Origin of the sequence: Streptomyces laculatispora (assembly GCF_017353455.1) — a bacterium.
GTDB classification, from domain to species: Bacteria; Actinomycetota; Actinomycetes; order Streptomycetales; family Streptomycetaceae; genus Streptomyces; species Streptomyces laculatispora.
The window spans coordinates 1-43,123 of record NZ_JAFMPZ010000081.1 but is presented as its reverse complement, the minus strand read 5'-3'; the positions used below and the strand labels follow the sequence as shown (position 1 = coordinate 43,123).

Here is a 43,123-nt window from a genome sequence, read left to right as displayed (position 1 = left end):
CAACGGGGTCACGGGGGAGGGTTCTCCGGCAGCACGGATGACGCCGGTCGGGCGGGGCTCGGGGGGATCGAGCCCCGTCGGACCGGCGTCGTCGTGCGTCCGGGCCGCTGCGCGGGGCGCGGGTCAGCGCCCGCTGACCCGCCCGTGCAGCAGCAGGGACAGCGCCGAGTGCACGTCGTCGATCGACCGCTCCGGCTGGAACGCCTGCCAGTCCAGCGCCGCCACCAGCACCATGCCGACCAGCGCGGCCGCCGTCAGCGGGATGTCGATCTCCTCGCTGAGCTCGCCGCCCGCGACACCCTCCTTGAGCACTCCCTCGACCACGGCGACGGCCTCCTGGCGCACCACCAGCAGGGTCGCCTGCCAGGCCCGGTTCGTCCGCCACAGCTCGGCCACGTACAGCTGGGTGAAGGCGGGATAGCGGTCGATGAACGCCAGACCGGCCCGGATCATGGCGTCCAGCGCCTCGACCCGGCTGCCACCGCGCTCGTCGGTCTCCTCGGCCGCGGAGCGCAGCGAGGAGGTGAGCAGCCCGACGCCGTGGCGCAGCAGCTCCTCGAAGAGTTCCGTCTTGCTCTTGAAGTTGTAGTAGACCGTGCCCTTGGCGACCCCGGCGCGCTCGGCGATCTCGTCCACGGTGGTGGCCGAGAAGCCCTTCTCGGCGATGAGGGTCACGGCCGCCTCGTAGAGCTTCTGCCGGGTGGCCTGGCGGCGCGTGGTGCTACTGCTTTCCATGCTCCTGATTCTCACAGGTCCCGGAGCGCTCACAGGCTCAGCTCCGGGTGCAGCCGGTCCAGCGTCCACATCTGCTTGCGGCGTGCCGAGACGGCGGTCAGCGCGAGCGCGCCCGCGGTGAAGGCCAGCAGCACCGCGCAGGCCTGCCAGACCGGGCCGAGCCCGCCGCCCGTGATCAGCCGGCGCAGCCCCTCGACGACGTAGGTCATCGGCAGATAGGGGTGGATCGCGTTGAAGAAGCCCGGACTGGTCTGCACGGGGTACGTACCCCCGGCCGAGGTCAGCTGGAGCATCAGCACCGCGAGTACGAGGATGCGTCCCGCCGCCCCGAAGCGGGCGTTCAGCCACTGCACGATCGCGGCGAAGCAACAGGTCACCAGCGCAAGGAAGCCGATCGTCCCGGCGGCCCGGACCATCTGGAGACCGAGCCCCCAGTGCAGTACGGACATCAGCGCGGCCACCTGGAGCAGACCGATCGCGGCCACCGGCAGCCAGCCCGCGAGGGCGATCCGCCAGGCCGGGGCCCCGGCCGCCAGTGCGCGCCGGTTGAGCGGCTGGATCAGCATGTACGCCACCATCGCGCCGACCCAGAGGGAGAGCGGGATGAAGTAGGGGGCGAAGCCGGTGCCGTAGTTGGGGGCGGCGTGCAGCGACCCGGAGGCCAGCTGCACCGGGTCGGACATGACTCCCGTACGGGCGTCGCGGTCCTTCTTGTCGTAGTCGGGGATCTCGCCGACCCCGTCGTTGAGGCCCTGCGCGAGCGTGGCCGAACCGTCGCCGAGTCGGATCAGTCCGCTGTCCAGGCTCGTCGCGCCCTTCTTGAGGTCACCGACGCCGGTGTTCAGTTCGGCCGAGCCCGACTTGGCCGTGGACAGGCCGGTGTGCAGCTGATCGGCGCCCTCGGCGACCTTGTGGGCACCGGTGTTGAGCGCGTTGATCTTCTTGACCGCGCTGTCCAGGTCCTCGTCCAGATGCGGTGAGCGCTCGGCGAGGGCGTCGGCCTGCTTCTGCAGGGTGGCCAGCTGACCGCGCAGCTGCGTGAGGTCCCCGTGCTGGTTCTTGACCAGGACGTTCACATCGTCGGCCACGGCCGCGACATCGGCCGCCGCCGTCACGGCCCGCTTCAGCGGCTCACAGACGGTGGAATCGGGGAGCGGCTGCTCCTCGCACCGGGTGCGGTGGACATCGGTGAGATCGTCGGAGGCCGTGTGCGCGGCGGTGGCGGCGGCGGGCGCGGCCTTCACCAGCGCGTCGAGGTTGTCCCGTACGGTCTGCGAGGAATCGGAGACCAGCCGGGCCGTGTCGCCGATCGACTTCCCGTTGTCCTTCAGGAACGGGCGGACGTCGGCCGCCACCCCGTTGACCTTGTCGGCGAGCAGCTGGGTGCCGTCCGCGACCTGGCGCGAGCCGGTCTCCAGATCGCCCGCGCCCGCGTCCAGTCTGACGATGCCGCCGGCCAGCCTGCCGCTGCCCGCCTTCGCGTCCTTCAGCCCGTCCGCGAGGTCCTTCGAGCCCTTCTTCGCCTTGCCGATCCCGCCCTTGAGGTCGTCGGCGCCCTTGGCGGCCTTCGCCGTCGCGTCATGGAGATCGGAGAAGTTGATGAAGATCCGGTCGAGGAAGCCGCGTGAGGCGTTGGCCGAGGCGGCGGTGCGCACCTCGGAGAAGACCGTCCGGGAGATCTGGCCGACGATGTAGTTGTTCGCGTCGTTGGTGCGCACCTGGAGGGCGCCGGTCTCGGGGGAGTCGCCCGCGCTGGACGCGATGCGCTTGCTGAAGTCCGACGGCATGGTCAGCGAGAGGTAGTACGTGCCGTCCTCGACGCCCTTGTCGGCCTCGGCGGAGCTCACCTCGTGCCAGTCGAAGACCTTGGAGTCGAGCAGCTTGCCGGTGATCTCGTCCCCGGCCGCGACGCGCTTTCCCTCGGCGGACGCGCCCTTGTCGTCGTTGACCAGTGCGACCGGTATGCGGTCCAGGCGGCCGTACGGGTCCCAGAACGACCACAGGTACAGGGCGCCGTAGAGCAGGGGCAGCAGCAGAAGTGCGGCCAGTGCCGCGCGCGGCAGCCGCCCCCTGCCGAAGCGCCTCAGCTCAAGAGTGGCCAGTCTCGGCGAACGCATCGGCCGTCCCTTCGTCGTCCGTGGGGTCCGCCGGCTCCGCGGCGTCGGGGGTCTCGGTGTTGTCGGTGCTGCTGGAGGGCTGCGCAGCCCCGGTGGTGTCCGTGCGTACGGTGAGCGCGTCCTGGGGGGCCTCGCTGCACACGGCCAGCACGGTCGTGCCGCCGGCGGCGAGGGAGCGCAGCAGCTCCCAGGCCTCGGCGCGCTCGGCGCCGGAGAGTTTGAGATCGGCGTCGTCCACCGCGATCAGCGCCGGCCGGCCGATCAGCGCGAGGGCGAGCGAGAGCCGCAGCGCCTCCAGCCGTTCCAGATCCCGTACGGAGGTCCGCTCGGCCTTGGGCAGGGTGGCGGGGTCGAGTCCGGCGGCGTCCAGCGCCGCGTCGATCCGGGCCCTGGCCGTGGCGACGCGCTCGCGGCGCGGACGCAGCAGGGCGCGCGGGGAGCCGTCGTAGCGGCGCTGGAGCAGGGCGCGTTCGCGCAGGTGCTCGGCGACCGTGAGGGCCGGGTCGAGCTCGCTGACCCCGGGCACGGGTCCCAGTGCCGCGATGCGCCGTACGGCGGCGGCCCGCCGCGGCAGGCGCAGGCCGCCGGTCTCGGCGTGGCCCTCGGTGGAGCGCATCCGGCCGGTGAGGGCGAGCAGCAGGCAGGTGCGGCCGGATCCGGACGGGCCCTCGACCGCGATCAGGGAGCCGGGCCCGGCGCTGAAGGTCACACCGCGGAAGGCCCAGCCGCGCGGCCCCTTGAGCCCGAGGTTCTCGGCGGCGACAGCTGCCCCGTGCGGGCTGTCCACAGGCCCTCTCCGTTCTTTTGGACTGACTGGTCAGTGCAAAAAGGTAGCCTGAACTCGCGATCGAAGCAAAACCCCAGGTCAGACGGTGATCGAAGCCGATTGTCAGTGGTGGCCGTCACGATGGATACAGACGGCCACGAAGCCGTTACGAGACAGGAGGTTCTGTCATGGCCCACTCGTCCGCAGCAGCCGCTCCGCGACGCCGCGCAGACGGCCCTGCCCCCTCACCGACCGGTCCGGCGCACGATGTCCACCCCGTTCTCCGGCGCGCCACGGCGCCGCCCGCCGCTCTCGATCTCCTCGCCCAGGCCCACGCCGGCCTCGAAGAGGCAGCTGTTCTCGACGTGCCCAACGAGCGGTATGCCACCGCCCACCTCGCCGCGCTGCGCGCCGCCGCCGCGGTCCTCGCCGTCCGGGGGCGCCCCGAGACCTCGCGGCGGCGCCGGGAGAGGATCCGCAGCGCCTGGGAGGTCCTCCCGGAAATCGCCCCCGAGCTGACCGAGTGGAGCGCGCTGTTCGCCTCGGGTGCCCGGCGGCGGGCCCGTGCGGAAGCGGGCATACCCGGAGCGGCCGGCCGGCGCGACGCGGACGACCTTCTGCGGGACGCGGCCATGTTCCTGCGCCTGGTGGAGCGGCTGCTGGTCCTCCAGCCGGTGCTTCCGCGGCCCCGCGGTGAGCGGCCCGACGAGTGATGACGGCGCGGGCGGCGTGAGGCAATAGGGTGGTCGGGACCTATCACCTGCGCTGTTCACGCTCCGCCGTCAGCGGCGGCACCGTGCCGAGGAGACAACTGCCGTGTCGGACCAGCTGCGCCCCCGCGCCTCCCTCCGTACCGCCGTGGTCTGGGAGGTCCTCAAGGACGCCCTCGACCGTCAGGTCAAGGCGACCGGCAGGGACGCCCTGGACGTACTGGACACCGGCGGCGGCACGGGCAACTTCGCCGTACCGGTGGCCCGCCTCGGCCACCGGGTCACCGTCGTCGACCCCAGCCCCAACGCGCTCTTCGCGCTGGAGCGCCGCGCCGCCGAGGCCGGCGTCGCCGACCGTGTCCGCGGTGTCCAGGGCGACATCCTCGGCCTGTTCGACGTGGTCGAGCGCGGTGGCTACGACGCGGCGCTCTGCCACGGCGTCCTGGAGTACGTGGACGACCCCGCCGAGGGCGTACGGAACGCGGTCGACGCGCTCCGCCCGGCAGGTGCCCTCAGCCTGCTCGCCGCCGGGCTGGGCGGCGCGGTCCTGGCCCGTGCGCTCGCCGGTCACTTCACCGAGGCCAGGCAGGCGCTCAGCGACCCGGCGGGCCGCTGGGGCGACGGCGACCCGATGCCCCGGCGGTACACGGCGGAGCAGCTCACCGAGCTGGTCTCGGCGGCCGGTGTCGAGGTCGGCGCGGTCCACGGTGTACGCGTCTTCGCGGACCTCGTACCGGGCGTCCTGGTGGACACCGAGCCCGGTGCGATGGAAGCCCTGCTCAAGCTGGAGACGGCGGCTGCCGAACTGCCCGCTTTCCATGCGGTGGCGACCCAGCTGCACGTTCTGGGCACCAAGCCCGCCTGAGGCACCGGCCCTATCACGCCGCTAGCGCGGCTGATCAGCAACGCAGCCGCAGACGGAGTACGGCCCAGCAGCCCCGATCGGGGCCTCGGCCCCGTATGATCGGGGGACACCATCCGGCATGACGGATCGGAGGTTGGGGAATCAACGCCTCAGCAGCTGAGCCGTCGTGGCGGCCCGGACTGGCTGATTGGCAATGAGGGCGGGTTTCACGGGGACGATTCCCTGCCTATCCTGGAAGGGCCGCATACCGGCCGCCCCCCGCGGCCGACGACGAGGAGGACTCCGTGCCGCTCTCGGAGCACGAGCAGCGAATGCTCGAGCAAATGGAGCGAGCGCTGTACGCCGAAGATCCCAAGTTCGCGACAGCGCTCGAGGGAAGCGGGCTGCGTACGTACACCCGGCGACGGGTCTACCAGGCAGTTGCTGGCTTCCTGGTGGGTATCGCGCTCCTCATGGCCGGAATGGTCGCCCAGCAGATCTGGATCAGCGTGGTGGGGTTCCTCGTCATGCTGGGCTGCGCGGTGCTCGCGGTCACTGGTTGGCGCAAAGCGCCCAAGCCCGGTGAGCAACAGGCAGCCGGAACCGGTGGCGGGGGCGAGCGTCGACAGCCCAAACAGCGCCGGACCGTGATGAACCGGATCGAGCAGCGGTGGCAGCGTCGCCGCGATGAGCAGGGCCAGTAAGAGCTTCGGACACTGATGTGTGAGGGGCGGTCGCATCTCTGCGACCGCCCCTCACACGTGTGTCCGCGCCGGGTGCGCCGGCCGGACGGTGTGCTGTCGATCGCCGGGCGGGCCGGAGGAGATGCCTCAAACCCCTGGCGGGCCGGAAAGAACCCCTGGGCGGGCCGGCCAGGGCGTCCGGGCGGGCTCGGCAGCCCACCCGGACGCCGGGCGGGTCAGCCCTCCTGGCGGGACGGGCGTCGCAGCCAGGCGGGGCGTCGGGGCATGCTCCATCTGGCGGTCAGGGCTGCCCGGCGATCCGAGGCCGCCCACACCACCCGAATGGCCGATCGCGGAGCCATGACCGCGCGGAGCCGGGTGAACCGGCCGACGGAGGCCCGCAGCGCGGTCCGTACCGCCCGCACATCCTCCGAAAGCCCTGCCTCGGGCCGCGGCTCCGGCGCGTAGAGAGCCTGCTCCACCGCGCCCGCCACCCGGTGGACCGCCTCGGCCCCCTCGGTGTCGAGGTGCCCCAGCCGTACGATCCGGGCCGCGGCCCTGCGCGGGGTCAGCGACTCGTCCGGGGCGATGCCGTGGTCCCACGCCGTGTCGGTGATCTCCCGCCAGGCCGCCAGCGTTCTGGCGGTGACGTCGCCCGGCGTACGCCCGGCGGAGAAGCTCAGCCTGCGGGCCCGGGCCCTGATCCGCCAGAGCATCGGCAGCGACGGCAGCAGCAGTACGAGCAGCACCAGCAGGGTCACGCCGAGCACCGTGCCCGCCGGCGTCCCCGAATCCGTCGGCCCCACCGCTCCCGGAGCCACCGTGCTGCCGCACTCGCCCTGCTTGCGCAGCTGCGGCGGGCAGCTGTCCGAGGCGGACGGGGCGACCGGCGTCGCGGCCGACGCGCCCGTCTCCGGGCGGGCCGGATCGGCCGGATCGCCGGAAGGGGCGTCCGGCAGGGTGTACGACGGCACGGTGCCACGCGTCGGCGTCGGCTCGAAGCGGGTCCAGCCGATGCCCTCGAAATACAGTTCCGGCCAGGCGTGCGCATCGCGCAGCCCGACCGACATCGAACCGTCCGACTGCGCGGTACCGGGAGTGAAGCCGATGGCGACCCTGGCCGGGATTCCGAGCGTCCGGGCCATCGCGGCCATCGTGAAGGAGAAGTGGACGCAGAAGCCCTGCTTGTCCTTGAGGAAGCGGCCGATCGCCGCGCTGCCTGTGCCGGAGTTCACCGAGGTGTCGTAGGTGAACCCGCCGTCCGAGGCGAAGTAGTCCTGCAGCTTCACCGCCTGCTCGTAGGCGGTACCGGCGCCCCGCGTCACCCTGTCGGCCGTCTCCTTGACCACCTTCGGCAGCGAGCCGGGCACCCGGGTGTACTCGCGCTGGAGGGCGGCCGGGGCCGGTCCCGCGTTGGCGAGCTGGTCCGACGTCGGCTGCACGACCAGGCTGGAGACCTCGTACTGCGCACCCTGGGTCGTCTCCCCGTCGTCACCGACCAGGGTGCGGCCCTCCGACTCGTACCGCCAGCGCCCGCCGACCCTGACCTCGGTCGCCGGATAGGGGAGGGGCAGATAGGTCTGCCGGTAGGAACGGGAGGCGGAGATGTTCGAGCTGATCTCCGTGACCGCGACCTCCGGGGACAGACCTCCGGGGCTCGGAAGCCGCTTGGGCACGTCCTTCAGCCGGCGGGTCGACGCCCGCCATTCGTTTCCGTTGAACTGGTCCAGCGCCAGGATGCGCAGATAGAAGTCCTGCGGGCTGTTCGAGTTGGTGCGGTACGACATCACCTGCCGGTTCTCCGGCTGGTTGAGGTTGTTCTGCAGGGAGACCAGCGGGTTCACCGCGGAGATGGTGCCGCCACCGCCCCCTCTGCCGTTGCCGGCCCCCGTGCCGGCCAGCAGACCGCTGTCGAGAGCGGGCAGCGCCGCGGGTACGGCCAGTGCGATTCCCAGGGCCAGCGCGCCGATGCGGCGCCCCGTGCGCACCGGGGCGAGCGCCCCGCCGCCCGAGAGGCTGCCACCGACCGGGCCGCCCCTGGGCCTGGCCGTTCCGGCGAAGACCCGCCCCCACTGGGAGAGCCGGTCGCGCCCCTCGGCCAGCAGCAGGAGCAGATAGCCGCAGGCGGCGAGGAGGAACCACAGCCAGTCCGCGCCGCCGTCCGACAGCCCGGCCGCGACGGAGTACAGAGCCAGCAGGGGCAGCCCGGCCGGCGCGGCACTGCGGAACGTCACCGCCAGCACGTCCACCGCCAGACCGACCAGCAGCACACCGCCCACCAGCATCAGCCGGATGCCCGCCGTGGCCGGCGCCGGAATCGCGTACCGGCCGACGTCATCGGCCCCCGCGGACAGCAGATCCACGAGCGACTGTACGGACCGCGGACCCGGCAGGAACCCCGCCACCGCCTGCTCCCGGGCGAACGCCACGGTCAGCAGCACCAGCGTGACCAGCATCTGCGCGACGACGGTCAGCAGCCGAGGCAGCGGCACCCGGCGGCTGAGCGCACCCACCCCGAACTGGATGGCCAGCAGGAACGCGGCCTGCACCATCCAGCTGACCGGGTCGACCAGCGGCAGCATCGAACATGCCGCCATCAGCGTCGCCGCAAAGGCGCACAGCGCCAGCCGACCACGACCGCTCATGACCGTCCCCTCATGACCAACCACTGGAGAAACCTGTCGTACCGCCCGTCGCGCCGCCCACGGCGGCGGACTGCGTCAGCGAACCCAGATGGCTCGCCTGCTGCCACAGCCGCGCGAGATCCGTTCCGGGCCTCACCGCAACCGCCGTCCACCCCGACTCGCGCAGCAGCCGCAGCCGCCGCTCGGACGCCGCCTCGGTGGCGGGCGACTCACCGTGCACCCAGGCGGCGCTGTCCATCACGAACGCGACGGCACCACCGCTGCGCTGCCGCATCCGGGCAGCCACAGCCGCCTGCTCCTCGTCCAGGTCGCCGAGGAAGGCGATCAGCAGGCCCTCGTTGCCGCCGCGCAGCACGTCGTACGCACGGGAGAGACCGCCCCCGTCGGAGTGGTCGACGACGGCGAGGGTGTCCATCATCAGCCCGGCCGCGGCCGCGGAGTCCTGGCCGGAGCCGGCGAAACCGCCCGACCCCTCACCCGGGAGCGCGCTGCCCTCGTCCGTCAGCAGCCGGACCGCGAAGCCCCGTTCCAGCATGTGCACCAGCACGGAGGCGGTCCCCGATACGGCCCACTCGAACGCCGAGTCGGGCCCCGTCCCCTGATACGCGATCTGCCGGGTGTCCAGGAGCACCGTGCATCTGGCCCGCTGCGGCTGCTCCTCGCGGCGCACCATCAGCTCGCCGTAGCGCGCGGTGGAGCGCCAGTGGACGCGGCGCAGATCGTCGCCGTGCCGGTAGCCGCGCGGGATCACGTCGTCCTCGCCGGCCAGCGCCAGCGACCGCTGCCGCCCCTCGCCGTACCCGGAGGACTCGCCCGCCAGCCGCACCGGCGGCAGCGGTTCGGTCCGCGGGATGACGACGAGGGTGTCGTACGCGCTGAACGAACGCGTCAGCTCGCACATCCCGAACGGATCGCTCAGCCGCAGCTGCAGCGGACCGAGCGGATAGCGGCCCCGCAGATCGGACTGCACCCGGTAGGAGACCTCGCGCCGGCCGCCCGCCTCGACCCGGTCCAGGACGAAGCGGGGCCGTGGACCGAGCACGTAGGACACCCGGTCCTGGAGCATCAGCAGACCGGTGGGCAGCCGCGAGATGTTGTCCATCCGCAGATGGACCCGCGCCTCGGTGCCCGCGGGCACCCGGGACGGCGAGAGCCGCCGGGTGCCCGCGACCCGGTAGCGGGTCCGGAAGAGCACTGCCACGCAGACCAGCGGCAGCACGGCGAGGAGCAGTCCGACGCGCAGCAGGTCCCCCTGGCCCAGCACATACGCACAGGCCGCGGCGGCGATACCGGCCGCGAGGAAGGACCGTCCGCGCGTGGTCAGCCCGCTCAGCGCGGCCCGCAGGCCGCCCTTGTCGTCGCTGTCGTCCATCGCGCTTGCCCCCCCGGCGCTCATCAGAGCCGCCGTGCGCCGGGCTGCTGCCGACTGCCGTACGCGCCGCCCGGCTCATGCTGCGGCATCGGGACGGCCGCACCGCCCGCCGCGGTCGGCACCGGTGTCTGCTGGAGGATCTCCAGCACGACCTGCTCGGCGGTGCGGCGGTTCAGCTGGGCCTGCGCGGTCGGCAGCAGCCGGTGTGCGAGCACCGCGACCGCCAGTGCCTGCACGTCGTCGGGCAGGCAGTAGTCCCGGCTGCTCAGTGCCGCGGTGGCCTTCGCCGCGCGCAGCAGATGCAGAGTGGCGCGCGGCGAGGCGCCGAGCCTGAGATCGGGATGACTGCGGGTGGCCCCGACGAGCTGCACCGCGTACCGGCGGACGGCGTCGGCGACGTGGACCGTCCGCACCGCTTCGATCAGCTTCACGATGTCGTGTGCGTGCGCCACCGGCTGGAGGTCGTCCAGGGGCGAGACACCGCCGTGCACATCAAGCATCTGGAGCTCGGCCTCCGGGCTGGGGTAGCCGATCGACACCCTGGCCATGAACCGGTCGCGCTGGGCCTCGGGCAGCGGGTAGGTGCCCTCCATCTCCACCGGGTTCTGGGTGGCCACGACCATGAAGGGGTCGGGCAGCTCGTAGCTGTGCCCGTCGATCGTGACCTGGCGCTCCTCCATCGACTCCAGCAGCGCTGACTGGGTCTTGGGCGAGGCGCGGTTGATCTCGTCGCCGATCACGATCTGGGCGAAGATCGCGCCCGGTTTGAACTCGAACTCGCGGCGCTGCTGATCGAAGATGGACACCCCGGTGATGTCCGAGGGCAGCAGGTCAGGTGTGAACTGGATACGCCGCACCGAGCAGTCGATGGACCGCGCCAGCGCCTTGGCCAGCATGGTCTTGCCGACTCCGGGGACATCCTCGATCAGCAGGTGCCCCTCCGCGAGCAGCACGGTCAGCGAAAGCCGTACGACCTCAGGCTTGCCCTCGATCACACTCTCCACCGACCTGCGCACCCGCTCCGCTGTGGTGGTCAGATCTGTGAGGCTCGCTCGATCGTCATAGGTCGTCACCCGGCCCTCCTCGGCCCTGCCCCACGCTCACCAGGAGCACGGGATTCCCCTGTCACGGGCCGGTGCTCCTGTGCGGCCCGGCCCACCCCGAAATACGGACACCTCGCCTGACGACGTCCGACGGGGTGTCACACCCGCATTCTTGTTGCCGTTACCGCTTCGTGTCACTTGCCTGGGACAACTGGCGCCGATATGTCGGGTTGGGTCGGCATTTTTGATGCCCGCCGGAGTCCTTCCGGAGGTCAGGAAGCCGGAAAGATCTCGCGCAGCAGACCGGTGGTCACATCGAAGACGAAGCCGCGCACGTCATCGCTGTGCAGCAGGAACGGCGACGTGCGGACGCGCTGCATCGACTGCCGGACATCCTGGTCCGCGTCGCTGTACGCCTCCACGGCCCAGACGGGGCGCTGGCCGACCTCCCCCTCGAGCTCCTGACGGAACTCCTCGGTGATCGACTCCATACCGCAGTTCGTGTGGTGGATCAGTATCACGCTGCGGGTGCCGAGGGCCCGCTGGCTGATCGTCAGTGAGCGGATCACGTCGTCGGTGACCACGCCGCCCGCGTTGCGGATGGTGTGGCAGTCGCCGAGCGCCAGGCCGAGCGCCTTGTGCAGGTCGAGCCGGGCGTCCATGCAGGCGACCACGGCGACGCGTAGCACCGGCTTCGCGTCCATGCCGGGGTCGCTGAACTCGCAGGCGTACTCGACGTTCGCCTCGACGAGGCGGTCGGTGACCGTGCCGCCGGTGCCGGCCCGGCCGGTGACGGGAACGGACGGTTCGGCAGGGGAATGCGCGGAAGTCGACATGAACAAGACGTTAGCCCGGGTCGGCCGCTCCGGCGTGGCGTGGAAGCGGACAAAGAACGTCAACGGTGTTTGTTGTGAGGTAACCCACAAGCCTCACACTCGGTCACCCGACCGGGTGAACAAAAGGGAGGGACGACGCGCTGCCGGGTTGATTGATCGGGAATCGATCGAATGGCAGGGTGGGCCAAGACCGCCTGCCGGTCGGTCTAAAGTGACGGGAAGTTACCGACACCCTGCACATTCCGAAGTTTCCCCGTGTGCGCGGCGTACGTACGGCCCGGCCCTCTCCCGCTCGCCGGTCGGCTGACGCCATTTCCCCGGCGCCGGCGGACCTCCCCTTCGCGAGCGGGCGGGGACCAGGCCGTACGTGCCGCCACCCGGGACCTGAGCCTGAGAGGGCGCATGAGCCAGACCCGACACGTCCCGGTGATGCTCCAGCGGTGCCTGGACCTGTTGGCCCCGGCTCTTGAGGCGCCGGGACCGCAGCCGCCCGTGGTCGTCGACTGCACGCTGGGCCTCGGCGGACACAGCGAGGCGCTGCTCTCCGCCTTCCCCACCGCCCGGCTGATCGCGCTGGACCGGGACAAGGAGGCGCTGCGCCTCTCGGGCGAGCGCCTCGCCCCCTACGGCGACCGCGCCACACTGGTGCACGCCGTCTACGACGAACTGCCCGAGGTGCTCGACCGGCTCGGCGTCCCCAAGGTCCAGGGGATCCTGTTCGACCTCGGTGTCTCCTCCATGCAGCTGGACGAGGCCGACCGCGGATTCGCGTACGCCCAGGACGCCCCGCTCGACATGCGGATGGACCAGTCGACCGGCATGGGTGCGGCCGAGGTGCTCAACACCTATCCGCCCGGCGAACTGGTCCGGATCCTGCGGGCGTACGGCGAGGAGAAGCAGGCCAAGCGGATCGTCTCCGCCGTCGTCCGCGAGCGCGAGAAGGAACCCTTCAGCAACAGCGCCAGGCTCGTCGAGCTGATCCGTGACTCGCTGCCGCAGGCCGCCAAGCGCACCGGCGGCAACCCCGCCAAACGCACCTTCCAGGCGCTGCGCATCGAGGTCAACGGCGAGCTCAGCGTGCTGGAACGGGCGATCCCGGCCGCTGTGCGGAGCCTCGCCGTCGGCGGGCGCATCGCCGTCCTCTCGTACCACTCGCTGGAGGACCGGCTGGTCAAGCAGGTGTTCGCGGCGGGCGCCGCCAACACCGCCCCGGCCGGGCTGCCGGTCGTCCCCGAGCGCTACCAGCCCCGGCTGAAGCTGCTCACCCGGGGCGCCGAGCTGCCCACCGAGGAGGAGGTCGCCGAGAACCGGCGCGCCGCCCCCGCCCGGCTGCGCGGCGCCCAGCGGATCCGGGCGGAGGAGCGATGAGCCCTTGGAGCCCCGGTGCGCGGACACGCCCCAGGGACGGGGCGGTGCGGTGAGCAAAGCGGCCGGGCAGCTGAAAGGGCGTGCCGCACGGCTCACCCGGCTGATGCCGGCCGGGCCGAGCAACGCGGCCCGGACCCCCTTCGTCCTGCTGGTGGTCCTGCTCCTGGGCGGCGGCCTGATCACCCTGCTCCTGCTGAACTCCGCGCTCAACGAAGGATCGTTCCGGCTGAGCGAGCTGAAGAAGCGGACCACGGACCTCACCGACGAGCAGCAGGCGCTCCAGCGCGACGTCGACAGCTCCGCCGAGCCCGACGCCCTGGCCCGCCGGGCCAGGGAACTGGGCATGGTCCCCGGCGGCAGCCCCGTCTTCCTGGGCCCCGACGGCACGGTCCGGGGCGTTCCCTCGGCCGCCACCGCAGGGCCGGCCCCCGCACCGCCGCAGAAGACCACCGCACCGCCGCGGACCCCCGCACCGCCGCCGCGGACCACCGCGAGCCCGGCGGCGCTCTCCGGTTCGCCCGGCACCACCCCTCCGGGCGGCGCGGCGGGCACCCCCGCCGCCACACCGAGTACGTCCGCCTCCAGCGCCGACGCGGCCGGGCCGAGCGGATCGGCGACCACTCGTACCCCGGCAGACCAGCCCTCCACGAGCCCCGGCAGGTGACGCAGTGCCTTCCAAGGAACCACCGCGCCGGCGGGTCCCCGGCCCGGCGCGCCCCCGTAACGCGGCGCCCCGCTCCGGCCGCGCCCGTCCCGATGCGCGGCGTCGGACCTCGTCGGCCGCCGCGCGCAGGCCGGCGCCGCGCAGCCGTTCGGGCCGTCCGCTCCGGCTGGGCAGTCCGCGCCCCAGGCTGCGGCTGGTCAGCCTCGCCCTGACACTCGTCATGATCGCGTTCGTCGTCCGGCTCCTGCAGGTCCAGGCCGTCGACGCCAACGCGTACGCGGCCAAGGCCGACAGGAACCGCTACCTCAGCTACACCGTCGCCGCCGAGCGCGGCGAGATCACCGACCGCAGCGGCATCGCGCTGGCCACCAGCGTCGACGCGTACGACATCACCGCCGACCCCAAGATGTTCACACCGGCCGACAGCAAGGCCCCGGATGCCCCCCAGCAGGCCGCCGCCCTGCTCGCGCCCATCCTCGGTGCCGACGCCGCCGAGCTGACGAAGAAGCTGGCGAAGCCGAAGAGCCGGTACACGGTGCTGGCCCGCCGGCAGACCCCGCAGGTCTGGAAGCAGATCAAGGACCTCAAGTCGGTCTTCGCCGAGAAGGCCTCGAAGGACAAGGCGGCCGGCGGCCCCGGAGCCAATGTGCTGGCCGGTGTCTTCCAGGAGGCGACCACCAAGAGGGTCTATCCCAACGGCGGGCTCGCCGCCGGGATACTGGGTTATGTCAATGCCGAGGGCAAGGGCGCGGGCGGCCTGGAATCCCAGCTGGACAAGGAGCTGGCGGGCGAGGACGGCACGATCAGCTACGCCCAGTCCGGCGGCCGACGGGTGCCCACCGCGGGCACCAAGGAGGTCCCGGCCGTCGCGGGCTCCGACATCGAGCTGACCATCGACCGCGACATTCAGTGGGCGGCCCAGAAGGCCATCTCCGAACAGGTGGCGAAGTCCAGGGCCGACCGTGGCTACGTGGTCGTGCAGAACACCCGGACCGGCGAGGTGCTCGCCATGGCCAACGCCCCCGGCTTCGACCCCAACGACCTCTCGCAGGCCGACGCGGCGTCGCTGGGCAACGCCGCGCTCCAGGACGTCTACGAGCCCGGCTCCACCAGCAAGGTCATGTCCATGGCGGCGGTGCTGGAGGAAGGGGCCGCCACCCCCGGTACCCACGTCACCGTCCCCAACCGGCTGCACCGCGGCGACCGGGCCTTCAAGGACGACATCGACCATCCCACCTGGTACCTGACGCTCAACGGCGTACTCGCCAAGTCCAGCAACATCGGCACCATCATGGCCGCCGGACAGCTCGGGAAGACCCAGGCCCAGGCCAACAAGACGCTCTACTCCTACCTGCGCAAATTCGGCATCGGCTCACCGACCGGACTCGGCTACCCGGGTGAGACCCCCGGCATCCTCGCCAAGCCGCAGGACTGGTCGACCTCGCAGCAGTACACGATCCCGTTCGGCCAGGGGCTCTCGCTCAACGCCATGCAGGCCGCCTCGATCTACTCCACGATCGCCAACGGCGGGGTCCGGATCGCACCGACCCTCGTCCGCGGCACCAAGGGGGCCGACGGCCGCTTCAGCGCCGCCGACGCCCCGGAGCAGTCCCGGGTGGTCAGCGAGAAGACAGCCAGGACACTGGCGCGCATGCTGGAGTCGGTGGTCGGTGACCAGGAGGGCACCGGGACGAAGGCCAAGATCCCCGGCTACCGCGTCGCGGGCAAGACCGGTACGGCCAACCGGGTCGATCCGGTACGCGGCGGCTATCACGGCTACACCGCGTCCTTCGCCGGTTTCGCCCCCGCCGACGACCCTCAGATCACCGTCTACTGCGCGATTCAGAACCCCACCAAGGGCAGCTATTTCGGCGGCCAGATCTGCGGACCCATCTACAAGCAGGTCATGGAATTCGCCCTCAAGACGCTTCAGACCGCACCGTCGGGCAGCGAGCCGGCCAGGCTGCCGGTGACCTTCGAACCCGGCGAGTGAACTCAGGGAGACCATCCAGTGACAACCATCACCCCTGATCCCGGGAACCGGCACGGGAACCACCGCGACCCCGGCCCCTCACTTCGCGAGAGGCCGGGTGCTCCCGGTACGCTCACCGCCGTGCCCCACGCTGAACAGTTCCGAACCACCCAGAAGGACGCCCCTGTGAACTACCCGGGAGCGCCCCGCCCGGATCGGCTGCGGCCGACCTCCATCGGTGAGCTGGCAGCCCGGCTGGGAGTCGAACCGCCTGGCACCGGCGAAGTCACCGGCATCACCCACGACTCCCGGGCCGTACGCCCCGGAGACGTGTACGCGGCCCTGCCGGGTGCCCGCCTCCACGGCGCCGACTTCACCGCCCAGGCGGCCGGCCTCGGCGCGGCCGCCATCCTCACCGACCCCTCGGGCGCCGAACGCGCCGCCGCCACCGGACTTCCGGTGCTGGTCACCGAGGACCCGCGCGGCCGGATGGGCGAACTCGCCGCCGAGATCTACGGACACCCAGGCACCGACCTGCTCCAGATCGGCATCACCGGAACCTCCGGCAAGACCACCACCGCCTACCTCATCGAGGGCGGCTTCCGCGGCGCCGGACGCAGCACCGGTCTGATCGGCACCGTGGAGATGCGGATCGGCGACGAGCGCATCAAGTCCGAGCGGACCACCCCCGAGGCCACCGATCTGCAGGCCCTGTTCGCCGTCATGCGCGAACGCGGCGTCGACGCGGTGACCATGGAGGTCTCCAGCCACGCCCTGGTGCTCGGCCGGGTCGACGGCTGCGTCTTCGACGTCGCCGTCTTCAACAACCTGAGCCCTGAGCACATGGAGTTCCACTCCGGCATGGAGGACTACTTCCAGGCCAAGGCGCAGCTGTTCACCCCGCAGCGCAGCAGGCAGGGCGTCGTCAACTTCGACGACGAGTACGGCCGCAGGCTGATCACCGAGGCGTCCGTCCCGGTCACCACCTTCTCCGCCGAGGGTCACCCGGATGCCGACTGGCGGGCCGAGGACGTCGAGGTCGGCCAGCTCGGCTCCACCTTCACCGTCGTCGGCCCCAAGGACCAACGGGCCACCGCCCGGGCCCCGCTGCCCGGACCGTTCAACGTCGCCAACACCCTGGCCGCGATCGTCACCCTCGCGGTCGCGGGCATCGACCCGCAGATCGCGGCCGACGGCGTCGCCGCCGTGCCCGGGGTGCCCGGCCGGCTGGAGCGGGTCGACGCCGGACAGCCGTACCTCGCACTCGTCGACTACGCGCACAAGACCGACGCCGTTGAATCGGTGCTCCGCTCCCTCCAGAAGGTCACCGAGGGCAAGCTGCACATCGTCCTCGGCTGCGGCGGCGACCGCGACACCACCAAGCGCGGCCCGATGGGAGCAGCCGCGGCCCGGCTCTCCGACACCGCCGTACTGACCTCCGACAACCCCCGCTCCGAGGACCCCCTGGGCATCCTCGCCGCCATGCTCGCGGGTGCCGCCGAAGTGCCCGTGCACGAACGCGGCGACGTCCTGGTCGACGCGGACCGGGCCGCCGCCATCGCCGCCGCGGTCGGCCGGGCCGGGCCGGGCGACACCGTACTCATCGCAGGCAAGGGCCACGAGCAGGGCCAGGACATCCACGGAGTGGTGCGCCCCTTCGACGACCGGGTGGTCCTGCGCGAGGCCATCGAGCGGTCCCTGGGACACGAGAGCGCCGTCCACCGTGCCCCCACCCATGAGAACAACAGTCAGGGATGACCAAGTGATCGCCCTTTCCCTCGCCGAGATCGCCGAAATCGTCGGCGGGCAGTCGTACGACATACCGGATCAGGCAGTAACCGTCAGCGGGCCAGTCGTCATCGACTCCCGGGAGGTGAAGCAAGGCAGCCTCTTCGTCGCCTTCGCCGGCGAACGGGTCGACGGCCACGACTACGCGCAGCGCGCGGTCGAGGCGGGCGCGGCAGTCGTCCTGGCCGCCCGCCCCGTCGGCGTTCCCGCGATCGTCGTGGACGACGTGGTGGCGGCGCTCGGCGCGCTCGCCCGCGCCGTCGTCGGGCGGCTCGGCACCACCGTGGTCGCCCTCACCGGGTCCGCCGGCAAGACCTCCACCAAGGACCTGATCGCCCAGCTCCTGGAGCGCAAGGGGCCCACCGTCTACCCGGCGGGCAACCTCAACAACGAGATCGGACTGCCGCTCACCGCGCTGCGCGCCACCGATGAGACCCGGCACCTGGTCCTCGAAATGGGTGCCCGCTACATCGGCGACATCTGTTACCTCACCGGCCTCGTCCCGCCCCGGATCGGCCTCGTCCTGAACGTCGGCACCGCCCACATCGGCGAGTTCGGCGGTCGCGAGCAGATCGCACAGGCCAAGGGCGAGATGGTCGAGTCGCTGCCCGCGGACGGCCTCGCCGTACTCAACGCCGACGACCCGCTCGTCCGCGCCATGACCTCCCGCACCAAGGCCCGCGTCCTGCTCTTCGGTGAAGCCGCGGATGCGGACGTACGGGGAGAGAACGTGCGGCTCACCGACGACGGCCGCCCCGCGTTCCGCCTCCACACACCCACCGGGTGCAGCGATGTGACCATGCGCCTGTACGGTGAGCACCACGTGTCGAACGCGCTCGCCGCGGCCGCCGTCGCCCATGAGTTGGGCCTGTCCGCAGACGAGATCGCCGAGGCGCTCTCCGAGGCGGGCACCCTCTCCCGCTGGCGCATGGAGGTCACCGAGCGTCCGGACGGCGTGACGTTCGTCAATGACGCCTACAACGCCAACCCCGAATCCATGAGAGCCGCGCTGCGCGCGCTGGCCGCCATGGGGAAGGGGCGTCGTACGTGGGCAGTGCTCGGCCAGATGGCCGAGCTCGGCGACGCCTCGCTCACCGAGCACGACGCGGTCGGACGGCTCGCCGTCCGGCTCAACGTCAGCAAGCTCGTCGCGGTCGGGGGCAGAGAAGCCTCCTGGCTGCAACTGGGCGCATACAACGAGGGTTCGTGGGGTGAGGAGTCGGTGCATGTGTCCGACGCACAGGCTGCCGTCGACCTGTTGCGCAGTGAACTGCGCCCGGGAGACGTCGTGCTGGTGAAGGCGTCCCGGTCGGTCGGCCTGGAGCAGGTTGTCATGGCACTGCTGGATAACGCGACCGAGGGCGAGGTCGCCGGCCGATGAGGCAGATCCTCTTCGCGGGGGCCATCGGGCTCTTCCTGACCCTGGTCGGTACCCCGCTGCTGATCAAGCTGCTGGCCCGCAAGGGATACGGGCAGTTCATCCGGGACGACGGCCCGCGCAGCCACGGATCGAAGAAGGGCACGCCCACCATGGGCGGCATCGCCTTCATCCTGGCGACGATCATCGCGTACGTCCTGGCGAAGGTGATCACCGGCGAGGACATGCGCTTCTCCGGTGTGCTGGTCCTCTTCCTGATGGCCGGCATGGGACTCGTCGGCTTCCTCGACGACTACATCAAGATCGTCAAGCAGCGTTCGCTGGGCCTGCGCGCCAAGGCGAAGATGGCCGGTCAGCTGATCGTCGGCATCGCCTTCGCGGTGCTCTCGCTCCAGTTCGCCGACGCCCGCGGCAACACCCCCGCCTCCACCAAGCTCTCGTTCGTCGAGGACTTCGGCTGGTCGATCGGCCCGGTGCTGTTCGTGGTCTGGGCGCTCTTCATGATTCTCGCCATGTCCAACGGCGTGAACCTGACGGACGGTCTGGACGGCCTCGCCACCGGTGCGTCGGTGATGGTCTTCGGCGCGTACACCTTCATCGGGCTCTGGCAGTTCCAGGAGTCCTGCGCCAACGCGGCCACGCTCACCAATCCGAGTGCCTGTTTCGAGGTACGAGATCCACTCGACCTCGCGGTCGTGGCCTCCGCCCTGATGGGCTCCTGCTTCGGCTTCCTGTGGTGGAACACCTCGCCCGCCAAGATCTTCATGGGCGACACCGGTTCGCTCGCCCTCGGCGGCGCGCTCGCAGGTCTGGCGATCTGCTCCCGCACCGAGTTCCTGATGGCGGTGCTCGGCGGCCTCTTCGTGATGATCACGATGTCCGTCGTCATCCAGGTCGGCTCGTTCAAGATGACCGGCAAGCGGGTCTTCCGGATGGCGCCGCTCCAGCACCACTTCGAACTCAAGGGGTGGTCCGAAGTCCTTGTCGTGGTCCGCTTCTGGATCATCCAGGGCATGTGCGTGATCGTCGGTCTCGGCCTCTTCTACGCAGGATGGGCAGCCAAGAAGTGAGCAACGTGGACTGGCAGGGCAAGCACGTCACGGTCGCCGGACTCGGGGTCTCCGGGATTCCGGCGGCCCGGGTGCTGCGCGGTCTCGGGGCCGTCGTCACCGTCGTCAACGACGGGGACGACGAGCGCTCCCGTACCCAGGCCGCGGAGCTGGAGGCGCAGGGCATCACCGTGCGCCTCGGCGACGGGGCCACCCTGCCCGAGTCCACCGAGCTCATCGTCACCACCCCGGGCTGGAAGCCCGACAAGCCGCTGTTCGCCGCGGCCGCCGAGGCGGGCGTCCCGGTCTGGGGCGACGTCGAACTCGCCTGGCGGCTGCGCGGCCAGGACGGCCGGGAACCGGCCCCCTGGCTCGCGGTCACCGGCACCAACGGCAAGACCACGACCGTACGGATGCTCGCCTCGATCCTGGAGGCGGCCGGACTGCGCACCGCGGCCGTCGGCAACATCGGCGTCTCGCTCCTGGACGCGGTCCTCGGCGACGAGACGTACGACGTACTCGCCGTCGAGCTCTCCAGCTACCAGCTGCACTGGTCGCCCTCGCTGCGCGCCCACTCCGCGGCCGTCCTCAACCTGGCCCCCGACCACCTCGACTGGCACGGCTCCATGGAGGCGTACGTCGCCGACAAGGGCCGGATCTACGAGGGCAACAGCGTCGCCTGCGTCTACAACGCCGCGGACGGGGTCACCGAGGACCTGGTGCGCGGGGCGGACGTGGAGGAGGGCTGCCGGGCGATCGGCTTCACCCTCCACGCCCCCGGGCCCTCCCAGCTCGGGGTCGTCGACGGCATCCTCGTCGACCGCGCCTTCGTGACGAACCGGCACAAGCAGGCCCAGGAGCTCGCCGAGGTCGGGGACGTGAACCCGCCCGCCCCGCACAACATCGCCAACGCGCTGGCGGCCGCGGCGCTGGCCCGTGCCTTCGGCGTCGCGCCGGCCGCCGTACGGGACGGGCTGCGGGCCTTCCGCCCGGACCCGCACCGCATCGAGCGTGTCGCGGAGGTCGCCGGGGTCACCTACATCGACGACTCCAAGGCCACGAACACCCACGCGGCCGAGGCCTCCCTGGCCTCCTACGACCCGATCGTCTGGGTCGCCGGAGGACTGGCCAAGGGCGCCACCTTCGACGATCTGGTGACCGGGTGCGCGAAGCGCCTGCGGGGCGTCGTACTGATGGGCGCCGACCGCGCCCTGATCCGCGAAGCCCTCGCGCGACACGCGCCCGAGGTCCCGGTGGTCGACCTCGACCGGACCGACACTGGGGCGATGTCCGAGGCGGTCCGCGAAGCGGCACGGCTCGCCCGGCCGGGAGACACCGTACTGATGGCCCCGGCCTGCGCCTCGATGGACATGTTCGTCAATTACAACAAGCGGGGCGAGGCCTTCGCGGACGCCGTCCGCGCACTGGCCGCCGAGAGCGCCTGACGGGCCCGGCCTCCGCGCCGTACCGTCCCGGAGCAACCGGGCACGTACGGCTGTGCAGCGGGCGCGGGCCCTCGGCACCGAAGCCCCGGGCACGAGCAGTGGAGGGGACAGGACCATGCCGGCCGAAGAGAGCTCTGCCGCACGCGGCAGGGACCGCTCACGGGCGACCACGGCGATCAGCCGGGCGCTCCATCCGCCCCTCCTCGCGGCCGGGGGTGCCCCGCTGCCGCACGGACTCGCCCTGCGCGTCCGGTCGGCTTCCGGCTCCCGGCGGCCCCCCGTGGGCCGCTCCAGGACCGCCGGCGGCCCCCGCACCCCCCGCGGCGGCGGTGTGCGGCGGTCCTACGAGCAGGCACGCCGGGCCTGGGATCGCCCGCTGACCGCGTACTACCTGATCCTGGGTGCCGGGCTGCTCATCACCGTGCTCGGGCTCGTCATGGTCTACTCCGCCTCGATGATCAAGGCGCTGGAGCTCGACAAGCCGGGCACCTACTTCTTCCGCAAGCAGTTCCTCGCCGCCGTCATCGGGGCAGGGCTGATGGCGATCGCCGCCCGGATCCCGGTCAAGCTGCACCGCGCCCTGTCCTACCCGCTGCTGATGGGTGCCGTCTTCCTGATGGTGCTGGTCCAGGTGCCGGGGATAGGGATGTCGGTCAACGGGAACCGGAACTGGCTCTACCTGGGCGGGCCCTTCCAGCTCCAGCCCAGTGAGTTCGGCAAGCTCGCCCTCGTCCTGTGGGGGGCCGATCTGCTCGCCCGCAAACAGGACAAGCGGCTGCTGACCCAGTGGAAGCACATGCTCGTGCCGCTCGTCCCGGTCGCCTTCATGCTGCTCGGGCTGATCATGCTCGGCGGTGACATGGGCACTGCGATCATTCTCACGGCGATCCTGTTCGGGCTGCTCTGGCTGGCCGGGGCTCCCACCCGGCTGTTCGCCGGAGTGCTCGCCACCGCCGGCCTGATCGGCTTCGTGCTGATCAAGACCAGTCCGAACCGGATGGCCAGGCTCGACTGCATGGGCGCCAGCGAACCCGGACCGGGCGGCTCGTGCTGGCAGGCCGTACACGGTATCTACGCTCTGGCGTCCGGCGGCTGGTTCGGATCCGGGCTCGGTGCAAGTGTGGAAAAATGGGGTCAACTCCCCGAGCCCCACACCGACTTCATCTTCGCCATCACGGGGGAGGAACTGGGGTTGGCGGGGACGCTGTCGGTACTCGCCCTCTTCGCGGCTCTAGGCTATGCGGGTATCCGCGTGGCCGGACGCACGGAGGACCCCTTCGTGAGGTATGCCGCGGGAGGTGTGACCACCTGGATCACGGCTCAGGCAGTGATCAACATCGGTGCGGTGCTCGGTCTGCTTCCGATCGCCGGTGTCCCGCTCCCGCTGTTCTCCTACGGAGGGTCGGCCCTGCTGCCGACCATGTTCGCTGTCGGGCTGCTGATCGCGTTCGCGCGAGAGGATCCCGCCGCGAAGGCGGCCCTGGCCATGCGGAGGCCCGGGGTGAGATGGAAGACGATGAGACGGCGCATCAAGAAGCGTCCGTCCGGAGAGCGGTGAATTTCGGTGCATGTCGTACTCGCCGGTGGGGGGACCGCCGGCCACATCGAGCCCGCGCTTGCCCTCGCGGACGCCCTGCGCAGGCAGGACCCGAGCGTGGGAATCACCGCTCTCGGCACGGAGCGCGGACTCGAGACAAGACTCGTACCCGAGCGGGGGTACGAACTCGCCCTGATCCCGGCCGTACCGCTGCCGCGCAAGCCCACCCCCGAACTGATCACCGTCCCGGGAAGGCTGCGCGGCACCATCAAGGCCGCCGAGCAGATCCTGGAACGCACCAAGGCGGACTGTGTGGTCGGGTTCGGCGGCTACGTGGCGCTGCCCGGCTACCTCGCCGCCAAGCGCGCCGGGGTGCCGATCGTGGTGCACGAGGCCAACGCCCGGCCGGGCCTGGCCAACAAGATCGGTTCGCGGTACGCGCACGGGGTCGCCGTCTCCACCCCCGACAGCAAGCTGCGCGGTGCCCGTTACATCGGCATCCCGCTGCGCCGCACCATCGCCACCCTGGACCGGGCCCGGGTCCGTCCGGAGGCGCGTGCCGCCTTCGGGCTCGACCCCAACCTGCCGACGCTGCTGGTCTCCGGCGGCTCGCAGGGCGCCCGCCATCTCAACGAGGTGGTCCAGCGGGTCGCCCCGCTGATGCAGCGCTCCGGCATCCAGATCCTGCATGTGGTCGGCCCGAAGAACGAAATGCCGCGTGTGGACAACATGCCCGGGATGCCGCCCTACATCCCGGTACCGTACGTGGACCGGATGGACCTCGCGTACGCCGCGGCCGACATGATGCTCTGCCGCGCGGGCGCGATGACCGTCGCCGAACTCACCGCCGTCGGGCTGCCCGCCGCCTATGTCCCGTTGCCGATCGGCAACGGTGAACAGCGGCTCAACGCCCAGCCGGTGGTCAACGCCGGTGGCGGTCTGCTGGTGGACGACGCGGCGCTCACTCCCGAGTGGGTCCAGGGCAACGTCCTTCCGGTGCTGTCGGATCCGCACCGACTGTACGAAATGTCTCGCGCAGCCGCCGAGTTCGGCCGCCGGGACGCCGACGACCTGCTGGTCGGCATGGTGTACGAGGCGATTGCCGCACGCCGAGGCGCGTGAGGCGGACGGGTCCGGGGGCGGCGCCCCCGGACCCGGCATAAGGAGCGAGCGTGGCCGGAGCGACGACCGCCCAGCGCGGTGCAGGGCAGCAGGAGGACACCCCGGACCGGCCGCCGCGCCCGGGCGCCGAAGGGCGCCGGATGTCCCGGCGGAGGCTGCTGATCGTGATCGCCGCGGCCGTGCTGGTGCTCGGCTCCGGCGCCGTCTGGGCGCTCTACGGCTCGTCCTGGCTCCGGACCGAACAGGTCCGGATCACCGGTGTCGACGTGCTGTCACCGGCCGAGGTGGAGGCCACCGCGGCGGTGCCGATGGGTGCTCCGCTGATTTCCGTGGACACGGACGCCGTCGCCGACAGGTTGCGCCAGAAGTTGCCTCGTATCGACTCGGTGGATGTCGTACGGTCATGGCCGCACGGCATCGGACTTAAGGTGACCGAACGAAAGCCGGTTCTCTTGGTGAAAAAGGGCGCAAAGTTCATTGAAGTGGACGCCAAAGGTGTGCGCTTCGCCACGGTGGACAAGGCGCCCGGGCGCGTACCTCTGCTGGAATTGACAGCTGGTCAGTCAGCGAGTCTGCGCCGTTTCGGCAGTGACCGGCTGGTGCGGGAAGCGGTCCGGGTCGCGGGTGACCTTCCGGACGGCGTCGCCAGGGACACCAAGGTCGTGCGGGTCACCTCGTACGATGCGGTTTCCCTGGAGCTCACCCGGGACCGTGAGGTGATCTGGGGGAGCGGTGAAGAAGGTTCGGTGAAGGCGAAAGTCCTCACCGCCCTCATGGAAGCCGCTCCCAAAGCAGGACACTTCGACGTGAGTGCACCCACCGCTCCTGCGGTGTCGGGCAGTTGACGGACATTCGGCCTGGCCAGCACCCTGGTTGGTCAGCGCTACGGGTGATCACATAGGGTGAAAAGAAAAACGGGAGGTTCGGCGTGTTCGTTGAACGTGCGCCACTTGTCGACTTAGTGTCCTGTTCGGAAGAGTCCATGAAGCAGACACACTGGTAACCCTAAACTTCAACGTTAGGGTTTGGGTCGGCGTTCGGACCGTCCCAATCGGCATCCGTCGTCGCGGCGGGACTACCGCCAAGCGACGACACGTAACTCGAGGCGAGAGGCCTTCGACGTGGCAGCACCGCAGAACTACCTCGCAGTCATCAAGGTCATCGGTGTCGGCGGCGGTGGTGTCAATGCCATCAACCGAATGATCGAGGTCGGTCTCAAGGGCGTCGAGTTCATCGCGATCAACACTGATGCGCAAGCCCTGTTGATGAGCGACGCCGACGTCAAGCTCGACGTCGGCCGTGAACTCACCCGTGGCCTCGGCGCCGGGGCGAACCCGGCCGTCGGTCGCAAGGCGGCAGAGGACCACCGTGAAGAGATCGAGGAGGTCCTCAAGGGGGCCGACATGGTCTTCGTCACCGCAGGCGAAGGCGGTGGCACCGGCACCGGTGGCGCACCCGTCGTCGCCAATATCGCGCGCTCGCTCGGCGCCCTGACGATCGGCGTGGTCACCCGCCCGTTCACCTTCGAGGGCAGACGTCGCGCGAACCAGGCGGAGGACGGCATCGCCGAACTCCGCGAAGAGGTCGACACCCTCATCGTCATTCCCAACGACCGACTGCTGTCCATCTCGGACCGCCAGGTCAGCGTGCTCGACGCGTTCAAGTCGGCCGACCAGGTGCTGCTCTCGGGTGTCCAGGGCATCACCGACCTCATCACCACCCCGGGTCTGATCAACCTCGACTTCGCCGACGTCAAGTCGGTCATGTCCGAGGCCGGATCGGCACTCATGGGCATCGGCTCGGCGCGCGGCGACGACCGTGCGGTGGCGGCGGCCGAGATGGCGATCTCCTCGCCGCTCCTGGAGGCGTCCATCGACGGCGCCCGAGGTGTCCTGCTCTCCATCTCCGGCGGCAGCGACCTCGGTCTCTTCGAGATCAACGAGGCCGCCCAGCTGGTGAGCGAGGCGGCACACCCCGAGGCGAACATCATCTTCGGTGCGGTCATCGACGACGCACTGGGCGACGAGGTGCGGGTCACCGTGATCGCCGCGGGATTCGACGGCGGACAGCCGCCGGCCCGTCGCGAGAACGTCCTGGGAGCCAACTCCGCCAAGCGTGAGGAGTCGGCTCCGCCGGTCCGGGCCGCCGAGCCCGTGCGCCAGACGAGCGGACTGGGCTCCGTGCCCCCGCGCGAGGAGAGCCCGGTCCAGACCGAGCCGGTTCCGGTGGCCAGTGAGAGCCACCGGCCGTCGGTCGCTCCGCCGCACGTCCCGCCGGCCCGTCCCTACCAGGACTCCCAGGCCGAAGAGCTGGATGTTCCGGACTTCTTGAAGTGATAGGTCCGCAACACGCAGTGAGCTCGAAGGATTCTGTTTCTTCAGGGGGCGGCGCCCACTTCTCCTTCACCGACAGGTGGGGCGGAGTGAGCGCCGCCCCGTATGCGGAGCTCAACCTCGGCGGCGCGGTCGGTGACGACCCCGCCGCCGTTCTCGCCAACCGCGAGCGTGCCGCCCGCAGTCGCGGGCTCGACCCGGCGCAGGTCGTCTGGATGAACCAGGTCCACGGCAGGGACGTGGCCGTGGTCGACGGGCCGTGGGGCGACACGCTCGGGATTCCCGCCGTGGACGCGGTGGTGACCGCGCGGCGCGGACTCCCGCTCGCCGTCCTCACCGCGGACTGCACCCCCGTACTGCTCGCCGATCCGGTCGCCGGAATCGTCGCAGCGGCCCATGCGGGCCGTCCGGGTCTGGTCGCCGGAGTGGTGCCCGCCGCGATCGGGGCCATGGTCCGGCTCGGCGCGGACACCTCGCGGATCATCGCCCGCACCGGGCCGGCCGTCTGCGGACGGTGCTACGAGGTCCCGGCCGCCATGCGGGACGAGGTCGCCGCGAGCGTCCCCGCCTCCTGGTCCGAGACAAGCTGGGGAACCCCGGCCGTGGACGTCACCGCCGGAGTCCATGCCCAGCTCGATGCCCTCGGAGTCACCGACCGGCACATGTCGCCCTTCTGCACCCTCGAATCGGGCGACCATTTCTCGTACCGACGCGACCGCACCACGGGGCGGCTCGCCGGATATGTCTGGTTGGACTGATAGGGCATGACGGACCGTAAGGCTCAACTCGCGGCAAATCTCACAGAGGTGGAGCAACGCATTGCTTCCGCCTGCGCCGCCGCCGGTCGCAAGCGGGAAGAGGTGACCCTCATCGTGGTCACCAAGACCTATCCCGCGAGCGATGTGCGGATCCTGCACGAAATCGGCGTGCGTCAGGTCGCGGAGAATCGCGACCAGGACGCGGCTCCCAAGGCCGCCGCATGTGCTGATCTGTCCCTCACATGGCACTTTGTCGGTCAATTGCAGACGAATAAGGTTCGTTCTGTGGTGAGTTATGCCGATGTCGTGCAGTCGGTGGACCGCACCAAGCTGGTGACGGCACTCTCCGCGGCGGCCGCGCGTGACGGTCGTGAACTCGGGTGTCTCATCCAGGTCGCGCTCGACGCGGAGAGCGGTGAACGCGGGGAGCGGGGCGGCGTAGCCCCCGACGGGGTCGAGGAGTTGGCCGCCGCGGTCGAATCCGCCCCCGGGCTGCGGCTGGCCGGTCTGATGACCGTCGCACCGCTCGCCGGGCCGTTCGCCGGCAGGCAACGGGCGGCGTTCGACCGGTTGATGGAAATCTCATCCCGGCTGCGCGGGAACCATCCGGCTGCGAACATGGTCTCTGCAGGGATGAGTGCGGACCTTGAGGACGCGATTGCGGCCGGAGCGACACATGTGCGCGTCGGTACTGCGGTACTCGGAGTCCGACCCGGGCTCGGGTAACGTCGCCAAGCAAGTCGGACCACAGCAGAAAATATGGTCATTACCGCCCATGGCGGATAGGCCACAGTGGATCGCGGGCACTTGGTGACAGATGCCGATCCACCACAGAGCGGAGGACTCAGAGCATGGCCGGCGCGATGCGCAAGATGGCGGTCTACCTCGGCCTCGTGGAGGACGATGGGTACGACGGTCCGGGGTTCGACCCCGACGACGAATTCGAACCCGAGCCGGAACCCGAGCGGGACCGGCGCCGGCACCAGCCCGCGCATCAGGTGGAGCGCGAACGGGACGAACCGGTACGAGCGGTGCAGCCTCCGGCGCAGCGGGAGCCGGTTCAGATCCCGGCCGAGCGAGAGCGACCCGCCCGAATCGCCCCCGTGGCATCCATCACACCTGAACGCTCGAACTTGGAGAAGAACGCACCGGTGATCATGCCCAAGGTTGTGTCCGAGCGGGAGCCCTACCGCATCACCACGCTGCACCCCAGGACCTACAACGAGGCCCGTACCATCGGGGAACACTTCCGTGAGGGCACTCCGGTGATCATGAATCTCACGGAGATGGACGACACGGACGCAAAGCGACTTGTCGACTTTGCCGCGGGACTCGTCTTCGGTCTCCATGGCAGCATTGAGCGAGTGACGCAGAAGGTCTTTCTGTTGTCGCCTGCTAACGTCGATGTCACGGCGGAGGACAAGGCCCGCATCGCAGAGGGCGGATTCTTCAACCAGAGCTGAGAACACGACACCGGGAACAACCCGGCCGAGAGGCCGGAGCTACGAGAGCCAGGGGAGAGGGAAGCGCGAGGATGGGCGTCGCTCAAAGTGTTGTCTACATCGCGTTGATGTGTTTCCTCATCGTGCTGATCTTCCGGCTTGTCATGGACTACGTCTTCCAGTTCGCACGTTCATGGCAGCCGGGCAAGCCGATGGTGGTCGTTCTTGAGGCCACTTACACGGTCACCGATCCACCGCTCAAGCTCCTGCGGCGGTTCATTCCGCCGCTGCGTCTCGGGGGCGTGGCACTCGACCTGTCCTTCTTCGTTCTGATGATCATCGTTTCCATCCTGATCAGCGTCGTGATCAGGTTGTGAGCGATACGGTCTTGCCGACTGCCGACGACTACGTAGAGGTGAAGAAGAGATGCCGCTGACCCCCGAGGACGTGCGGAACAAGCAGTTCACGACGGTCCGCCTCCGAGAAGGCTATGACGAGGACGAGGTTGACGCCTTCCTCGACGAGGTCGAATCGGAGCTGACCCGCCTGCTCCGTGAGAACGAGGACCTGCGCGCCAAGCTGGCCGCCGCCACGCGTGCCGCCGCGCAGAACCAGCAGCAGCAAGGTATGCGCAAGCCGGAGCAGCAGGACCGGCCCGGCGCACCGGTGCCGGCCGCCATATCTGGTCCGCCGGTCCAGCAGCAGCAGCCCCCGCAGATGGGTCCCCCCCAGCTGCCCGGTGGCGCTCCGCAGCTGCCCGCCGGCCCCAGCGGCCACGGCCCCCAGGGCCCGCACGGCCCCGGCCCGCAGGGCCCGCACGGCCCCGGCCCGATGCAGGGCGGTCCCATGGGTGGTCCGATGGGCGGCCCCATGGGCGGTCACAACCCCCAGCAGCAGCAGATGCAGCAGATGCAGCAGCAGCAGCAGCCGCCGCAGATGCAGCAGCAGCAGGGCCCCGGCGGCGACAGCGCCGCCCGTGTCCTCTCCCTGGCGCAGCAGACCGCCGACCAGGCGATCGCGGAGGCCCGTTCCGAGGCCAACAAGATCGTCGGCGAGGCGCGCAGCCGTGCCGAGGGCCTGGAGCGCGACGCGCGTGCCAAGGCGGACGCCCTGGAGCGGGACGCGCAGGAGAAGCACCGCGTGGCGATGGGCTCCCTGGAGTCGGCCCGCGCGACGCTGGAGCGCAAGGTCGAGGACCTGCGTGGCTTCGAGCGCGAGTACCGGACGCGTCTGAAGTCCTACCTGGAGAGCCAGCTGCGTCAGCTGGAGACCCAGGCGGACGACTCGCTCGCTCCGCCGCGTACCCCGGCGACCGCTTCGCTGCCGCCGTCGCCCTCGCTGGCTCCGGCCGGTGCGGGTGCCATGGGGCACGGCATGGGCGGCAACCACGGCGGTCACGGCAACCAGCAGATGGGCGGCAACCCGTCCATGGGCGCTGCCCCCTCGTACGGTGGCCAGCAGCAGATGTCACCGGCGATGACTCAGCCGATGGCACCGGTGCGGCCGCAGGCGCCGCAGCCGATGCAGCAGGCGCCCTCGCCGATGCGCGGGTTCCTGATCGACGAGGACGACAACTGAGCGGCCGTCGCGCGATGAGCGCGTAGCCGTCGGCAGGCTGAGGGCCGGGCCCCGGGGTTTTCCCCGGGGCCCGGCCCTTTGTCGTGGGCGGCGCGGAGGCCCGGGGTTCTCGGGGGCTCCGCCCGGCTTGATCTGCGCGCCTGGGCGTGAGGCTCGGCCTCGCCGGCGTTTGAGGGCGGAGCCCCGGGCACGGGAAGGGGCGGGTAGGGGACAACAGGAAGGGCCCGGCCGGAGGAGAGTTCCGGCCGGGCCCTTCAGCGGTGAGGTCAGCTCGTCCTGCGGAGGCGGAACGTCAGGGACAGGCCCTCGTCCTCGAACGGCTCGCCGTACGCCGTGTCCGCGTCGCCCTGTGCGTAGTCCAGGGCCAGCACCTCGTCCGCGATCAGGGACGCGTGCTCGGTCAGCGCCTCGGCCGTCGCGGGCGACGTGGACGTCCAGCGGACGGCGATGCGGTCCGCCACGTCCAGCCCGCTGTTCTTGCGGGCCTCCTGGATGAGGCGGATCGCGTCACGGGCCAGGCCCGCACGCCGCAGCTCCGGGGTGATCTCCAGGTCGAGGGCGACCGTGGCGCCCGAGTCGGACGCGACCGACCAGCCCTCGCGCGGGGTCTCCGTGATGATGACCTCGTCCGGGGCCAGCGACACCGTCTCGCCGTCGACCTCGACCGAGGCCGTGCCCTCGCGCAGGGCCAGCGACAGCGCGGCGGCGTCGGCGTTCGCGACGGCCTTGGCCACCGCCTGGACGCCCTTGCCGAACCGCTTGCCCAGCGCCCGGAAGTTCGCCTTCGCCGTCGTGTCGACCAGCGAACCGCCGACCTCGGACAGCGAGGCCACCGAGGAGACGTTCAGCTCCTCGGTGATCTGGGCGTGCAGCGCGGGGGAGAGGCTCTCGAAGCCCGAGGCCGCGACCAGGGCCCGGGACAGCGGCTGACGGGTCTTGACGCCCGACTCGGCGCGGGTGGCCCGGCCCAGCTCGACCAGCCGGCGCACCAGCGCCATCTGCGTCGAGAGCGCGGGGTCGATCGCCGCCAGGTCCGCCTTCGGCCAGCCGGAGAGGTGAACCGACTCCGGGGCGTCCGGGGCGACCGGCACGATCAGGTCCTGCCAGACCCGCTCGGTGATGAACGGCGTCAGCGGGGCCATCAGCCGGGTGACCGTCTCGATGACCTCGTGCAGGGTGCGCAGCGCCGCCTTGTCGCCCTGCCAGAAGCGGCGGCGGGAGCGGCGCACGTACCAGTTGGACAGATCGTCGACGAACCCCGAGAGCAGCTTGCCGGCGCGCTGGGTGTCGTAGCTCTCCAGCGCCTGGGTGACCTGGTCCACCAGGGCGTTGAGCTCGCTCAGCAGCCAGCGGTCCAGGACCGTGCGGTCGGCCGGGGCCGGATCGGCCGCGGACGGCGCCCAGTTCGACGTACGGGCGTACAGCGCCTGGAAGGCGACCGTGTTCCAGTACGTGAGGAGCGTCTTGCGGACGACCTCCTGGATCGTGCCGTGGCCGACGCGCCGCGCCGCCCACGGGGAGCCGCCGGCCGCCATGAACCAGCGCACGGCGTCGGCACCGTGCTGGTCCATCAGCGGGACCGGTTCGAGGGTGTTGCCCAGGTGCTTGGACATCTTGCGGCCGTCCTCGGCGAGGATGTGGCCCAGGCAGACCACGTTCTCGTAACTCGACTTGTCGAAGACCAGGGTGCCGATCGCCATCAGCGTGTAGAACCACCCGCGCGTCTGGTCGATGGCCTCCGAGATGAACTGCGCCGGGTAGCGGCTCTCGAAGATCTCCTTGTTCTTGTGCGGGTAGCCCCACTGCGCGAACGGCATCGAGCCCGAGTCGTACCAGGCGTCGATGACCTCGGGGACGCGGTACGCCTCCAGCTGGCAGCTCTCGTGCGAGCAGGTGAACGTGATCTCGTCGATGAACGGCCGGTGCGGATCGAGGCCGGAGAGGTCGCTGCCGGTCAGCTCGCTCAGCTCGGCGCGCGAACCGACACAGGTGAGGTGGTCGTCCTCGCAGCGCCAGATCGGCAGCGGGGTGCCCCAGTAGCGGTTGCGGGACAGCGCCCAGTCGATGTTGTTGTTCAGCCAGTCGCCGTACCGGCCGTTCTTGACCGACTCGGGGAACCAGTTGGTCTTCTGGTTCTCCTCCAGGAGACGGTCCTTGACGGCGGTCGTGCGGATGTACCAGGACGGCTGCGCGTAGTAGAGCAGCGCCGTGTGGCAGCGCCAGCAGTGCGGGTAGCTGTGCTCGTACGGGACGTGCCGGAAGAGCAGGCCGCGGTCCGAGAGGTCCTCGGTGAGCGCCTCGTCGGCCTTCTTGAAGAAGACGCCGCCGACCAGCGGCACGTCCTCCTCGAAGGTGCCGTCGGGGCGGACCGGGTTCACCACCGGCAGCCCGTACGCCTTGCAGACCAGGAGGTCGTCGGCGCCGAAGGCGGGGGACTGGTGGACCAGACCCGTACCGTCCTCGGTCGTCACGTACTCGGCGTTGACGACGTAGTGGGCGGGCGCGGGGAAGTCCACCAGGGCGAACGGGCGCTCGTACGTCCAGCGCTCCATCTCGCGGCCGGTGAACGACCGGCCGGTCAGCTCCCAGCCCTCGCCCAGCGCCTTCTCGACGAGCGGGCGGGCGACGACGAGCTTCTCCTCGCCGTTCGTCGCGACGACGTACTCGACCTCGGGGTGCGCGGCGACGGCGGTGTTGGAGACCAGGGTCCAGGGGGTCGTCGTCCAGACCAGGAGGGCGGCCTCGCCGGCCAGCGGGCCGGAGGTGAGCGGGAAGCGCACGAAGACCGACGGGTCGACGACCGTCTCGTATCCCTGGGCCAGCTCGTGGTCCGAGAGGCCGGTGCCGCAGCGCGGGCACCAGGGGGCGACGCGGTGGTCCTGGACCAGCAGGTCCTTGTTGAAGATCTCCTTCAGCGACCACCACACCGACTCGACGTACTCGGGGTCCATCGTGCGGTACGCGTCGTCGAGGTCGACCCAGTAGCCCATCCGGGTCGTGAGTTCGGCGAAGGCGTCGGTGTGCCGGGTGACCGACTCCCGGCACTTGGCGTTGAACTCGGCGATGCCGTACGCCTCGATGTCCTTCTTGCCGTTGAAGCCCAGCTCCTTCTCGACCGCGAGCTCGACCGGCAGGCCGTGGCAGTCCCAGCCGGCCTTGCGGCCGACGTGGTAGCCCTGCATGGTGCGGAAGCGCGGGAAGACGTCCTTGAAGACGCGGGCCTCGATGTGGTGGGCGCCGGGCATTCCGTTGGCGGTCGGCGGGCCCTCGTAGAAGACCCACTCGGGGCGGCCCTCGGACTGGTCGAGGCTCTTGGCGAACACCTTGCTCTCGCGCCAGAAGTCGAGCACTGCGTGCTCCAGCGCGGGCAGGTCGACCTGGGCGGGTACCTGGCGGTACTGCGGCGATGTCATGTGCGGGCTTCCTCCGGCGGACGTATTCCACTTCCGTCGGAGGGACGAGAACCGGTTGGGTTCCCGCGGTACCACCCTCCTTGGCCCCGGGTGTGCGCCCGTGGCCCCCTCATTGGGGTGCGAAGCCGGTTCTACTTGCCTTGCGGCGTTCCTCCGACGGCTCCGGGTGATCTTCACGACGCGCTCGCCCCCGGGCTCCCACCGTCCCCGGGTCGCTCCTGGCTGCGTACGACGCTACTCGTCCCATCCACGCCTCTCGCTGCCGCCAGTGTACGGGGCCCGGGGTGCGGTGGCCGACCGGTTTGACGGCGGGCCCCGGCATGACCCGAATGGCCAGACACGCCGCTCGGAGTCCCGGTGCGGCCGGCCGGGGGAGCGGAAGGCGGATTACCGGGCGGGGAGCTGGGCACAACGGATTCAGGCGCGCTGTGATCCGGACACGGGGAGGGGCGATTCGGCGGCGTGCCCCGTTGCCGCGGGGCTGGGGTCGACTTATCGTCCCAGCGAGACTCGCGAGCAAGATCACAATGTGTGAAGGGGCCGCGGCCATGGTGGCGAAGAAGACCGCCGTAAAGAAGACGGCGTCAGCGGGATCCACGGGCGCGGCAGCCGGGGAGACAACGCCGGAGGCAGGCCCGGGCGACGCTTCGGGCGCGGGTACGCGGCCCGTGCCCGAGGACGGGCCCGAGCCGGCTGCCGCGACGACGAGCGCTGCCGGGAAGCCCGCGAAGCAGGCTGCCAAGGAGGCAGTGACCAGAAAACCGGCGACCAGGAAGGCGGCGGCGAAGAAGGCCGCGCCGAAGAAGACCGCGGCCGGGAAGACCCCGGCCAAGAAGGCTTCGAAGAAGGCCGCCGCTGCGGCCACAGGGGCGGCCGAGGCCGCCGAGCAGACGGGAGCCCACACGGTGGTAGCCAAGAAGAGCGCGGCCAGGACCCGGACCGCCGGACGGAGCACGGCACCCGTGCCCCCGGCCCGCGCCGCCGCGACCACGCCGGGGGAGCTGGCCGTACGGCCGGGCGAGGACCCCTGGACGCCGGAGGAGGTGTCGGCCGCCCGGTCCGAGCTGACCGGCGAGATCACCCGGCTGCGCAGAGAGCTGGAGGCCTCGGGCGCGGCGCTGGCCGGGCTGATGCGGGACTCCGGTGACGGGGCGGGTGACGACGAGGCGGACACCGGCACCAAGAACATCACCCGCGAACACGAGATGTCGCTCGCCGCCAACGCCCAGGAGATGCTGGAACAGACCGAGCGGGCGCTGGCCCGCCTCGACGCCGGGACGTACGGGCTCTGCGAGATCTGCGGCAATCCGATCGGCAAGGCACGGATGCAGGCGTTCCCCCGGGCCACCCTGTGTGTCGAGGACAAACAGAAGCAGGAACGACGCGGCTGATCCCCGCCGGTGTGTCGTACCCTCGTCCTCAGTCGGGAACTAGGTTGAGGGACTCACGTGGCAGAGGCGGAGAGCATCATCGGTACGCCGGACATCCCTGAGGCTGAGGGACACGAAGGAGCCGAGCCGGAGCGGAGCGACGGGGCCGGGGCCCCGGACGGGCCGGCGGCGGACACCACCGCGGCCGAGGACGGGGAAGCGGCGGTCGACCGTTCGCCGGCCACGCGCCGGCGACGGATCATCCTGCTCTTCTGCGTCGCCGTGCTCGCCTATCTGCTCGACCTGGGCAGCAAGATGCTCGTGGTGGCGAAGCTGGAGCACCAGGAGCCGATCGAGATCTTCGGCAGCTGGCTCAGGCTCGACGCGATCCGCAACGCGGGAGCCGCGTTCGGTATCGGTGAGGCCTTCACGATCATCTTCACGATCATCGCGGCGACCGTCATCGTGGTGATCGCACGGCTCGCGCGCAAGCTCTACAGCCTGCCGTGGGCCATCGCGCTCGGGCTGCTGCTCGGCGGTGCGCTGGGCAACCTCACCGACCGCATCTTCCGTGCGCCGGGCGTCTTCGAGGGCGCGGTGGTGGACTTCATCGCCCCCGCCCACTTCGCCGTCTTCAATCTGGCCGACTCCGCGATCGTCTGCGGCGGCATCCTCATCGTGATCCTTTCGTTCAAGGGTCTGGACCCCGACGGCACCGTGCACAAGGACTAGGACGCGCAAGGCATACTCGACAGGTGAGTACGCATCCCGAGATCCGAACCCTGCCCGTACCCGATGGCCTGGAAGGCGAGCGTGTCGACGCCGCCATTTCCCGCATGTTCGGTTTCTCCCGCACCAAGGCCGCAGAGCTGGCCGCCGCCGGGAAGGTGCAGGTGGACGGTTCGGTGGCCGGGAAGTCCGAGCGGGTGCACGGCGGCGCCTGGCTGGAAGTGGAGATGCCGCAGGCTCCTGCACCGGTGCAGATCGTGGCCGAGCCCGTCGAGGGCATGGAGATCGTCCATGACGACGACGACATCGTCGTGATCATGAAGCCGGTCGGTGTCGCCGCACACCCGAGCCCCGGCTGGACCGGCACCACCGTCATCGGCGGCCTCGCCGCCGCCGGGTACCGGATCTCCACCTCGGGTGCCGCCGAGCGCCAGGGCATCGTGCACCGGCTCGACGTCGGCACCTCGGGGCTGATGGTCGTCGCCAAGTCCGAGCGTGCCTACACGCTGCTGAAGGCCCAGTTCCGGGACCGGATCGTCGACAAGAAGTACCACGCGCTGGTCCAGGGCCACCCGGACCCGATGAGCGGCACCATCGACGCCCCCATCGGCCGCCACCCCACCCACGACTACAAGTGGGCGGTCGTCGCCGAGGGCAAGCCCTCCGTCACGCACTACGACCTGATCGAGGCGTACCGCGCCGCCAGCCTCCTGGACATCAAGCTGGAGACCGGCCGTACGCATCAGATCCGGGTGCACATGTCCGCCCACCGCCACCCCTGCGTCGGCGACCTGACCTATGGCGCCGACCCGACGATGGCCAAGCGGCTGGGCCTGACCCGGCAGTGGCTGCACGCCGTCCGGCTCGGCTTCGAGCACCCCTCGGACGGCCGCTGGGTCGAGTTCTCCAGCACCTACCCGGACGACCTCCAGCAGGCCCTGGACCGGATCGCGGCGGAGAGCGAATGACCGGCGCGCCTCCCTCGTACACCACCCGTACCGCCGCCGGGGAGCAGGACCGCGCCGCCTGCTTCCAGGTCCGCAAGGACGTCTTCGTCGGTGAGCAGAACGTGCCCGAGGAGATCGAGTACGACGCCTACGACGCGGACGCGCTGCATGTCATCGCCGTCGCGGCGGACGGCACGGCGCTGGGCACCGGACGGCTGCTGCACGGCCCCGGCGCGGCGGCGAAGACCGGCGGTGACCTCACGGTCGGCTCGCTGGGCCGGCTCGCGGTGACCAGTGGGGCACGCGGCCTCGGGGTCGGCGCGGCGCTGGTGCGGGCCATCGAGGACGCGGGCCGTGACCTCGGCCTCGCCGCCGTCGACCTGCACGCCCAGACGCACGCGCTCGGCTTCTACGAACGGCTCGGCTACGAGGCCTACGGCCCCGAGTTCCCCGACGCGGGCATCCCCCACCGGGCGATGCGCCGGCCGCTGGAGCGCTGAGGCCCGCGGCGGCCGGCCGCCGGGTCAGCCCGGCAGGCCCCATTTCGTCCACGCCCCGTTCGACGGCACGTCGCGCGGGCCCGCCCCGGTGCGGCGGGCGCCCCGCGGGGTGATCACCGCTGTGGCGCCGCGGGACAGGTCGACCGTGATCCGGCCCGGCCCGGTCTCCCGCCAGCGCAGCGGGCGGCCGTGGGTGTCCCGTACCTCGACCGGGCCCCGGACCGAGTGGTCCAGGGTCAGTGGAGCCCCCGCCTCGCTGTGGACCCGTACCCAGCGCGTGGCACCGTCCGAGCGGTCGGCGTCCACGAGGAAGGCCCCCTGGGTGCGCAGTGAGGCGATCGACGCGTCGGCCCAGCGGTCCGAGACGGACGGGAAGACCTTCACCACTCCCTCGTGTCCCTGCACCACCATGTCGAGCATCGACTGGGCGGCGGACAACGGGCTCTCCAGGGCGAGGTTCTTGCCCTCCCGGTACATCGTGTTGACCGTCATCTGACAGTCCGCGACCACCTTCAGATCGGTGAAGAAGGTCAGGAAGTCGAGGGCCTTCTCCGGCTCGTCCGTCACCGAGTACATCGACGAGGCGGTCGCGTAGCTGTAGCCGTGCCACAGCTGCTGCATGGAGACCCAGTGGTCCATGGAGCGCCGCATCACGTCCCGGTCCCCGGCCCGGTCCCAGCTGCGCTCGCGCAGCGGGTACAGCCAGAGCAGGTGCGAGTGGTGGCGGTGGGAGTCGGCCAGCGGGACGTCCTTGCCGATCATCACACCGGCCACCGGGTCCTCGGCGTACGGGGTGAGGCGCCGTTCGATGTCCTGCCAGCGCCCGAGCCGCGGGTCGTTGTTCCGCAGCAGCTTCGAGGACGCGATGAGGGTGCGCACTCCCCAGCGGATGAGCGAGAGGTCGTAGGTGCAGTCCTCGGCGTTGGCGTACTCGGGGGAGCGGGTCTCCAGCAGGTGCAGCCTGCCGTCCGGGCCCTCGTGCAGGAAGTGCGCGTAGAAGTTGACGGCCTTCGCGAGGATCGGGTGCACGACGTCGCGAAGGACGGACAGGTCCATCGAGTGCCGGTAGGACTGCCAGACGTTGTGCAGCGCCCAGATGAGGTTGCCGAAGTTGTCGGAGACGTGGTCCGAGCCGGGGGCGCCGACGTCGTAGGTGTCGCCCGCGCGCAGCTGCCAGTCGGAGGGGTGGCCCAGCGCGTAGCTCTCGCCGTCGCGGTACCCGGCCGGGACCGACGTCGGGAGGTTGTGCTCGAAGCGGCGGAAGGTGCTTGTCACCGAGTCGAGTTCGGGGTGGTTGGAACCGTGGACCGGCGCCATGCCGATCTGGACGTTGAGATTCCACCAGACCGCGGTCCAGTTGTTGCCGACCTCGGGGAACCAGGGGCCCCATTCGGAGATCGTCGGTCCCCCGGCCCTGGTCGACGCGGCGAGCTTGTAGAGCTGGATGAGGTAGAAGCTCTGCAGCCGCTTGTCCGGTACGGAGAGGAAGCTGCGCCGGTAGTACGCGTGCCACCAGCGGCGGTGACGGTCCACCAGCCGGTCCGGGTCCGCGGCCAGGGTGCGGTCCACGGCCCGCAGCGCGTCCGCCGTCGCCTCGGACACCTGGCCGGGGAAGCGGTACACGAGGTGGGCGGCGAGCAGCCGGCCGGTGCCCTCGCGCCGCTCGCGCCAGGCGGTGGTCCAGCCGCCGCCCGCGAGCAGCGGCTGTTCGACGAAACCGTCGCCGGCCCGCGGGTCCGGGTTGGGCGTGTAGTCCTCGGGCTTGCCGCTGCTGCGGGTGGTGGCGGCCCGCAGCCACTGGAAGGACCAGGCCGCGGCCTCCTCGCCCGGAGTGGGCCGGGTGGAGATCAGCAGGGCACTCGTGTCGTTCTGGACGAGGGCGGAGAAGGCCAGCGAGCCGCGGGTGGTGGTGACGGTGCCGCGCAGCTCGGCGTCGTACAGGTCCAGGGTCCAGTCGACGCCGGTGATCTCCCCGGCCAGGGTCAGGGTGAAGTACCCGATGGGGAGACGGGAGAAGCCGATGCCGCCGCGCCACTGGCCGCGCTGGTCCTGCACCTGGCTGTGGCTCAGCATCAGCTTCAGCGTGTTGGCGGACTGGCCCGCGTACAGCTGGGCGCCGAGGTGGCCGTTGGCCAGGAACGGGGCCTGCTGCCAGCCGGTGGGGAGAGTGCGCCAGGTCATGGCGGCGTCCCGGACGGTCTTCTCGTGGACGTCGGGGCCCGGTCGGCCCGCCGGCGACGGGGCGGTCGCCGCCCACGCGGTGGGGGATCCGGCGATCCAGAACGCGGAGGTTCCGGCAGCGGCTGTGCCGACGAAATGCCTTCGGGAGAACGCGGTCACGTGGTCTCTCCTGCCAGTCATGTATGTGGTGAGAGTTCTCGTCCCTGAATGACGCATGCCGCATACTGCCCGCCCGGAGAGGGCAGCGGAAGAGGGCTGACCGCAGAAACATCGGAGGAATGGTCGGTCAGAAGGGCTGTGTGGCGGGGGTGTTGCCGGGATTACGCGCCTTGCGTGGCAGGCTGGAACTCCGGGTCGGCCGATCGCCGCGGCCGGCTCGCCGCGCTCCGGAAGGCACCTCGTGGACCAATTGACCCTACTGCTCATGCTGTTGCTCGGAGCAGTGGTCACCGTGCCGCTGGGGGAGCGGTTGAAGCTCCCCGCACCAGTGCTGATGACGCTCGTGGGCGTCGGGATGGCCCTCCTCAGCTTCGTGCCGAATGTGGACATCCCGCCTGAGATCATCCTTCCCGCGCTGCTTCCGCCCTTGCTCTACGCCTCCGTGCAGCGCACCTCCTGGCGGCAGTTCGCCGCCAATAAACGACCGATCTTTCTGCTGGCCGTGGCGCTGGTCTTTCTGACGACGGCGGCCGTGGCCACGGTCGCCAACGCGATCGTCCCCGGGCTGCCCATCGCCGCCGCTGTCGCACTCGGCGCGCTCGTGGCGCCGCCCGACCCGGTCGCGGCGACCGCAGTCGCCGGTTCGGTCGGGCTGCCCCGCAGGCTCGTCTCCATCCTGGAGGGCGAGGGGCTGTTCAACGACGTGACCGCGATCGTGCTCTACCACGTGGCGATCGCCGCCGCGGTGAGCGGCACCTTCTCGCTGCCGGAGGCGTTCGGGCTGCTGTTCCTCTCCGCCGTCGTCGCCGTGGCGGTGGGCGTCGCGCTCGGCTGGCTCACCATCAAACTCATGGGCCTGCTCGGCGATGCCACGCTCCAGGTCGGGCTCACCCTGCTGGTGCCGTTCGTCAGCTATGCGCTCGCCGAGGAGCTGATGGGCTCGGGCGTGCTCGCCGTCCTCACCACGGCGCTCTTCCTCGCCGAGCACACCGCCGACGCCGACGACGTCCTGGGCCGGCTCACCGGCCGTACCTTCTGGGAGATCGTCGACACCCTCGTCACCGGTGTCGCCTTCGGGCTGATCGGCCTCGAACTGCACAACGTCTTCGGGACGGCCGACGGGCGCGGACTGGAGATGGCGGGCTGGGCCCTCGCCGTCGTCGCGGTCGTCGTCGGCGTCCGGCTGCTCTATCTGCTGCCCGCGACCTGGCTGGCGAAGCGGCTGCACACCCGCCGTGACGTCAGCGAGGAGATCCCCGCCGGCTGGCGGGAGACCGTCGTCATGTGGTGGGCCGGGATGCGCGGGGTGGCGTCGGTCGCGCTGGCGCTCGCGATCCCGCTGAAGACGGACGACGGAAAGCCCTTCCCGGGCCGTGACGAGATCGTCTTCATCGCCTTCGCCGTGATCATGGTCACCCTGGTCTTCCAGGGACTGACCCTGCCATGGCTGGTGCGCAAGCTGCGGGTCCGGGCGGACACCGACGCCGAGGAGGCGCTGGAGCGGGACCTCGCGATCCGGGCCGCCAAGGCCGCCCGGCAGCGGTTCAAGGAGATCCAGGAGGTCGAGGAGTTCCCCGAGGACGTCGTGGAGCGCCTCCAGCGGCTGGCCTACGACGTGGGCGCGCGGATCAGCCCCGACATGGTCGACGACGAGCGGCGCGAGGCGTACGCGAAGCGCGCCGAGCGGTTCAAGGCGGTCAGCCGCATCCAGCGCGAGATGCTGTCGGCCGCCCGCCACGCGGTGCTCTCCGCGCGCAGCGAGGCCGGCGCCGACCCCGAGGTCGTCGACCGGGTGCTGCGACAGCTGGACGTACGCAGTCTGCGCTGACCCGCTCCCGGGGCGGGCCGGTCAGCCGCGCCCGGTGCGCGGCGCCCTGTCCCGGCCCGCCGGCTTCCCGTTCGGGTGGGTCCTGACCGGCCACCCGTCCTCGGGCGGCGGCGCCGCGGGCGCCGTCGCGATCCTCGGCAGCGCGTACGGATGGTGATCGCGCAGCCAGCCGATCATCTGCTCCCGGACCGCGCAGCGCACGGTCCAGATGTCGTCCGCGTCCTTCGCGGTGACCACCGCACGCACCACGACCGTGGAGGGGGTGGTGTCGGTGACGGCCAGCGACCAGTTCCGGCCGTCCCACGCGGCGCAGTCGCCCAGGATGTCCCGCAGCTGGTCGCGCATCGCGGCGACCGGCGCCGAGTGGTCCAGGTGGAAGAAGACCGAACCGGTCATCTGGGCCCCGCCGCGCGACCAGTTCTCGAAGGGCTGGCTCGTGAAGTACGAGACCGGCATCGTGATCCGCCGCTCGTCCCAGGTCCGTACCGCGAGGAAGGTCAGCGTGATCTCCTCGATCGTGCCCCACTCGTCGTTCACCACCACCGTGTCACCGATCCGCACCATGTCGCCGAAGGCGATCTGCAGGCCCGCGAAGAGGTTGCCGAGCGTGGACTGGGCGGCGACACCCGCGACGATGCCGAGGACACCGGCCGAGGCCAGCATCGAGGTGCCCACTGTCCGCATGGCCGGGAACGTCAGCAGCATCGCGGCGACGGCGACCGTCGTCACGATCGCGGTGACCACCCGCTGGATCAGCGTCACCTGCGTCCGCACCCGCCGCACCCGCGCCGGGTCCCGGGTGTTCGCCGCGTAGCGCGCGTACACCGAGTCCACCACCGCGATGGCGATCCGCAGCACCAGCCAGGCCGAGGCGCCGATCATCACCAGCGTCAGCGCCTGGCCGATGCCCCCGCGGTGGTCGCTGATCAGATCGAGCCCGGTCTGGGTGTAGCTGGCCCGCAGCAGCGCCGTGCACAACGTGACCTGGAACGGTATCCGGCAGCGCCGCAGCAGACCCCACAACGGGGTCTCGTGATGCCGCCCGTCGGCCCGTCTGAGCAGCAGGTCCACCAGCCAGCCGACCACCAGTGTGATCACTACCGAACCGCCGAGGATGATCAGCGGACGCAGTAGGGTCTCCATCCTGTCGCTCTCCAAGCTCTCGACGGTAACTGGCACCATGGGCCTCATGAACATCATGCTTTTCCACTCGACGTACGGTCTGCGCCCTGCGGTGCACGCGGCCGCCGACCGGCTGCGTGCAGCCGGGCACGAGGTGCGGGTGCCCGACATCTTCGCGGGGCACACCTTCGAAACCGTCGAGGAAGGACTGGCCTTCCAGCAGGAGACGGGCAAGGAGGAGCTGCTGAAGCGGGCCGTGCTGGCCGCTGCGCCCTACTCCGACTCCGGACTGGTCTACGCGGGCTTCTCGCTCGGCGCGTCCGTCGCCCAGACGCTGGCGCTCGGGGACGCGAAGGCCCGGGGGCTGCTGCTCTTCCACGGCACGTCGGACATCGCTCCGAGCGCCTCGGTGGACGAGCTGCCCGTACAGCTGCACGTCGCGGACCCGGACCCGTACGAGACACACGACTGGCTGAACTCCTGGTACCTCCAGATGCGGCAGACCGGCGCCGACGTCGAGATCTACCGCTACCCCGGCGCGGGCCACGTGTTCACCGACGCGGAACTGCCGGACTTCGACCAGGCCTCGGCCGAGCTGGCCTGGAAGGTCGCGATCGGATTTCTCGCCACGCTGTGAGGACGCGGAGGGCCCCGCGCACGGAAGTATCGCGCGGGGCCCTCCGCGTCCT

At 70.8% G+C, this 43,123-nt stretch carries 35 protein-coding genes; 25 read left to right on the top strand and 10 right to left on the bottom strand.

Annotated features, from left to right (window positions below):
- Positions 1–123: 123 nt before the first annotated feature.
- From J1C73_RS04330 to J1C73_RS04320, 3 genes are read right to left on the bottom strand one after another with little or no spacing between them, the layout of a single operon-like run.
- Positions 124–735: a TetR/AcrR family transcriptional regulator gene (locus J1C73_RS04330; protein WP_123470026.1), complete on the bottom strand. Its 612-nt coding sequence runs from the start codon at positions 733–735 to the stop codon at positions 124–126.
- Between the two features lie 29 nt (positions 736–764).
- On the bottom strand, positions 765–2,852 hold the full coding sequence (locus J1C73_RS04325) for a YhgE/Pip family protein (RefSeq protein ID WP_207315147.1): 2,088 nt from the start codon (positions 2,850–2,852) through the stop codon (positions 765–767).
- Entirely contained in the window at positions 2,824–3,639 is an 816-nt protein-coding gene (locus tag J1C73_RS04320; protein WP_207315146.1) for an ATP-binding cassette domain-containing protein, read from the bottom strand. The genes J1C73_RS04325 and J1C73_RS04320 overlap by 29 nt, the downstream gene beginning before the upstream one ends.
- A gap of 167 nt (positions 3,640–3,806) precedes the next feature.
- On the opposite strand from J1C73_RS04320, the gene J1C73_RS04315 reads away from it, so the two are divergent.
- The 3 genes from J1C73_RS04315 to J1C73_RS04305 all read left to right on the top strand — a co-directional run bounded on the left by J1C73_RS04315 (position 3,807) and on the right by J1C73_RS04305 (position 5,876).
- Positions 3,807–4,331, top strand: a complete 525-nt coding sequence (locus J1C73_RS04315; RefSeq protein ID WP_207315145.1) for an SAV_6107 family HEPN domain-containing protein — start codon at positions 3,807–3,809, stop codon at positions 4,329–4,331.
- Between the two features lie 103 nt (positions 4,332–4,434).
- Positions 4,435–5,193: a methyltransferase gene (locus tag J1C73_RS04310; RefSeq protein WP_123470015.1), complete on the top strand. Its 759-nt coding sequence runs from the start codon at positions 4,435–4,437 to the stop codon at positions 5,191–5,193.
- A gap of 284 nt (positions 5,194–5,477) precedes the next feature.
- Complete coding sequence (locus J1C73_RS04305) at positions 5,478–5,876, top strand: SCO2097 family morphological protein (protein ID WP_207315144.1); 399 nt, start codon at positions 5,478–5,480, stop codon at positions 5,874–5,876.
- A gap of 215 nt (positions 5,877–6,091) precedes the next feature.
- Here J1C73_RS04305 and J1C73_RS04300 read toward each other — a convergent pair whose 3' ends face one another.
- The 4 genes from J1C73_RS04300 to J1C73_RS04285 form a co-directional block, all read right to left on the bottom strand.
- Positions 6,092–8,500: a transglutaminase TgpA family protein gene (locus tag J1C73_RS04300; RefSeq protein WP_207315143.1), complete on the bottom strand. Its 2,409-nt coding sequence runs from the start codon at positions 8,498–8,500 to the stop codon at positions 6,092–6,094.
- A gap of 10 nt (positions 8,501–8,510) precedes the next feature.
- A complete protein-coding gene (locus J1C73_RS04295; protein ID WP_207315142.1) occupies positions 8,511–9,896 on the bottom strand; it encodes a DUF58 domain-containing protein in 1,386 nt (461 codons plus the stop codon).
- Entirely contained in the window at positions 9,896–10,945 is a 1,050-nt protein-coding gene (locus tag J1C73_RS04290; RefSeq protein WP_123470005.1) for an AAA family ATPase, read from the bottom strand. The genes J1C73_RS04295 and J1C73_RS04290 overlap by 1 nt, the downstream gene beginning before the upstream one ends.
- Positions 10,946–11,187: 242 nt before the next feature.
- Positions 11,188–11,751, bottom strand: a complete 564-nt coding sequence (locus J1C73_RS04285; RefSeq protein WP_207315141.1) for a beta-class carbonic anhydrase — start codon at positions 11,749–11,751, stop codon at positions 11,188–11,190.
- A 402-nt stretch (positions 11,752–12,153) separates the two neighbouring features.
- Between J1C73_RS04285 and rsmH the strand changes: the two genes are divergently transcribed.
- The 16 genes from rsmH to J1C73_RS04205 all read left to right on the top strand — a co-directional run bounded on the left by rsmH (position 12,154) and on the right by J1C73_RS04205 (position 30,185).
- Positions 12,154–13,119 carry a 16S rRNA (cytosine(1402)-N(4))-methyltransferase RsmH gene (rsmH, locus tag J1C73_RS04280; RefSeq protein ID WP_123470001.1) on the top strand — a complete coding sequence of 322 codons (966 nt, stop codon included), beginning with the start codon at positions 12,154–12,156 and terminating at the stop codon, positions 13,117–13,119.
- Positions 13,120–13,222: 103 nt separating this feature from the next.
- Positions 13,223–13,783: a cell division protein FtsL gene (gene ftsL / locus J1C73_RS04275; protein WP_207315152.1), complete on the top strand. Its 561-nt coding sequence runs from the start codon at positions 13,223–13,225 to the stop codon at positions 13,781–13,783.
- A gap of 4 nt (positions 13,784–13,787) precedes the next feature.
- On the top strand, positions 13,788–15,776 hold the full coding sequence (locus tag J1C73_RS04270; protein WP_207315140.1) for a peptidoglycan D,D-transpeptidase FtsI family protein: 1,989 nt from the start codon (positions 13,788–13,790) through the stop codon (positions 15,774–15,776).
- Between the two features lie 18 nt (positions 15,777–15,794).
- Positions 15,795–17,513, top strand: coding sequence for a UDP-N-acetylmuramoyl-L-alanyl-D-glutamate--2,6-diaminopimelate ligase (locus tag J1C73_RS04265; protein WP_372446648.1), 1,719 nt, complete (start codon positions 15,795–15,797; stop codon positions 17,511–17,513).
- A 4-nt stretch (positions 17,514–17,517) separates the two neighbouring features.
- Positions 17,518–18,924, top strand: a complete 1,407-nt coding sequence (locus tag J1C73_RS04260) for a UDP-N-acetylmuramoyl-tripeptide--D-alanyl-D-alanine ligase (RefSeq protein ID WP_207315139.1) — start codon at positions 17,518–17,520, stop codon at positions 18,922–18,924.
- A complete protein-coding gene (gene mraY, locus J1C73_RS04255) occupies positions 18,921–19,991 on the top strand; it encodes a phospho-N-acetylmuramoyl-pentapeptide-transferase (protein WP_123469991.1) in 1,071 nt (356 codons plus the stop codon). The genes J1C73_RS04260 and mraY overlap by 4 nt, the downstream gene beginning before the upstream one ends.
- Positions 19,988–21,415, top strand: coding sequence for a UDP-N-acetylmuramoyl-L-alanine--D-glutamate ligase (murD, locus tag J1C73_RS04250; protein ID WP_207315150.1), 1,428 nt, complete (start codon positions 19,988–19,990; stop codon positions 21,413–21,415). The genes mraY and murD overlap by 4 nt, the downstream gene beginning before the upstream one ends.
- A 115-nt stretch (positions 21,416–21,530) precedes the next feature.
- Positions 21,531–22,973, top strand: a complete 1,443-nt coding sequence (gene ftsW / locus J1C73_RS04245; protein WP_207315138.1) for a putative lipid II flippase FtsW — start codon at positions 21,531–21,533, stop codon at positions 22,971–22,973.
- Between the two features lie 6 nt (positions 22,974–22,979).
- On the top strand, positions 22,980–24,074 hold the full coding sequence (gene murG / locus J1C73_RS04240) for an undecaprenyldiphospho-muramoylpentapeptide beta-N-acetylglucosaminyltransferase (RefSeq protein WP_207315137.1): 1,095 nt from the start codon (positions 22,980–22,982) through the stop codon (positions 24,072–24,074).
- Positions 24,075–24,124: 50 nt separating this feature from the next.
- The gene (locus J1C73_RS04235; RefSeq protein ID WP_207315136.1) at positions 24,125–24,919 is read left to right on the top strand and encodes a cell division protein FtsQ/DivIB; all 795 of its coding nucleotides are present in this window, start codon (positions 24,125–24,127) and stop codon (positions 24,917–24,919) included.
- A 276-nt stretch (positions 24,920–25,195) separates the two neighbouring features.
- Complete coding sequence (ftsZ, locus tag J1C73_RS04230) at positions 25,196–26,410, top strand: cell division protein FtsZ (protein ID WP_207315135.1); 1,215 nt, start codon at positions 25,196–25,198, stop codon at positions 26,408–26,410.
- A complete protein-coding gene (gene pgeF, locus J1C73_RS04225) occupies positions 26,407–27,165 on the top strand; it encodes a peptidoglycan editing factor PgeF (RefSeq protein ID WP_207315134.1) in 759 nt (252 codons plus the stop codon). The genes ftsZ and pgeF overlap by 4 nt, the downstream gene beginning before the upstream one ends.
- A gap of 6 nt (positions 27,166–27,171) precedes the next feature.
- A complete protein-coding gene (locus tag J1C73_RS04220) occupies positions 27,172–27,891 on the top strand; it encodes a YggS family pyridoxal phosphate-dependent enzyme (RefSeq protein ID WP_207315133.1) in 720 nt (239 codons plus the stop codon).
- 125 nt (positions 27,892–28,016) lie between these two features.
- Positions 28,017–28,628: a cell division protein SepF gene (locus J1C73_RS04215; RefSeq protein ID WP_073735522.1), complete on the top strand. Its 612-nt coding sequence runs from the start codon at positions 28,017–28,019 to the stop codon at positions 28,626–28,628.
- Between the two features lie 71 nt (positions 28,629–28,699).
- Positions 28,700–28,984, top strand: a complete 285-nt coding sequence (locus tag J1C73_RS04210; protein ID WP_073735521.1) for a YggT family protein — start codon at positions 28,700–28,702, stop codon at positions 28,982–28,984.
- A gap of 49 nt (positions 28,985–29,033) precedes the next feature.
- Positions 29,034–30,185, top strand: coding sequence for a DivIVA domain-containing protein (locus J1C73_RS04205; protein WP_207315132.1), 1,152 nt, complete (start codon positions 29,034–29,036; stop codon positions 30,183–30,185).
- Between the two features lie 266 nt (positions 30,186–30,451).
- Here the strand turns inward: J1C73_RS04205 and ileS are convergent, their stop codons facing one another.
- Entirely contained in the window at positions 30,452–33,598 is a 3,147-nt protein-coding gene (gene ileS, locus J1C73_RS04200) for an isoleucine--tRNA ligase (RefSeq protein WP_207315131.1), read from the bottom strand.
- A 548-nt stretch (positions 33,599–34,146) separates the two neighbouring features.
- Here ileS and J1C73_RS04195 point away from each other — a divergent pair.
- The 4 genes from J1C73_RS04195 to J1C73_RS04180 are packed head-to-tail and all read left to right on the top strand — an operon-like array spanning position 34,147 to position 37,144.
- Positions 34,147–34,989 carry a TraR/DksA family transcriptional regulator gene (locus J1C73_RS04195; protein ID WP_207315130.1) on the top strand — a complete coding sequence of 281 codons (843 nt, stop codon included), beginning with the start codon at positions 34,147–34,149 and terminating at the stop codon, positions 34,987–34,989.
- 57 nt (positions 34,990–35,046) lie between these two features.
- Positions 35,047–35,700, top strand: coding sequence for a signal peptidase II (lspA, locus tag J1C73_RS04190; RefSeq protein ID WP_207315129.1), 654 nt, complete (start codon positions 35,047–35,049; stop codon positions 35,698–35,700).
- A gap of 23 nt (positions 35,701–35,723) precedes the next feature.
- Positions 35,724–36,665, top strand: a complete 942-nt coding sequence (locus J1C73_RS04185) for an RluA family pseudouridine synthase (protein ID WP_123469968.1) — start codon at positions 35,724–35,726, stop codon at positions 36,663–36,665.
- A complete protein-coding gene (locus tag J1C73_RS04180; RefSeq protein ID WP_207315128.1) occupies positions 36,662–37,144 on the top strand; it encodes a GNAT family N-acetyltransferase in 483 nt (160 codons plus the stop codon). The genes J1C73_RS04185 and J1C73_RS04180 overlap by 4 nt, the downstream gene beginning before the upstream one ends.
- A gap of 24 nt (positions 37,145–37,168) precedes the next feature.
- Here the strand turns inward: J1C73_RS04180 and J1C73_RS04175 are convergent, their stop codons facing one another.
- Positions 37,169–39,484: a glycosyl hydrolase family 95 catalytic domain-containing protein gene (locus J1C73_RS04175; protein WP_307797599.1), complete on the bottom strand. Its 2,316-nt coding sequence runs from the start codon at positions 39,482–39,484 to the stop codon at positions 37,169–37,171.
- 241 nt (positions 39,485–39,725) lie between these two features.
- Here J1C73_RS04175 and J1C73_RS04170 point away from each other — a divergent pair, with 241 nt between their 5' ends.
- Entirely contained in the window at positions 39,726–41,312 is a 1,587-nt protein-coding gene (locus J1C73_RS04170) for a Na+/H+ antiporter (protein ID WP_207315127.1), read from the top strand.
- Positions 41,313–41,333: 21 nt separating this feature from the next.
- Here the strand turns inward: J1C73_RS04170 and J1C73_RS04165 are convergent, their stop codons facing one another.
- The gene (locus tag J1C73_RS04165; RefSeq protein WP_207315148.1) at positions 41,334–42,455 is read right to left on the bottom strand and encodes a mechanosensitive ion channel family protein; all 1,122 of its coding nucleotides are present in this window, start codon (positions 42,453–42,455) and stop codon (positions 41,334–41,336) included.
- A 37-nt stretch (positions 42,456–42,492) separates the two neighbouring features.
- Between J1C73_RS04165 and J1C73_RS04160 the strand changes: the two genes are divergently transcribed.
- Entirely contained in the window at positions 42,493–43,071 is a 579-nt protein-coding gene (locus J1C73_RS04160; RefSeq protein WP_207315126.1) for a dienelactone hydrolase family protein, read from the top strand.
- Positions 43,072–43,123: the final 52 nt, after the last annotated feature.

What these genes read in the sequence shown, in the direction of transcription:
- J1C73_RS04330 (WP_123470026.1), bottom strand. Translation starts at nt 735, where the DNA reads ATGGAAAGCAGTAGCACCACGCGCCGCCAGGCCACCCGGCAGAAGCTC.
- J1C73_RS04325 (WP_207315147.1), bottom strand. Translation starts at nt 2,852, where the DNA reads ATGCGTTCGCCGAGACTGGCCACTCTTGAGCTGAGGCGCTTCGGCAGG.
- J1C73_RS04315 (WP_207315145.1), top strand. Translation starts at nt 3,807, where the DNA reads ATGGCCCACTCGTCCGCAGCAGCCGCTCCGCGACGCCGCGCAGACGGC.
- J1C73_RS04300 (WP_207315143.1), bottom strand. Translation starts at nt 8,500, where the DNA reads ATGAGCGGTCGTGGTCGGCTGGCGCTGTGCGCCTTTGCGGCGACGCTG.
- J1C73_RS04295 (WP_207315142.1), bottom strand. Translation starts at nt 9,896, where the DNA reads ATGAGCGCCGGGGGGGCAAGCGCGATGGACGACAGCGACGACAAGGGC.
- J1C73_RS04285 (WP_207315141.1), bottom strand. Translation starts at nt 11,751, where the DNA reads ATGTCGACTTCCGCGCATTCCCCTGCCGAACCGTCCGTTCCCGTCACC.
- rsmH (WP_123470001.1), top strand. Translation starts at nt 12,154, where the DNA reads ATGAGCCAGACCCGACACGTCCCGGTGATGCTCCAGCGGTGCCTGGAC.
- ftsL (WP_207315152.1), top strand. Translation starts at nt 13,223, where the DNA reads ATGCCGGCCGGGCCGAGCAACGCGGCCCGGACCCCCTTCGTCCTGCTG.
- mraY (WP_123469991.1), top strand. Translation starts at nt 18,921, where the DNA reads ATGAGGCAGATCCTCTTCGCGGGGGCCATCGGGCTCTTCCTGACCCTG.
- ftsW (WP_207315138.1), top strand. Translation starts at nt 21,531, where the DNA reads ATGCCGGCCGAAGAGAGCTCTGCCGCACGCGGCAGGGACCGCTCACGG.
- J1C73_RS04220 (WP_207315133.1), top strand. Translation starts at nt 27,172, where the DNA reads ATGACGGACCGTAAGGCTCAACTCGCGGCAAATCTCACAGAGGTGGAG.
- J1C73_RS04215 (WP_073735522.1), top strand. Translation starts at nt 28,017, where the DNA reads ATGGCCGGCGCGATGCGCAAGATGGCGGTCTACCTCGGCCTCGTGGAG.
- J1C73_RS04210 (WP_073735521.1), top strand. Translation starts at nt 28,700, where the DNA reads ATGGGCGTCGCTCAAAGTGTTGTCTACATCGCGTTGATGTGTTTCCTC.
- J1C73_RS04205 (WP_207315132.1), top strand. Translation starts at nt 29,034, where the DNA reads ATGCCGCTGACCCCCGAGGACGTGCGGAACAAGCAGTTCACGACGGTC.
- ileS (WP_207315131.1), bottom strand. Translation starts at nt 33,598, where the DNA reads ATGACATCGCCGCAGTACCGCCAGGTACCCGCCCAGGTCGACCTGCCC.
- J1C73_RS04195 (WP_207315130.1), top strand. Translation starts at nt 34,147, where the DNA reads ATGGTGGCGAAGAAGACCGCCGTAAAGAAGACGGCGTCAGCGGGATCC.
- J1C73_RS04180 (WP_207315128.1), top strand. Translation starts at nt 36,662, where the DNA reads ATGACCGGCGCGCCTCCCTCGTACACCACCCGTACCGCCGCCGGGGAG.
- J1C73_RS04165 (WP_207315148.1), bottom strand. Translation starts at nt 42,455, where the DNA reads ATGGAGACCCTACTGCGTCCGCTGATCATCCTCGGCGGTTCGGTAGTG.
- J1C73_RS04160 (WP_207315126.1), top strand. Translation starts at nt 42,493, where the DNA reads ATGGGCCTCATGAACATCATGCTTTTCCACTCGACGTACGGTCTGCGC.